This is a genomic window from Streptomyces sp. NPDC005435 (assembly GCF_040703155.1).
Taxonomy (GTDB): Bacteria; Actinomycetota; Actinomycetes; order Streptomycetales; family Streptomycetaceae; genus Streptomyces.
The window spans coordinates 112,974-169,818 of record NZ_JBEXEQ010000016.1 but is presented as its reverse complement, the minus strand read 5'-3'; the positions used below and the strand labels follow the sequence as shown (position 1 = coordinate 169,818).

The following is a 56,845-nucleotide window of genomic DNA, read 5'->3' as shown; positions in this document are numbered from 1 at the left end:
TGCGGAAGTTCCGCCCAGCTCGCGCGCACCCGGGCGGTGAGTGCCGCGCGGGCCCGGTCGACGGCCGTGATCTCGGGCATCCCGAGCCAGTTCTCCTCGGGCGCGTGGCTGCCGTCGGGAAGGTAGCCGTCCTTGGCCGAGGTGAACTGGAGATACTGGCGGAAGATGTCCTCGTGGAAGTCGTGGACCAGGCGCAGCAGGTCGTCGCAGCGGCCGCCGCGTCCGTATCGGGCCAGGAAGAAGCCCTTGAGGGTGAGCCGTTGGGGGAGCGCCACGTCGAAGGCGGGCAGTACGCGCCCGATCGAGCGCAGCGGCCCGTCCGCCAGCGCGGTCCACTCGGCGAGGCCGGCCGTGGTGGTTCCGGCGGAGACGTCCTCGTAGAGCAGGGTCTGTGGGAGCACGGGTCGTTCTGCTCCCAACTCGGTTTGCAGGGACAGTAGTTCGGTGCGCAGGCCGGAGAGTATCGCGCGCCGGGCGGGCACGTCCGCCGACGGATAGCCGGCGATGGCCGCGGCCGGGCCGTCCAGCCGGGCGGCGAGCGCGTCGGCCCATGGCAGCCCGAGTCCGCGCAGCGCCTCCTGGAACGCGGCCAGCGGGTCGGGGCTGTGCACGCTGGTCTCCAGCGCGGGCAGCCGCAGCATCCCGAGGTCGCGCAGCGCGGCGAGGTAGTGCTCGGCCTCCTCGGCCCCGGCACCGGTGGTCTCCGCCAGCCAGCGGGCCAACTCCCCGTGGGTCAGAGGGGTTTCCGCGTCGCGCAGCAGGTCCAGCATCCCGTCCAGGGCGCCCTGGCGGCGCAGGAAGAACAGTCGGTCCTGCGCGGCGTCGAAGCTGACCGGCGCACTGTCGTCGCCCGCCGTCACGGCCCGGCGGACATAGCGCACCCGGTCGTCGTCCAGCTTCCAGCCGGAGGCGAGCGCGACCGGCAGTCCGGCCCGGCGCTCCGGGTCGGCGGTGATCAGCTCCGCGAGCCGGGCGAGGACGACCACGTTGAGCCGGGGGTGACTCGTCCAGGCGTCCCCCACGACGGTCTCGGCGGCCTCTGACGAGAAACGCCCGAGCGCCACACCGGTCAGCGTGCTGAACGGGCTGGTCTTGCAGGCCGTCCGGTAGAGGTACGACAGCAGCGAGCGCTCCATCTTGCGGGCCCGCTTGCCCGGCACCGGCGCCGGATCGGCGGCGAACGCGTCGAGCCGCTCCTCCAGCGTGGGCGAGGCCAGCAGCAGGCCCCGGCGCAGCCGGTCGTCCAGCGCGAGCCCGCGCAGTGCCGCACGGGTGCGGGCCAGCCCGTCCGCGACGATCTTCTCGCCCTCGGCCCGCAGCTCCTCGAACCGGACGCGGGCCTCCAGCCAGGCGGCGAGGTCCGCCCCGGTCGTCCCGTCAAGACCCTCGGCCAGGGCGCGGGCCGCGTCCAGATCGCCCGGGAGGCGGTTGTTGAAGACCTGCCGCCGCAGCGCGAGCAGGCGGCGGCGCAGCGCGGCGTCCTCGGCCGCGCCGACGGCGGCGGACAGCGGATCGCTCAGCCGGGCGCCGAGGTCACGCAGCCGTGCCTCCTCGGCGGCCGTCCGGGCGGCCCAGCCGGCCACCTCGGGCGCGCGCAGCGCCTCCACGGTGGTCACGGGCAGACCGGCCACGCGCAGCATGAACCGGCGGTGCAGGCGCGCGGATCCGGCGGTGCCGGGGGTGTCCTGCGCGGTGGTGGCGGTCGGGCTCATACCGGGCCCCTTTCGTCTGTCGGCCGCTCGTCCGTCGACCGCTCGTCTCTGGGCCGCCCGAAGTGCCGGAGCACCGGGGAGGCGTACGGGGCGCGGGTCACGGGGCGACGATGTCGTAGCGGTAGTCGGCGGGACGGCGGCCCTCGTCGCCGATCATCATGATGAGCAGCGGGATCTCGCCCCGGCCCGCGCCGCCGAACTCCTCCGCGTACGACACGCAGTCGAAGCCGAGCGCGACCCCGCAGCCCGTTCCGGCGGCGGACGCGGCGGTGTACACGGCCTGGGCGGTCGCGCCCACGGCGGCGTTGACCAGCCGGTATCCCCGGTCGCCCACCGCGTCCATGACGGCGTGCGTGCGCGCGACCGGGACCAGCACGGCGGCGGCCTGCTCCAGGTTGTAGTTGGCCAGGAAGTAGTTCTCCTGGAGGAAGGCCCCGAAGGACCCCGCCCGCATCAGCACCAGCTCGCCGGTGTCCCGGTCGTACTCGTACAGCCCCGGCGGCACGTCGCGCACATGGTTCACGAAGACGTGCAGCCGGGTGAGCGGCGGCGCGCCGGGCGTCTCCACGTCCGTGTCCAGGTCGCTCCCGGCGACGGCCGAGGCGAGGACGGCAGAGAGCGTGGCCGGGTCGAGCGGGGTGCCCGTGAACCGGCCGAAGCTGCTGCGCCGTTCACGCAGCGCCCGGCGCACCGGGGCGTCCAGCGGCGCGGGTCCGGGCAGCGCGAGGCGCTCACCGGGTCCGGCGGGAGCGGCGAGGGCCGGTTCCAGGACGCCGGGTGCGGGGCGGTCGGCGGCGCCCTCCAGGGTGGCGGCGTGGATCCGCCGGAGCGTCGGGAAGGTCATCGTCCGCCGCGACTTCTCCGTGGGCACCTGCCGCACCCGCGCCCCGGACACCGGCCCGGCGGGCTCCTCGGGCGCGGCACCGGCCCAGCGCAGCGGCACCACCGCGAACACCCCGTCCTCCTCGGGGTCGAACCCCAACAGGCGCCCGATGCGCGGCTCGTCGAACCAGAACGCGCCGCCCAGGCTCAGCCCGTGCGCGCGGGCCCACATCCGCCAGGTCTGCAGCAGGGCGCCGATGTCCATGGTGATCGCGTGGTAGCAGAAGCTGTTGTACTTGAAGGCGTTCTGCCAGAACGTCACGCCGAGCACCAGGAACTGGTCGGTGTCCGCCGCCTCCGCCAGGCCGCCGAGCGCGTCGCGCACCTCGCCGGAGACATCGCCCGCGAGGAGCCGGGTCAGCCGGTGGTGCGGGGTGTCGTAGTAGTAGACCCCGGGGCTGAGCGGGCCGCTCGCGCCGCTGACCCAGTGCACCCCGATCGGGTAGAGCCCGCCGCCGGAGGCCGTGCCGCGCGACCAGTTGGCGTGCGTGTGGAACGGCAGCGAGCCCAGGTCGGAGTTGGCCTGCACGGCGAGCCTGCGCCCGGTCAGGCCGTAGGAGTCCCGGAGCATCGAGCCGAGCAGCGGCAGCGTGAACGCGCCGGTGCCGGGCTCCCCGAACAGGCCCCGGCCGAGCGTCGCGTCCTCGGCGCAGCCCCCGTCGGGCAGCGGGAAGGACGGCGCGCCCGGGAAGTGCTTCCCCTTGCGCGGCCGGTCGGCCCAGTCGGGCACGAAGTCGGCCGGTTCCATGGGCGTTCTGCCCCGCCGCATCACCGCGGTCGCGTACTCATGGGCGTATCCCACGGTCACTCCCTCTGTCTGCATCGTCTGCGTCGTCTGCATGTCTGCGTCGTCTGTGGGGGCGTCGGCGGCTCGGGCCGGCGCCGGAGGAGGTACGGAAAGGCCGGTCAAGGGAAGGGATGCGGCGCGGGGTTGAGGTCGTCCGGCGTCAAGTCGTCCGCCCGCAGCCCCGCTTCGCACAGCGCCGTCCGCGTACGGGGCATCAGCGCCGCACGCTGACGGCTCCACCCGAAGTCGATCGGGATCAGCCCTGGGACCAGCACCTTGACGGTGTGGAAGCCCAACGGCCGCTGTTCCGGAGCGGTTTGGTCGACCACCACCACGTCGAATCCCTTACCGGTGACGGCCGCGACGCATGCCGTCACGTCCTCGCGCAGATCCGTCGCCGGACGCGGCGCGCCCTCGGCCAGCGAGGCGAGCGGCACCCGCTCCCCGTCGTCCCGGCCGCGCAGCAGGAAGTCGGTGTACCGGCCCATCTCGGGCAGCCCGTACAGCAGCGGATGGTCGTGCAGCACGCGCACCTCGTCGAAGTCGGCCGCCATGCGGCGCAGCCGGATCTCCTCGCGCGCGGTGCGGCGGCGCAGGTTCACCGAGTCGGTGGCGATCTCGCACAGCCCGCCCGCGAGCGCGTCCTCCGGGTCCAGCGAGGCACCCGCACCGAAGCACAGCAGCCCCGGGCCACCGTCCACGCGCTCGGCGACCGCCGTCACCACCGGCACCGGGAAGGTGATCCGGGTGTCGAAGAACCGCGCCCGGTAGCCGTACATCGCCAGCCGGTCCACCATCGCGCGGGTCGCCGTCCTGGTGCTGCTCGCCGGGTCGATCTCGGGCAGCCGTACCCGGCCGAACCAGGCCAGCAGGAACGCGTCCCGCTCGATGGTCTCCAGCAGCCCGTGGTGCACCGCCTCGGCCAGACTCCCGCCGGACGCACAGCCGTTGGAGCTCTCCTGCACGAAGCGCCGGCCGATGCCGCCGGGCGCGTGGTAGTACGCGACCACCTCCGGCACCAGCACCGGCCGTTCGTCGCGCAGCGACCAGCCCCACACCCAGGCGATGGGCCGGTCCGGCGCGAAGCGCGGCGCGCCGGTGCCGAGGTCGTAGAACGAGTCGGCGTACAGGCCCGTCACGCGCGGGTCCACCGCCGTGTCCCCGAGTTCCTCCAACGTGGCCGTGATCACGGTCCGTTTGGCGCGGGCGCGCATTCCCGCGTACCGCTCCAGGCCCTCAAGCAGGCCGACCCGTACGCTCGTTCCGTAGGCGCCGGTGTGGCCGCCCCAGTAGCACTCGCGCAGGTAGGCGCCGGACCGCGTGGTGAACGCGCCCACCGTGGACGACGTGGACGCCGACGCCAGGTCCGGCGCGACCGAGGGCCCGAGCATCCCGGTGAGCGGGTTGACGAACGCCTCCAGCGGCAGGTCGTACGCCTCGATGGGCCGGGTGCGGAAGCCGTCCGGGTCGTGCTTGGGCGAGGGGCCGAGGACGATCCGGGCCCCCTCGGCGGTGTCGTCCGGCCGCCGCGAACACGCCGGGCACTCGCCGTCCGGGACCAGCGGGAACCGCGAGACGTGCAGGGTCTCCAGGTCGAGGAGCCACACCCACGGCCGGTGCGCGGGGCCCGGCCGGCGGGCCGCCGCCGTGACCAGCGCGGCGAGCGCGTCCACCGTGAACGCGGTGCGCCACGGCGGCACCCCGGTCGCCCGGGTCTCCTCGCCCCGCTCCAGCGCGTCCCGCAGGAACCCCGCGCGCACCGCCTGCCAGCGCCGGGCCAGACACCGCGGACAGCCGGCCGCCCCCGGCGGGGTGACCGGACCGACCACGGCGTGATGCCCGTACAGCCCTACGGGTACGACGCCGGGCGTGAACTCCCTCGCCTCCGAAGCCAGTTCGTTCCGCACCCCGAGCTGCGTCACCACGCAGGGCGGAGTCCCCGGGCGTGCGGCGAGGTCGGCGGTGAGCGCGGCGCACACCTCGTCCCACGGCTCGCACGCCACCGGATCGGCCACGGCCGCCGTGGCCTCAGCCTTGGTGCCCTCCGTGCTGTCCGCCGAGGTGTCCGCCGTGGTCTCAGTGGGCACGAGACTCCCCGCCGGTCAGCAGGACCCGGGCCACGTGGATGTCGCCCGCGGCGAGGTCCGGCGCGGCGACCGGCACCGCGAACGCGTCCCGCCCCTTGGCGGCCAGCCCGTCCAGCACAGCGGCCCACGTCGTGCCGGTCTCCCCGAGCGGCACGGCACCGGAGGCCACCAGCGTCGCCGCCTCCAGGTCCGCCCACACCGGGTCGCCGGTGTCCGGGCCGGCCCCGGCGCGGCGCAGCTGCTCCGCGCCGAGCAGGTCGCGCAGCGCCTCCAGCACGGCCTCGCGCGGGCGGAGTCCGCCGCCGAGGGCCCAGTGCGTTTCCCCGCTCTCCGGATCGGTGAACCGGGCCAGGACGACAGGGAGTTGGCCGTCCGAGCCGGTGAGGTCCAGGACCTCCGCCGTGACGCCCAGATTCTCCGCCGAGCGCAGCAGGAAGAGCAGCTCGGGATCGCCGGCGGGCGAGCCGAGGTCCAGCGCACGCACCGGAGTCGCCCGCCGGACCGCGCGGCTGAGGGCGTCGTACGCGAGGGCGGTGCGCAGCGCGCGGGTCAGCGCGGCACGCGGGCTGCCGCCCGCGCCCGTACCGGCCGAGGTGCGCTCGAACAGCCCCCGGTCGTTCCAGCCGCCCAGCGTGCGCGCCGCGCCCGTGGGGACCAGGACCGTCCGGCCGTCCAGCAGCGAGACGGCCTCGCTCCAGGCGGCGACCCGGTCGGCGGGCACGTCCAGGCCGCTGGAGACGGCGAGTTCCGCCGGGGCCACCCGGGTCCACTTGCCCGCAGCCGCCTCCAACGAGGCGGGATCCACTATGTGGGGCGGCACCACGTGCTCCGCATATACCTCGGCCGCCCGGAAGAGCGCCGCGAGACGTGCGCCGGCCACATGGTGCACATCGGCGGCGGACACCTCGCGGACCCGGCCCGGCGCGAGACCGAGCCGTACGGTGCTCAGCTTGAGCGGGGTCTGCTCCCAGTCGTCGTCGGCGTACGCGGTGAAGACCCCGGCCGCCGCGTGGACCAGCACATCGCGCCGCTCCAGCTCGGTGAGCGCGGCCTTGGCGGCGGCCTCGTCGGCAGCGCCGTCGGCGGGAAGGACGGCCGCCTCGTCGTCGGCGTGGGCCTCGCGCAGCAGGTCGCCGGTGACGGCGCCGGCCTCGGGGGCCGCCTCGGGGGCCGCGCAGAACGGGCAGCGCGGGTGCGGCAGCAGCGGCTCGGTCAGCACGTCGAGCGAGTCCAGGTCCTGGACGACGACCTGCCCCCGGGTCTCGGCGGGGAGCGCGCCGGTGACCAGGCGGAACACCTCGAAGGCGAGGAGGTTGCCGAGCATCCCGGCGAGGGGCCCGGCGAGCACCCGGTCCGGGGTGCCGAGCGGCGCGGCGGGTCCGACCGAGGCCCACAGGTCCGCGCTGTCGGCGGCTTCGGCCCCCGCGCCGAGCCGCAGTGCCGCGCAGGACCAGCAGCCGGGCGTACCGGCGGTCATCGCCGGGCCCACCACCGCGCGGTCGCCGAAGGTCCAGGCACCCAGGAGCCGGCGTCCGGCGGGTATGCCCTCGGTGAGCAGCCTGAGGAGCTGCCGGGGCGCGTCGGGGCCGGTCACCAGCACGGTGTCCCAGCCGTCCAGGTCGGCCCAGCCGTAGGTGCCGTCGGCGGACTCCGGCAGGCGGTCCACGCGCGGCGGACAGCCCGCCTCGGTCAACTCGACTGCCTCGGCGTCGAGTTCGGTGGTGCCCTGCACGCCGTGGAGTTCCCGGCTGAGCACGGCGGGAGCGGGCCCGTCGCCGACGGCCACGGCCTCGCAGCCGTTGCGCAGCAGACCGAGCGCCGCCCAGCGGGCCAGGGCGTCGGAGCCGAGCACCGCGACCGGGGTCGAGCGGAAGCGCAGGAAGCGGCCCGCCGCGTCGTCCGCGTAGTGGTCCAGATAGTCGACCTGATGGGCGAAACGCTTGGCCACCTGCGGTGGAAGCGGATCGGGCGCGGGCGCGGGTCCGGCATCCCGGGCGAAACCACGCGCGTAGAGTGCGCGCACGAGTCCGTGGACCATGGCGCGCTGCTTGTCCCCCAGGCCGGTACAGATCTTGTCGACCTGCCGTTCGCCGTTGAGATGGGGCACGATCAGCGAGGCGAAGCGGTAGGCGTTCTGGGTGACCACGTTGAAGCCGCCGTGGGCGTTGTGGAAGAGCACGCCGTCCGGGGTCTGGGTGAAGAGCACGTCCCTGCGGATGCGGGGCCGGGACCGGGCGATCTCCTCGGGGGTGGCGGGAGCCTGGGCCATGCTTGCGGTACCTCCGAAAGACGAGGGGGGACGACGGTCGGCCGGGGCCGACTAGGGCGGGTCCATCGGGTCGTGCGGGTCGTGCCGGTCGGGCGGGTCGTACGGGTCGGGCCGGTCGGGCGGGTCAGGCGGCGCCGGCCCGGGAGCCGGCGCGGCGGCGGGGGCCGTGGCCGGGAGGCTGGTGCCGGCCGCCTGGACGAAGAGCCGCAGCAGGTCGTGGACCCGGTAGCGGCCCGGCGGGTCCTCCTCCAGCAGTCCGGCGTCCACGAGCGCGCGCAGCACCAGGTCGCCGGGCGCCGGGGGAGAGGCCCGGCCGAGACCGGGCGGCGCCTCGCCGGACGCCGAGGGCGGCACCCCGGAGGCGGGCAGCGCGGGCCGCTGACCTGACGGTTCGCCGCGCAGCACGGCCAGCTGGAGACCGCGCAGCGCGGGGCCGGGCTCCACGCCCAGTTCCGTGGTGAGGTGGGCGTGGATACGGCGGTACTCGGCCAGCGCCTCGGCGCGGCGGCCCGAGCGGTACAGCGCCTCGATCAGCAGCGCGGAGAGCCCTTCGTGCCCCGGCTCGGCCCGTACCGCCTCACGTGCCTCGGCGATCATCTCCCGGTGCCGGCCCAGGCGGAGTTCGCCGTCGAAGACCCGCTCCACGGCGAACAGCCGCTCCTCGGCCAGACGCGGCACGTGGTCGCGGTGCAGCTCGTCGGAGTGCACGTTGCCGAGCAGCGGGCCCTTCCACAGCCGCAGCGCGGCCCGGCCCAGCCGCAGCGCCTGCTCGGGGTCCTCGGCGGCGGACGCCCGGCCGAGCAGCCCCCGGAACTGGAGCAGGTCCAGCGTCTCGGCGTCGGCGTGCAGCCGGTAGCCGCCGGGTACGGCCTCGACGGCGCCGTCGGCGACGCCGTACTTGGTGAACAGCCTGCGCAGCCTCAGGACGCAGGTGTGCAGGGCGGAGCGGCCCCCGGCCGGCGGACGGTCGCCCCACACGACGCGCTGGAGCAGTTCGGCGGAGACGACGGCGCCCGGGTGCAGGAGCAGGGCGGCGAGCAGGGACGTGGGCCTGGACGGCTGGAGTACGACCGTCTCGTGGCCGTCGGTGATGGCCAGCAGGCCGAGGACGAGGAAGCGGGGGCGGCCGGGGTGTGCCACGGCGGCCAGTCGCTCGGGGAGGGCGCCGTCGGGCGCGTGGACACCGGTCTTCACCACAGCCTTTCGCATCGCACGGTGAGTGATGCACCAACGGCTTCGCAAGACATGACACTTGTTCACATCCGGGGTGGAGGTTGTGAACAAGTCCCCTGCCGAGACGGGAACTTAGAAGCGAACGGGTCATCCCGTCCAGTGGTTGGCGCGAAACAACTGGTTACATCTGAGGTGGAAGGGCCTTTCCGCGCTTCGGTGTTGGCGAGTGGTCCGTCAGGGCATACCCTCCCGGTGGAGCCACGCGGCGCTCCCCGCAAGGCCGCACAGGGGAGGAACCATGTGGTGGTGGGTACTGGTCCCGGTCGTCTCGATGATCACCGGTCCGGTGGTCCTCTATGTCCTCAAGAGCCGTAAGCGCGCGGACGACGACACCGAGGAGCGCTACGACGAACTCTCCCGCAAGTACGACGAGTTGCTGGAGAAGACGGAGTCGGGCGAACCGCCGGCGACGGGGGAGCGGCGCCCGCGCGCGTGAGGCCCTGATCCGCCGGTCACAATGAGCGGATGTCCGACGAGGTCACCCTTTTCACGCTGCCGCGCGGAGCCACGGGGTTCCGCGACCGGCACGACGACCCGCTCCCCGAGACGGATCGGTCCGCCTTCCGCACCGCCCTCCACGCGGCCGCCCGGGCCGGCGGAGCAAGAGTGCGGGAGGTGACGGAACAGCGATACCCCCGGAACTACCACAGCGCGACCGTCACCGACCGTGCGGGCGAGTGGACCGTGCTCTGTCACCTCCATCACCCGTGGATCGCGTTCGCCGATGAGCTTCGCGACGTGGGTGTGAGCGGCTTCGTGGCGCCGCCGGGCTGGACCGCCGCCTTCTCGGACGCCGGGTTCACGGTCCTGGGCGCCGGTCTCCTCATGTCGCCGCTCTCCACGGTGGACACCTCGGCGCTCACCGCGTTCGACCGGGACGAGATCCGCCACCACCGCGCCGGCACCGTCGGCGACGTCCTCTTCAACTCCTGGGACTGAACTTCGGCTCCTGGGACCGAACCGTCCTCACGCCGGGGCGTGTTCGCTCATGTACCAGCCGTCGACCCGGGGGCCGACCAGGTCGGCGGGCCAGCCCGCCGTCGCGACCGCCGCGTCGTAGACCGCGTCGCCGAAGGCCACGATGGCCTGGTGCGGGTCCGCGGCTTCGCGGAGCTTGGACCACGGGAGGATGACGAGGCCCGCCTCGGGGTGCCAGGCGGCGCCGTCCACGCCCCAGGAGCGGCCCTCCAGGCCCTCGGGCTGGGGCCAGATGTAGGCGTACATGCCGATGTCCAGCGGGTTGCCGCCGCCGCTCTTGGTGTTGTCGAAGGAGAAGCCGACCGACACGTACTCGTAGAGCTGGGCGTTGCGCATGAACGGCGGGCCCTGGGACGGGGGAGTGGTCGGCTTGGCGCGGAAGCGCGTGGCGGAGAGATCGAAGCCGCCCCACATCAGGCCGACGCGCGGCCGGTGTCCCAGGTAGGGGGCCTGCCAAGCCTCCAGGCCGTCCGCGGCGAGATTGAACGCCTCCCACATGTGCCGGGCCGGGTGGGCCGACCAGACACGTTCGGCGCGGTCGTCCTCGAAGGCCGGCGGGGAGCCCGGGATTTCGCAGATCAGCGAGCTGTGCGGGGCCGGGATGCCCAGGTGCGCCGCCGCGTCGCAGAAGTGGGCGTAGAAGTCGGCCACCGAGGTCCGCGACAGCGACAGCGTGCGCGCGCCGTCGTCGGTCTCGATCACCACGTCGCCGTCCAGCAGCCGGTAGTGCACCGTGAAGGTGACCCCGTCCCGCCGGTACACCGGAGTCGTCAGACCGCGTGGTGTGACGGTGAGGACGATGTTGCCCCAGCCGACCTGGAAGGGGTCGTCCAGGGCGTACTTGCCCGCGATCTGCACGACCCGGTTCACGTACTCGATCATGGGGGCGAGTTCCGCGTGGTCCAGCACCGGCCACGCGTCGGAACGTGCGCTCACGGAAGCCTCCCGGCGTTTCGGGGGTTCGGTTCGGGTCTGGGACGGAAGGAGTCGGCCCGGCCTCGGCATCGGCCCGCGCCGCGTCTCCATTTTCCCACGGTCACCCGGGCCCCGCCTGTGCTCCGGCGGGGCCCGGGACGCCGTCCGGTTTGGTGCCGGGCCGGGTGAGCGTCCTGCTGGTTCCCGTGTCCGGGCTGGGTGAGCGGGCCGCCGGTTCCCGTGTCCGGGCTGGGTGAGCGTCCTGCTGGTTCCCGTGTCCGGGCTGGGCGTGTGCCCCGCCGGTTCCCGTGCCGGGGCTGGGCGTGTGCCCCGCCGGTTCCCGTGCCCGGGCTGGGCGTGTGCCCCGCCCGGCCTGGGCGAGCGCCCCACCGGTTCCCCCACCCGGGCCCGGCCGGGCGCGCCGCCCGTTCCCCCGCCCCGCCCCGCCGACCCGTTCCGATCGCCCGCCCCGCCCGCCCTGCCGTATCGCCCCCGCCGTGCGACCATGGCGGACGTAGTGGCACACGGGGCGCGCAGGGGTGTGCCGTCGGTGCCGGAGCCGCCGCGCGGAACCGCGCGGGAGAGCCGGCCACCGCCCCGGGGGACCGCCGCGGCCCGCCGCAGCCCGCCCGCTCCCCGCCGCCCCGCCGCAAGGACCGCCCCCGTCAGCGAGTCCGGGAGGAACCCAGCATGGCGTCGTCCGACACCACCGGTACGTCACCGGCCGCCGGCACGGACCCGGCCGCCACGGACCAGGACCCGCCCGGCGCCACGGGGATGCAGTTCGGCATCTTCACCGTCGGGGACGTCACCGCCGACCCCACCACCGGACGCACCCCCACCGAGGCGGAGCGCATCCAGGCCACCGTCGCCATCGCGCGCAAGGCCGAGGAGGTCGGACTCGACGTCTTCGCGACCGGCGAGCACCACAACCCGCCCTTCGTGCCGTCCTCGCCCACCACCCTCCTCGCCTACATCGCCGCCCAGACCGTGCGCATCATCCTGTCGACCTCCACCACGCTGATCACCACCAACGACCCGGTGAAGATCGCCGAGGACTTCAGCGTGCTCCAGCACCTCTCCGGCGGCCGCACCGACGTCATGCTCGGCCGGGGCAACACCGGCCCGGTCTACCCCTGGTTCGGCCAGGACATCCGCGCGGCCCTCCCGCTGACCGTCGAGCACTACGACCTGCTGCGCCGCCTGTGGCGCGAGGAGACGGTGGACTGGGAGGGCAAGTTCCGCAGCGCGCTCCAGGGGTTCACCCTGGCCCCGCGCCCGCTGGACGACGTGCCCCCGTTCGTCTGGCACGCCTCCATCCGCACCCCCGAGGTCGCCGAACTCGCCGCGTACTACGGCGACGGCTTCTTCGCCAACCACATCTTCTGGCCCGCCTCGCACACCAAGCAGCTGGTCAACCTCTACCGGCGACGGTTCGCGCACTACGGCCACGGCACCCCCGAGCAGGCCATCGTCGGCCTCGGCGGCCAGGTGTTCATGCGGCCCAACAGCCAGGACGCGGTCGACGAGTTCCGCCCCTACTTCGACAACGCCCCGGTCTACGGCCACGGTCCGTCCCTCGAGGAGTTCACCGAACAGACCCCGCTGACGGTCGGCTCACCGGCCCAGGTCATCGAGAAGACGCTCAACTTCCGCAACTACGTGGGCGATTACCAGCGCCAGCTGTTCCTCATGGACCACGCCGGCCTCCCGCTCAAGACGGTGCTCGAACAGCTCGACCTTCTCGGCGAGGAGGTCGTACCGGTGCTCCGCAAGGAGTTCGCCGCCGGCCGTCCCGCGGACGTACCGGCCGCCCCCACGCACCGGTCGCTGCTGCGCGCCCGCCGGGCGGAGGAACGGGCGGCGAAGGAAGCGGCCGACGGCGGCGGCGAGTCGAGCGACGACGAAGGGAACCCCGAGACGCGATGAAGATCACCATCATCTCCGGCGGCCTGCGCGAGCCGTCCTCCACCCGGCTGCTCGCCGACCGCCTCGCCATGGCCGTCACCAAGGACCTGGAGGCGCAGGGCGAACCGGTCGAGCTGTCCTACGTCGAACTGCGCCCGCTGGCCCACTCCATCATGGACGCCATGCTCACCGGGTTCGCCGGAGGGGCGCTGGAGGCGGCGTTCGAGCAGATCAGGGAGTCGGACGGCGTCATCGCGGTCACGCCCGCGTTCAACGCCTCCTTCAGCGGGCTGTTCAAGTCCTTCTTCGACGTGCTCCCGGAGGAGACCCTCTCCGACATGCCCGTCCTGATCGGCGCGACCGGCGGCACCGAACGCCACTCCCTGGTCCTCGAACACGCCCTGCGCCCGATGTTCTCCTACCTGCACGCCATCGTCTCGCCCCGCCCGGTCTACGCCGCCACCGGCGACTTCGGCGCGCAGAGCGGCACGGGCCTGGGCAACCGCATCACCGAGGCCGCGGCCGACTTCACCCGCGTGCTCCGCTCCTGCGGACCGCGTTCCCGGCGCGACGCGGCCGAGGACGAACTCGCGGCGATGCAGCGCCTGTTGACCGGCGAGCCGTAGACACACCCGCCCGGCTCCGGCGTCGCCCGCCCCACAAAGCAACAATTCAGGACACGTATCAAACTTTGAACCAAGCCTGAAGCGACAAATCTTGACGTCCTCGAACGTGGTACGTACCTTCCGCAACGGCTGTGACGCGTTCCGCGACCGAAACGGAACGCGCTTTCCCCGCACGCCCGTTGGAAGCACGTCCCGTCCTTCGAGGAGCAGACGATGCGCCGAGAGAGATCGCTTCTACCATCCGTCCTGGCCGCCCTGCTGCTCCTGCTGGGCGGCCTGATCGGCCTCGCCGGACCCGCCGAGGCCGCCGGTTCGCTGCCGTGCGACATCTACGGCGCGGCCGGCACCCCCTGCGTCGCCGCGCACAGCACCACCCGCGCCCTGTTCTCCGCCTACAACGGCCCGCTCTACCAGGTCACCCGCGTCTCCGACGGCGCCACCGCCGACATCGGCGTCCTGGCGGCGGGCGGCTACGCCGACGCGAACCGCCAGGACACCTTCTGCGGCGGCACCACCTGTCGCATCAGCAAGGTCTACGACCAGACCACCCGCCACAACGACCTCACCCCCGGCCCGGCGGGCACCGCCGGAATGGGCGCCGACCGGGGCGCCGACGCGAGCGAGATCGCGGTCACGGCGGGCGGACACAAGGTCTACGGCATCTGGATCTCCCCGGGCGTCGGCTACCGCTACACCGGGGTCGCCTCGGGCGTCGCCGTCAACGGCCAGCCGGAGGGCGCCTACATGGTGGCCAGCGGCACCCACGTCGGCTCCGCCTGCTGCTTCGACTACGGCAACGCCGAGCGCACCCCGGCCGACACCGGCAACGGCCACATGGACGCCGTCTCCATCGCCACCACCTGCTACTTCGCCCCCTGCACCGGCTCGGGACCCTGGGTCGAGGCCGACCTGGAGAACGGCATGTTCCAGGGCGACAACGGCTCCAACACCGCCAACCGGGGCAACGCCAGCACGTACGTCACCGCGATGCTGAAGAACGACGGCCAGACCAAGTACGCCCTCAAGGGCGGCGACTCCCAGTCCGGCGCCCTGACCACCTGGTGGAACGGCGGCCTGCCCACGCGCGGCGGCTACAAGCCGATGCAGCAGGAGGGCGGCATCATCCTGGGCACCGGCGGCGACAACAGCAACTGGAACATGGGCACGTTCTTCGAGGGCGTCATGACCGCCGGCTATCCGACGGACGCCGCCGACAACGCCGTCCAGGCCAATATCGTCTCGGTCGGCTACTCCGGCCAGACCAACGTGCCCAACGGCCCCCAGGGCACCATCACCGGGCCCGGCGGCAAGTGCGTGGACGTCGCCGCCGACGACACCGGGGTCAACGGCGCCGCCGTCCAGCTCTGGGACTGCCAGACCTACGCCGAGGACCAGCACTGGACGCACAACCCCGACGGCTCCCTCGGCACCATCGGCCGCTGCCTGGACATCAACGGCAACGGCACCGCCAACGGCACCAAGGTCGAACTCTGGGACTGCGACGGCGTCGGCGGGCAGAAGTGGGTCCAGCAGGCGGACGGTTCGCTGCTCAACCCGCAGTCGGGCCGCTGCCTCGACTCGCCCAGCGGCGCCACCGGCAACGGCACCCGGCTCCAGATCTACGACTGCAACGGCTCGGCCGCCCAGAAGTTCGCGGTGAACGGCGGCGCCCCGGTCGCCGGACCCGGCGGCAAGTGCGTGGACGTCGCCGCCGACGACACCGGCGTCAACGGCACCGCCGTCCAGCTCTGGGACTGCCAGACCTGGGCCGTCGACCAGCACTGGTACCACCGCGCCGACAACTCCCTGTCCACCCTGGGCCGTTGCCTGGACATCAACGGCAACGGCACCGCCAACGGCACCCAGGTCGAGCTGTGGGACTGCAACGGGGCCGGCGGGCAGAAGTGGGTCCAGCAGGCCGACGGCTCCCTGGTGAACCCGCAGTCCGGGCGCTGCCTGGACCTGCCCGACGGCACCACGGCCAACGGCAGCCGGCTGCGGATCTGGGACTGCAACGGCTCGGCCGCGCAGAAGTTCCGGCTGGGCTGAGACACGGCGCGGCCGACAGCGGGCGGGGCGGACCGGACGAGCCGGGCCGCCCCGCCGTAGCCCCGCCCTTCACCGGTTCCGGCGCCCGGCCCCCGCACACTGGTGGCCAGGTGTCGTATCCGGAGCCGAAGGGAACCCGTTCGCCCATGCACATCGATCTCACAGGACGCACCGCACTGGTCACCGGCTCGACCCAGGGCATCGGAGCCGCCATCGCCGCAGGACTCGCCCGCGCCGGGGCCCGCGTCGCCGTCAACGGGCGCGACGCCGGCCGGGTCTCCGCCGCCATCGCGACCCTCGCCGAACAGGTCCCGGACGGCGAGTTCACGGCGGCCGCCGCCGACGTCTCCACCGAGGAGGGCGCCGAACGGCTCAAGCGCGAGCTGTCGGACGTGGACATCCTCGTCAACAACCTCGGCATCTTCGGCACCGCCGACCCACTGGAGATCACCGACGAGGAGTGGCGGCGCTACTTCGAGATCAACGTCCTCGCCGCCGTCCGCCTCACCCGCCTCTACCTCCCCGGCATGACCGAGCGCGGCTGGGGACGCGTGCAGTACATCGCCAGCGACTCCGCGATCGTCATCCCCGCCGAGATGATCCAGTACGGCATGTCCAAGACCGCCCTGCTCGCGGTGAGCCGCGGCTTCGCCAAGAAGGCGGCGGGCACCGGCGTCACCGTCAACTCCGTCATCGCCGGACCCACCCACACCGGCGGCGTCGAGGACTTCGTCTACGAGCTCGTCGACCGCGACCTGCCCTGGGACGAGGCCCAGCGGGTCTTCATGCGCGAGTACCGCCCCCAGTCCCTGCTCCAGCGTCTCATCGAGCCGGAGGAGATCGCCCACATGGTCGTCTACCTCAGCTCCGACCAGGCCTCCGCCACCACGGGCGGCGCCCTGCGCGTGGACGGCGGCTACGTGGACGCGATCCTGCCGTAGTTCCACACGTGCACATGCCCTTCGACCGGGTACGCGGGCGGCGCCGGAGCCAGTGTCGAGGCGAGTCCGTACCCGCACTTGACGGCCACCCGGCAGGATGCCGTGTTGTCCGCCTGGTGCAGCAGTTCGAGCCGGGTCGGACCCGCGATCTCCTTCAGCGCCCACTCCGTCAGCGCCTCCAGCGCGCGCGGGGCCACACCCCGGCCCCGCGCGTGGGCGGCGGTCCAGTAGCCGACCTCGGCGGTGCCGTCCCCGGCGACCTTCAGGACGGCATGTCCGACCAGCCGCCCGTCCGGCTCCAGCACCGCGAAGGCGAAGCGCTCCCCGGCCTCCCACGCGCGCCGCTGCTCCCCGATCCACCGCCCGGCGTCCGCCGCGTCCGCGAGGGCCGGGAAGGTCGTCCAGCGGCGCAGCGCCGCGTCCCGCTCCAGCCGTGCGAGCGCGGGCGCGTGGCCGGGACTCCAGCGGCACAGGCGGAGGGCGGGGAACGGGGGAGCGGCCGGGGTCTCGATGATCACCGGGGAATCGTGGCACAACCGGGCCGGAATCAGGGGAAGTTGAGGAGTGCCCGCCCCGGCGGCCGCCGTGGCAGGATGCACGGGCCTGCCGCACCCCCCCGCAGAGGAGACCGCCCGTGTCCGACGCCGAGACCCAGCAGCCCGTCATCGACACCAGCAAGCCGCACGCCGCCCGGATGTACGACTGGTACCTCGGCGGCAAGGACAACTACCCGGTGGACTGGGCGGCCGCCGAGCAGGTCCAGGCGCTGTTCCCGCAGGTGCCCGAACTGGCGCGGGCCAACCGGCAGTTCATGGTGCGGGCCGCGCGCGCCCTCGCCGGGCTGGGGATACGGCAGTTCCTCGACATCGGCACCGGCATCCCGACCGACCCCAACCTCCACCAGGTCGTCCAGGCGGTCGGACCCGAGTCCAAGGTCGTCTACGTCGACAACGACCCGATCGTGCTGCGCCACGCCCAGGCCCTGCTGACCAGCGCGCCCGAGGGCCGTACCGCCTACCTCCAGGCGGACGTCCGCGAGCCCGGGAAGATCATCGAGGCCGCCCGGGAGATCCTCGACTTCGACGGGCCGGTGGCGCTCTCCATGGTCGCCCTCCTCCACCTGGTCCCCGACGAGTACGGCGCGCTCGGCCTGGTCCGCGAGCTGCTGGACCCGCTCCCTGCGGGCAGCTGCCTGGTCCTCTCCCACGCCACCGCCGACACCGACCCGGACACCTGGAACGCGGTCGCCGACGTGTACCGGCGCGGCGGCACCCCGGTGGCCGTGCGCTCCCGGGCGGAGTTCGCGGAGTTCCTCGCCGGACTGGAACTGCTGGACCCTGGCATCGCGTTCGTGAGCGACTGGCGCCCCGACGTTGCCGGACAGCGGCAGGGGGCGAGCCTGCCGCTGTACGCGGCGGTCGGCCGCAAGCCGTGACGGGCGTGTACGCGCCGGGCGGCGCCCGGTCCGGCGCGTACACGCATGGCGGGCCCACGACGAGGAAAGATGGGCTCAGAGCGTTCGATCACCCCGTCGAACACCCCTATGCGGAGGAGCGGACTCATGCCGCACGAGCGAGCCGGTGCTCTCGCCGGTCCCGAGGACCTTGTCGACGTGGCCCGGCTGGTCACCGCGTACTACGCGCTGCACCCGGACCCGGCGGACCCGGGCCAGCGGGTCGCGTTCGGGACCTCGGGCCACCGGGGCTCGTCCCTGGCGACGGCCTTCAACGAGGACCACATCGCCGCCACCAGCCAGGCCATCTGCGAGTACCGCGCCGAGCGGGGCATCGACGGGCCGCTGTTCCTCGGCGCCGACACGCACGCCCTCTCCGAGCCCGCCAAGGTCACCGCCCTGGAGGTGTTCGCCGCCAACGGTGTCACCGTCCTGATCGACAGCGAGGACGGCTACACGCCCACCCCCGCCGTCTCCCTCGCGATCCTCACCCACAACCGGGACCGCACGACGGGCCTCGCGGACGGCGTGGTCGTCACGCCCTCGCACAACCCGCCCGCCGACGGCGGCTTCAAGTACAACCCGCCGAACGGCGGTCCGGCGGGCTCGGACGCCACCTCGTGGATCCAGGACCGCGCCAACCAGATCATCGCGGGCGGCCTGAAGGACGTACGCCGTATCCCGTACGCCCACGCGCTCGCCGCCGACACCACCGGACGGTACGACTTCCTCGGCGCCTACGTCCGCGACCTGCCCAGCGTGCTGAACTTGGACGCGGTCCGGGACGCCGGGCTGCGCATCGGCGCCGACCCGCTCGGCGGGGCCTCCGTCGGCTACTGGGGGCGGATCGCCGACGAGCACGGCATCGACCTCACCGTGGTCAACCCGCACACCGACCCCACCTGGCGGTTCATGACGCTGGACTGGGACGGCAAGATCCGCATGGACTGCTCCTCGCCGTACGCGATGGCCTCGCTCATCGAGCAGCGCGACCGCTTCGCGCTGGCCACGGGCAACGACGCCGACGCCGACCGGCACGGCATCGTCACCCCGGACGCCGGTCTGATGAACCCCAACCACTACCTCGCGGTCGCCATCGGCTACCTCTACCGCCACCGCGACCAGTGGCCGCAGGCGACCGGGATCGGCAAGACCCTCGTCTCCTCCTCGATGATCGACCGGGTGGCCGGAGACCTCGGCCGCCGTCTGGTCGAAGTCCCGGTCGGCTTCAAGTGGTTCGTGGACGGGCTGCTCAGCGGTGACCTCGGCTTCGGCGGCGAGGAGTCGGCGGGCGCGTCCTTCCTGCGCCGCGACGGCTCGGTGTGGACCACCGACAAGGACGGCATCCTGCTCGCGCTGCTCGCCTCCGAGATCACCGCCGTCACCGGCCGCACCCCCTCCGCGCACTACGCGAACCTCACCGAGCGGTTCGGGGAGCCCGCCTACGCCCGCATCGACGCCCCCGCCACCCGGGAGCAGAAGGCGCTGCTGGCCAAGCTCTCCCCGGCCCAGGTCACCGCCGACACCCTCGCGGGCGAGCCGGTCACCGCCGTCCTCACCGAGGCGCCGGGCAACGGCGCCCCGATCGGCGGCATCAAGGTCACCACGGAGAACGCCTGGTTCGCGGCGCGGCCGTCCGGCACCGAGGACGTGTACAAGGTGTACGCCGAGTCCTTCCTCGGCCCCGACCATCTGGCGCGGGTGCAGGAGGAGGCGCAGGCGGTGGTGCTGGCGGCGCTCGGCGACTGAACTCCCTTTGACGGGGGCACGGTTGGGCGTTCAGCGCCTGCCGTGTCCCCGTCCGGCCGCCGCCAGGACGGCCTGCGCCATCGCCGCCTCGCCGCGCGCGTTGGGGTGCGCCGGGGCGGCGGGCGCGGCCGGCCTGAGCGGCTCGATCCAGCGGTCCTCGGGCGCCTTGCACATGTCGTGGCCGACGGTGGGACCGTAGGTGTCGACGTACTCGACCCGGTTCCAGGCCGCGACCAGCCGCAGCATCAGGTTCAGCCGCTTCTCGGTGTCCCGCAGATAACGGAAGTCACCGCTCGCGAACGGCACGGCGGGGAAACAGCCGGTGCCGTCGTCGGGCAGCAGATCCGGATACCCGACGAGCAGGACCCGCGCGTGCGGCGCCCGTGCGTGGACGGCCCGCAGCACCCGGTCGATCTTCGGCGCCGTACGCGCCACGGTCACCGCCAACTCGTCGTAACCGGCGGCGCGGTAGGACCGCTCGCAGGGATTGCCGTCCGGCTCCTGCGCGCCGAGTTTCGCGCAGGTGGAGATGATCGAGCCGAAGCCGACGTCGTTCCCGCCGATCTGCACGGTGACGAGGTCCGTGTCCCGTGTGACCGCGTCGAGTTGAGGCGGATTGGTTCCCTGTGCCTGCCACATCTCCGCCGTCGTGGCCCCCGAACAGCTCACGTCGTCGAAGTCCGCCACCCGCCTCCGCTCCGCCACCAGCGAGGGGTAGTTCTGGTCGGACCGCGCACAATTGGCGTCCACCTGACGGGGGATGAGCGGCCCGGAGGTGTAGGAGTCCCCGAGCGCCGCGTAACGGACCGGCCCGTGCCCGGGATGCGTTCCGTGCCCGGGATGCGCGGCCGCCGGCACCACCGACCCGGCGACCAGGGCACAGCCCCCCAGCACCGCCCCCAGCAGACCGAGCGGCCTGCGTGAAGTGCCCTGTCCGCGCACACGGTTCGCCATGGAGTCCTCCCGAACTGACAGACCATCACTTGCGACCGGGTCTGTATACCGCCGGGTAGGTCCGGGGGGCCAGACACGTGAACACACTTTCCGCACAGGGTGGTTGGCCGCCCTTCACCTCCCGGGGCGGCGGAGAGCCCTGTGGAACACTGCGGAAGTCCGCACGGGCCGAGGAGGAGCAGCACCCGCATGGCCGTCATCCACCGCACCACCCTGAAGCCGACCAAGGTCGAACTCCTGACGTCCTGGCTGCCCGCCCGCTCCTGGTACCAAGGCGGCTTGGGGGAGCCCCAGTTGGAGCGGACCGGCGGTTTCCGCCTCGACGACCCCGAGGGCGAGGTCGGCATCGAGTTCATGGTGGCCACCGACTCCGCGGGCCCCGAGCCGGTCGCCTACCTGGTCCCGCTCACCTATCGCGGCGCCCCGCTCCCCGGCGCCGAGCACGCCCTCGTCGGCACCACCGAGCACGGCGTCCTCGGCAAGCGCTGGGTCTACGACGGCTGCCACGACCCGGTGCTGGTCGGCGAGTTGCTGGCGCTGATCGCGGGCGATGCCCAAGCCATGGCGCAGAGCATCACCGACACCCCCGACCACGAGGTCACCCGCTCCCGCACCGGCGCGCCCCTCCCGCGCACCCCCTTCACCCCGGTGCCCGCCGAGGACGGCGACGGAACGAGTGTGCCCGTGCCGGGCGGCGCGACCCTGCGCGTCCACCGCGTGCTGCGCCCGGTCCCGGAGAACCCACCCTCCCGTCCCGGCGGCGCGGTGGGCCATGTGACGACCGGCTGGCCGGGCCCGGACGGAACCCGGCGGCGCGCGGTCTTCATGACGCTGCACGGCGCGCCGGGTTCGTGACGTCGCGCACCACGCCGGGTTCGTGACGTCGCGCACCACGCCGGCTTCGTGAGGCCGCCTCCGGCGCGGTCCACGGCACCGGCACCGGCGCGGCCTACAGCACCGGCTCCCGCGCGGCCTATGGCACTGCCTCCGGCGCAGTCCACGGCACCGCCTCCCGCCCTGCCCACAGCGCCGCGCACCCGTTGACCGCACGGCGCGCACCGGCGACCGGGGAAGCGCACGGGCGCCTCTGGCATGGACAGGTCAGATCTGTCACGCTTGCCCCGGCCGCACCCTCCTCACCGAGGGCGCACCCCGCACGGCCATCGCGCAGCCCCACCCCACGGCCGCGCCGGCGCACTCCGGCCGGACTCGGTCATCGGCAGGCCGAACCCCCGGCCTTCGCAAAGGAGTAGCGTGTTGAGACCCACCCCCCACAAGGCGCTCGGCGGGCTCGCCCTCGCCGCCCTGCTCGCCTTCTCCCTGCCCGCGGGCTCCGCCGCCGCCCGGCCCGCCGAGGCCGGCGCCGCCGCCGACTGCGCCCCGGCTCAAGTCGTCGCCAACGGCGGCTTCGAGAGCGGCACCTCCCCCTGGACCCAGTCCTCCGGCAGCCTGATCACCAGCCGCACCGGCCAGAGCGCACACGGCGGTTCGGCCTACGCCTGGCTCGGCGGCACCGGTGCCACCCGCACCGACACGCTCACCCAGAGCGTCACCGTCCCGAGCGGCTGCGGCAGCGCCACACTCAGCTTCTATCTGCACATCGACACCGCCGAGACCACCTCCTCCACCGCCTACGACAAACTGACGGTGAAGCTGGGCGGCACCACCCTCGCGAGCTACTCCAACCTCGACCACGCCACCGGCTACGTCCGCAAGACGGTCGACGTGTCCTCGTACGCGGGCCGCACCGTGGACCTCGCCTTCACCGGCACCGAGGACTCCAGCCTCAAGACCAGCTTCGTCCTCGACGACATCGCGCTCGACACCGCCGACACCACGACCCCGCCCGCCGGCGACACCGTCCGCACCCCGGCCGCCCCCGACTACACCGTCAGCCTCAGCAGCGACAGCACGGGCACCGCCTGGACCGGCCACGAGAGCGCGACCTTCACCAACGCCTCGGCCGACGCGCTCGGCGAGGTCTACCTCCGGCTGTGGGACAACTACCACGGCACCTGCTCCGCCCCGCCCGTCAAGGTCAGCAACGTCACCGGCGGCACCGCGGGCGACCTCTCCGTGGCCTGCACCGCGCTGAAGATCACGCTCCCGCAGCCGCTCGCCAAGGGCCAGTCCGCCACCATCGGCTTCGACCTCGGCATCACCGTGCCCGACGGCGCCGACCGGTTCGGCCACGACGGCGCCTTCAGCTTCATCGGCAACGCGCTGCCCGTCCTCGCGGTACGCGACGGCTCCGGCTGGCACCTGGACCCGTACACCAACAACGGCGAGTCCTTCTACTCGCTCGCCGCCGACTTCAAGGTCACCCTCGACCACCCCAGCTCCCTGCTGGTCCCCGCCACCGGCACCTCCACCGACACCCCCGGCACGAGCGGCCGTACCGTCACCACGGCCACCGCCTCCAAGGTCCGCGACTTCGCGTGGGCGGCCGGGCCGTTCAGCAAGATCTCCGGCACCTCGCCCGGCGGCGTCCCGGTGAACGTCTACTCCGTCTCCGGAATCAGCTCCTCCAGCGCCCAGTCGATGCTGAGCACCGCCAAGAGCGCCGTCGACGCCCACGCGGGCCGCTTCGGGGCGTACCCCTACGGCGAGCTCGACGCCGTCATCGACAACAACTTCTGGTTCGGCGGCATGGAGTACCCCGGCTTCGTCCTCGACCTGGTCTCCACCACCGCGCTCACCCACGAGATCGGCCACCAGTGGTGGTACGGCATCGTCGGCGACGACGAGTACACCAGCCCCTGGCTGGACGAGTCCTTCACCGACTACGCCACCGACCTCGCCCAGGGCAAGACCGGCTCCGGCTGCTGGAGCAGCGTCTCCTGGGCCTCCAGCGCCGAGAAGATCACCAACTCGATGGCCTACTGGGACGCCCACTCCTCGCGCTACTCCACCGTCGTCTACGGCTACGGCAAGTGCGCCCTGCACGACCTGCGCCGCCTCATCGGCGACACCGCCATGACCCAGCTGCTCAAGGACTACGCCACCGCCCACTGGTACGGCGTCTCCACCACCGCCGAGTTCAAGGCCGCCGCCCAGGCCGCCACGAGCACCGACCTGACCTCCTTCTGGACCCAGCACCGCATCGACGGCTGACCCGCTCCGCCCGGCCGGACACCGCCCCCGGCCGGGCACCCGCCGGGCCACCCACATGGCCCAACCCCGCACCGGCCACCCCTTCGCCCGGCCCAACCCGGCGTGCGCCCCGCCCCGATGCCGGGTCAGATGGATCTCGTGCGAAGCGACATACACCTCCTCCGTGGCCGCAGCTCACGCCTGTGCCTCACCGGCGTCCTCTCCGGCCTCCTCCTCTTCCTGTCGCCCCCCGCCGCCGTGTCCGACTCCGGGTGGCGCATCCTTCCGCGCGGCAGCGCCTACATGGGCGTGGGCGTCCGCGCCCACGAACGGGGCACCGCGTGGTCCGACGACCGTGCCCTGGCCCCCCGGGCGACCCACACCGAGGGCGTGGACGTCTCCAGCCACCAGGGCAACGTCGCCTGGAACACCCTGTGGAACGCGGGCACCCGCTGGGCCTACACCAAGGCGACGGAGGGGACGTACTACAAGAACCCCTACTTCACCCAGCAGTACAACGGCCCCTACAAGGCGGGCATGATCCGGGGCTCGTACCACTTCGCGACCCCCGACACCACGAGCGGCGCCGCCCAGGCGGACTACTTCGTCGACCACGGCGGCGGCTGGTCGGCCGACGGCCGGACGCTGCCCGGCGTGCTCGACATCGAGTGGAACCCCTACGGGGCCTCCTGCTACGGCAAGTCCAAGAGCGGCATGGTCAGCTGGGTCCGTGACTTCCTGAACCGCTACAAGGCCCGCACCGGCCGCGCCGCCGTCGTCTACACCGCCACCGCCTGGTGGACCGAGTGCACCGGCAACTACTCCGGCTTCGGTGCCAACCCCCTGTGGATCGCCCGCTACGCCTCCTCCGCGGGCACCCTCCCGGCCGGCTGGTCGGCGTACACCATGTGGCAGTACACCTCGACCGGGCCGACGGTCGGCGACCACGACAAGTTCAACGGTTCGACCACCAAGCTGCGCTCCTTCGCGACCGGCTGACCGCGCCTCACCCCTTCTCCCCGCCTCCCCGCCGACCGGCCGGACGCCGCGCGTCCCGGCCGGTCAGGGCGTTCCGGGCGTTCCCGGTGTCCCGGGTCTCCCCGGTGTCGCGGGTCTTCCCGGTGTCCCGGGCGTCCGGGGCGGCTTCGTGGCGGGCGGTCCGCGCAGGGTGCTCAGCACCGCCCAGACGACCGAGACGAACGGCACCGCCACGACCGCGCCGATGACCCCCGCCACGATGCTGCCCGCGATGACCGACACGGCCACGACCAGCGGATGCAGCCGCACCGCCCAGCTCATCACCAGCGGATGCAGCACATGGCCCTCCAGCTGGCCGATGACGACGATGAGCACCAGTACCGCGATCGCCGTGAGCGGACCCCGGGTCGCCAGGGCGACCACCGTCGCCACGCCGAGCGCCACCGGCGAGCCCACCAGCGGCACGAACGCGGCGAAGAACTCCAGGAGCGTCAGCGGCAGCGCGAGCGGCACCCGCAGCGCGAACAGCGCGATGCCGACGAGGACGGCGTTGGTGCCGGCCACGATGATGATGCCGCGCGTGTACCCGGCGAACGTCCCCCACGCCGCCCGGCCCGCGCGGTCCCACACCGTGCGCGCCCCGCGCGGCAGCAGCCGGTCGCGCACCCACTCCCACAGCCGGTCCCCGGAGTGGATGAAGAAGGCGGAGGCGAACAGCGCGAGCGCCCCGCCCGTGACCACCTCCACCACCCGCCCGAGCCCGGCCACCGCACTGCTCAGCAGGGCCGCCCGGTGCGTGGACAGATACCGCGTCACCTCCCCCTGGAGCGCGTTCAGCCGGTCCTGGCTCAGCCGGAACGGCGGACGCCGCAGCCAGTCCTCGATGCGGTGCACCCCGCCCCGGAACTCGTCGCCCAGCCGCGCCGACTCGCCCGCCACCGCGTTGCCCACGAGCGCCAGCAGCCCCAGCAGCAGACAGAGGCTGCCCACCATGGCGAGCGCGACGGCCAGCGGGCGCGGCATCCAGCGGTCCAGCAGATCCGCGGCCGGGCGCAGCACCGAGGTGATGACCAGCGCGAGGAACAGTGCCACCGCGATGAGCTGGAAGCGGCCCAGGACGCCGAAGATCCCGTAGACCGCGATACCGACCAGGATGAGCCGCCAGGCGTAGGCGGCGGCGATCCGCAGCCACGGCACCGTCAGCTCGGCCGCCGAGATCTTCGGCGCGGTGCGGGAGTGGGAGGGCAGCCGCACGGTGGGGGCGGCGGGCCTGCCGCCGGGAGCCGTGTCGGGCGCCGGGTGACCGGACCTGCCGTGCCGTCGCCACCACCACCCCGCACCGCCCACCACGCGCCCGCCTCGCCTCCGTGCCCACGGTCACATCTAGAGAAAGGTAAGGGCAAACCGGGTGAAAGGGTGCGCGTGACGCGTCCCGGTGCGTCGGTGCGGCGCCCGGCTACTCCCGCGCCGGCAGCCGGTTCCCGTACAGCCCGAGCGGGATACGCACCCGCGCGAGCGGCCCGCCCGCCGGGTCCTCGGTCGCGCAGCGCGGTCCGGTGCGTTCCGCCGTGGTGGCGCGGGGTCTGCGCGCGGAGATCGAGGTATTCCCTGCCGGCCGTCCGGCGCTCCCCCCGGGGTAAGGTCCCGGGCCATGCGCCCGGTCCACTGCCTCAGTGCCCGTGTAGAGATACGCGAACTGACCATCGATGATGTCGACGCCCCGCTCGGAGTACGGGGTCGCCGTCATCGACCGGGAGGCCGGCCGACTGTGCGGGTTCGGCCGCCTGGCCCTCGATCCGCACCAACAGCGCGCCGCCACTGTCGGCTTCGCGCTGCACCCTGATTGGTGGGGAACGGGGTACGGACTTGAGACCGGCCGGCTACTCCTGCGCTTCGGGTTCGACCACTTGGGGCTGCACCGTATCTGGGGAGCCCGGTCACCGCTCAACGTGCCGTCGGCCCGGACCATGGCGGCCGCCGGCATGGTCGAGGAGGGCGTCATCCGCGAGCACGTGCTGAAGGGGGGGAAGTGGCGCGACTCCGTGGTGCACGCGATCCTCGACCACGAGTGGGCGTCCCAGGAGGGGTAGTCTGCCCGGCCACCGAAGCGGCGACCGGACAGGAACTCGCTTACTCTTCGGGCGGCGTGTGGCCGCCAATGGGCACCTCGGCCATCGGGTCTTCCTTGCCCGCGCGGTGAGGCCGGTCGTACGCCGTGTCCGCCGTGGTCGAGCCGGGCGCCCGTCGGCCGCGCCGGTTCCGCTCGGACAGCGGCACGCCGGCCCCGACCGTGTCGGTGTTCGGTCCCGCCCGCAGCGAGTGCGTGGTGACCTTCTTCCTCTCGGTGTACGGGATGGCCAGTGCTGCCGACTGCTCGACCGGAAGGCGCGGGCAAGCCACCGGATTAGGACAACAGGGTGATTCTCGAATGAGTTTTCCACATGTTTTCCGGCCAATTCGGACCGCGTTCGGCGGAGGCGAGGGAAACGCCGAACCGGTTCTTCACGGCATCGGGAAAATGGACGAACATATCGTCGCATGGACATTTTGCTGGTCGCCAGCGCGTTCAACAGCCTCTGTCAGCGGGTCTACGCGGAACTGTCCGATCAGGGTCACACCGTGGACGTCGTCCTCGCCACCCACGGCCCCGAACCGGTCCGCGCCGCCGTCCGCGAGACGCGCCCCGAGCTGATCGTCGCGCCCATGCTGAAGAGCGCGCTCCCCGAGGACGTGTGGCGGGAACACACCTGTCTGATCGTGCACCCCGGACCCCCCGGAGACCGCGGCCCCTCCTCCCTGGACTGGGCGATCGCCGAGGACGCCACCCACTGGGGCGTGACCGTCCTCCAGGCCGAGGCCGCCATGGACGCGGGCGCCATCTGGGCCTCCGAGACCTTCACCGTGCCCGCCACCGGCAAGAGCGACCTCTACCGCAACGAGACCGCCGACGCCGCCGCGGCCGCCGTGCGCCTCGCCGTGCGCCGCTACGCCGAGGGCTCCTACAAGCCCCGCCCGCAGACCGGCGACTGGCCCACCGTGGTCTGGCGGGACTACTTCCGCCAGGACCGCCGCCGTATCGACTGGACCCACGACGACACCGCCACCGTCCTGCGCAAGCTGCGCGGCGCCGACTCCCAGCCCGGCGTCCTCGACGAACTCCTCGGCCGCGAGGTCTTCCTGCACGGCGGCCACCCCGAGGACCAACTGCATGGCCGCCCGGGCGACTTGATCGCCACGCGCAACGGCGCCGTCTGCCGCGCCACCCGCGACGGCGCTGTGTGGATCCCCGAGCTGCGCCCGCGCAAGAGCACCGGCGACCCGGCCCCCTTCCGCCGCCCCGCCGCCACCGTCCTCGCCTCCTGGGACCCCGCGTACGCGGCCGCGCTCCCCGAGTCGACCGTCCCCCTCGAACTCCCCGCCGACCGGCGCACCTGGTCCGACATCCGCTACCGGCAGCTCGGCGACACCGGCTTCCTCGGCTTCACCTTCCCCGGCGGCGCCATGAGCACCGACCAGTGCCGCCGCCTGCTCGCCGCCTACGAGTACGCCCTCGCCCGGCCCGCCCCGGTGCTCGTCCTCGGCGGCGCCCGCGACTTCTTCTCCAACGGCATCCACCTCAACGTCATCGAGGGCGCCGCCGACCCCGGCGCGGAGTCCCGGGACAACCTCGGCGCCATGGACGACCTCGTGGAGGCCGTCCTGCGCACCACCGACCGGCTGGTGGTCGCCGCGCTCGCCGGGAACGCGGCCGCCGGGGGCGCGATGCTCGCCCTCGCCGCCGACGAGGTGTGGTGCCGCACCGGCGCCGTCCTGAACCCGCACTACCGGCGGATGGGTCTGTACGGCTCCGAGTACTGGACCTACAGCCTGCCCCGCCGCGCCGGCGAGGTCACCGCGCACCGACTGACCACCGAGGCCCTCCCGGTCAGCGCCGAACACGCCGCCCGGCTCGGCCTCGTGGACCGGCTCGTGCCCACCGGAGCCGGAGAGTTCGCCGCCGCCGTCGAGACCATGGCCACCGGACTCGCCGCGAGCCCCGGACTCGCCGCCCGCATCACCGCCAAGGCCGCCGCCCGCCGCGCCGACGAGGAACGCCGACCGCTCGCGGAGTACCGGCGCGACGAACTCGCCCGGATGCACGCCCTCTTCGACGACCCCACCGCGCCCTACCACGCGCTGCGCTCCGCCTTCGTCCGCAAACAGCCCTCGGCCTCCGTACGGCCGCTCTCCGCCGAGGGGCTGTCGTGAACGGGGGCACCGAACGGCTCCTCGTGGCCGGAGTCGGCAACATCTTCCTCGGCGACGACGCCTTCGGCCCCGAGGTGATCCGCGCCCTGGAGGAACGGCCGCTGCCCGCCGGGGTCACCGTCCGGGACTTCGGCATCCGGGGCATGGACCTCGCCTACACCCTGCTCGACGGCTGCGCGACCGCCGTCCTGGTCGACACCGCGCAGCGCGGGCACCCGCCCGGCACCCTCTCCCTGATCGAGGCCGACCCCCCGGACACCACCACCGTGCCCGAGGCCCACGGCATGGACCCGCAGAAGGTGCTCGCCCTCGCCGCCCACCTCGGCGACGAACCCCTGCCCCGCGTCCTCGTCCTCGCCTGCGAGCCCGCCGTGCTGCCGCGCGGCGACGAGGACATCGCCCCCGGCCTCAGCGACCCCGTGCGCGAGGCCGTCGGACGGGCCGCCGACGCCCTGCACGTCCTCGTGCCCGTCCTGCTGGCCGACCCGGCCGCACCCGCGCCCCCGTTGGGCCGCCCGATGGAATCCGGGCCCCCGCACGCGGCTGCGCTGCCCGCCCTCGCGGCCGACGGCGCCGAAGATCGGTGACAGCCCGGGCCGTGCCCGACACGGCCCGGCGACCGTTCTTCCCGCCACCCGAGGAGCTGCGCCATGTGCGAGGCCGATCTCAGACAGGCCGTCCTGGCCAAGAACGACGACCTCGCCGCGCGGCTGCGCGACGACCTCGCCCGGCAGGGCGTCACCGTCGTCAACCTGCTCTCCAGCCCCGGCAGCGGCAAGACCGAACTCCTCGGCCGCGTCCTCGCCCGCGCCGTCGAGCGCGGCATTCCCGTGGCCGCCCTCACCGCCGACCTCGCCACCGAGAACGACGCCGTACGCCTCGCCCGCTCCGGCGCGCCCGTACAGCAGCTCCTCACCGACGGGCTGTGCCATCTGGAGGCCGCCCAGGTCCGCGACCGGCTCACCGGCTGGCTCCCGCCGGACACCCGCGCGCTCTTCGTCGAGAACGTCGGCAACCTCGTCTGCCCCGCCTCCTACGACCTCGGCGAGACGCTGCGCATCGCCCTGATGGCCGTCACCGAGGGCGAGGACAAGCCGCTGAAGTACCCCACCGCCTTCGGCTCCGCCCACCTCGTCGTCATCACCAAGACCGACCTCGCGGAGCCGGCCGGCTTCGACGAGGACGCCTTCCGCGCGAACGTCCACCGGGTCAACCCGGGGGTGGAGATCCTCCGCTCGTGCGCCCGGAGCGGGGACGGGGTGGACGCACTCCTCGAGTACGTGCTGTCGGCGCCGGACGCGGTGCTCCACCGGCCGCCCCTCGCCCCCGGGCCGCACGGACACGGACACGGGCACAGCCATGGTCCCGTCGGGGGGCACGGCCACAGTCACGGTCCCGACGCGGCGCACAGCCACGACCCCGGTGTGGCCCACAGCCACGGCCCCGCCACCGCCGCCGCGCCCCGTTCATGACCGCCCCGGCGACCGGTACGGTGCGCCGGCGCCTCACCGTGCGCGGCACGGTGCAGGGCGTCGGCTTCCGGCCCCATGTGCACCGGCTCGCCGACGGCCTCGCGCTCGCCGGGTACGTGAGCAACACCGGCGACGGGGTCGTCATCGAGGTGGAGGGCCCCGAGGACGGGGTCGGCCGGTTCTGCGCCCTGCTGGCCGAACAGCCGCCGCCGCTCGCCCGGGTGACCGCCATCGGGCACGAGGACCTGCCCGCCACCGGGATCACCGGACCGTTCACCATCCGCCCCACCGACGCCTCCGAGGGCCGTACCCAGCTCCCGCCCGACACCGCGACCTGCGCCGACTGCCTGCGCGAACTGGCCGACCCCGCCGACCGCCGCCACCGGCACCCGTTCCTCACCTGCACCCACTGCGGCCCCCGCTTCACCATCGCCACCGCGATGCCCTACGACCGCGCCGCCACCACCATGGCCGGCTTCCCGATGTGCCCGGCCTGCGCCCGCGAGTACGGCGACCCCGCCGACCGCCGCTTCCACGCCCAGCCCGTCGCCTGCCCCGGCTGCGGCCCCGAAGCGACCCTGCTCCCCGCCCCCGGCACCCCGGTCCGCCCCGCGCGCGGCGCCGACGCCCTGGCCGGGGCACGCCAGCTGCTCGGCGCGGGCCGGATCGTCGCCGTCAAGGGCGTCGGCGGCTACCACCTGGCCTGCGACGCCACCGACGCCGACGCCGTCGCGACCCTGCGCCGCCGCAAGGAGCGCGGCGGCAAGGCGTTCGCGGTCATGTGCGCCGACCTCGCCACCGCCGAGCGCCTCGCGGTGCTGTCCGACGCCGAACGCGCCGCGCTCACCGGCCCGTCGCGTCCGATCGTCCTGCTGCGCGCGCGGACCCCGGGCGACGGGAGCCGCGACGGACTCCGCCTCGCCGCCGAAGTGTGCCCCGGCAGCCCGCACATCGGCGTCCTGCTGCCCTACACCCCGGTCCACACCCTGCTGTTCGGGCTCCCCGGCGATCCCCCAGGACCCCGCGTCCTGGTCATGACCAGCGGCAACCGCTCCGGCGAGCCCCTCGTCACCGACGACGCCGAGGCGCTGATCCGGCTCGCCGGACTCGCCGACGCCTGGCTCACCCACGACCGGCCCATCGCCTCGCCCTGCGACGACTCCCTGGTCCGGGTACGTGCCGACGGCACCACCCAGGTCCTGCGCCGCTCCCGCGGATACGTACCCCGCCCGCTGACCCTCCCGGTGCCCGTGCGGCCCGCGCTCGCGGTCGGCGGCGACCTGAAGAACGCCCTGTGCCTCGGGGAGGGCGACCAGGCGTGGTTCGGCCCGCACATCGGGGACATGGGCGACCTGGCCACCCTGGAGGCCGCCCGCCGCGCCGAGACCCACCTCGCGACCCTCACCGGTGTCGTCCCGGGACGCGTCGCCGCCGACCGGCACCCCGGCTACCACTCCACCGCCTGGGCCCGCCGCCGCGCCACCGAGGCGGGGCTGCCCGACCCCGTCCTGGTCCAGCACCACCACGCCCACATCGCCTCCGCCATGGCCGAACACGGCCTCGACGGCACCACCCCCGTCATCGGCGTCGCCTTCGACGGCACCGGGTACGGCGACGACGGCACCGTGTGGGGCGGCGAGATCCTGCTCGCCGACTACAGCGGGCACCGCCGCCTGGCCCACCTCGCCCCGGCCCCGCTGCCCGGCGGCGACGCGGGCGTGGCCAACCCGTGCCGCCTGGCGCTGGCCCGGCTGTGGGCGGCGGGCCTTGAGTGGACGCCGGACCTGCCGAGCGTCATGGCCTGCGCACCGGACGAACTCGCGGTACTGAGACAGCAGTTGACCCGGCAGGTGAACTGCGTGCCGACCTCCAGCATGGGCCGTCTCTTCGACGCCGCGTCCTCGCTCGTCGGCGCCTGCCACCGCGCGGGCCACGAGGCACAGGCCGCCCTGGAACTGGAGGCGCTCGCGGCCAGGGCCCGGGACGCGGACCCGGTGGCGTACCCCTTCGGACTCACGGAGCATCCGCCGGACGGCTGGCGGATGGACCCCGCGCCCCTGCTCCGGGCCCTGGTCGAGGACGTGCGCCGGGGTGTTCCGGCCCCCGTCATGGCGGCCCGCTTCCACCGGGGCGTGGCCCGCGCGGTCGCCGAGGTGTGCCGTCGCGTCCGTACCGCCACCGGACTGACCACCACGGCCCTCACCGGCGGTGTCTTCGCCAACGCCCTGCTGGAGGAGGAGAGCGCCGCCCTGCTGACGGCGGACGGGTTCACCGTCCTGCGCCACGGCGAGGTGCCGCCCGGCGACGGCGGACTGGCGCTCGGACAGCTCATGGTCGCCGCGCACACGGCACGGCCATGACGAGCCCGCTGACCCGCGGCTCGGCACACGACGACGAGACGGAGTGACCCATGTGTCTTGCAGTGCCCGGCAAGGTCGTGGCCATCGACGATGGCGCCGACCCGCGCACCGGGCTGATCGACTTCGGCGGGGTCCAGAAGCAGGCCTGTCTGGAGTACCTGCCCGACGTCCAGGTGGGGGAGTACGTCATCGTCCACGTCGGCTTCGCCCTCCAGAAGCTGGATGAGGAGTCCGCCCGGGCCTCGCTCGAACTCTTCGAGCAACTCGGCCTGCTGGAGGAGGAGTTCGGCGACGCCTGGGAGCAGGCGGAGCGGCAGGGAAGCGGGAGCGAGAACCGGTGAAGTACATCGAGGAGTTCAACGACCCGGCGCTGGCCCGCCGTCTGCTGGACGAGATCCGCGCCACCGTCACCCGTCCCTGGGCCCTGATGGAGGTCTGCGGCGGCCAGACCCACTCCATCATCCGGCATGGCATCGACCAACTGCTGCCGGAAGAAGTGGAGTTGATCCACGGACCCGGCTGTCCCGTGTGCGTCACCCCGCTCGACGTCATCGACAAGGCGCTCGCCATCGCGGCCCGCCCGGACGTGATCTTCTGCTCCTTCGGCGACATGCTCCGCGTGCCCGGCACCGACCGCGACCTGTTCCGGGTCAAGGGCGAGGGCGGCGACGTACGCGTGGTCTACTCCCCGCTCGACGCGCTCGGCCTCGCGCGCCGCAACCCCGGCCGCCAAGTGGTGTTCTTCGCCATCGGATTCGAGACCACCGCGCCCGCCAACGCCATGGCCGTCCACCAGGCCCGCCGCCTCGGTCTGGACAACTTCAGCCTGCTGGTCTCCCACGTCCGCGTCCCCCCGGCCGTCGAGGCGATCATGACCGCCCCCGAGTGCCGGGTGCAGGGCTTCCTCGCCGCCGGGCACGTGTGCAGCGTGATGGGCACCGGGGAGTACCCGGAGCTGGCCGCACGGCACAAGGTGCCCATGGTCGTCACCGGCTTCGAACCCCTCGACATCCTGGAGGGCATCCGGCGCGCCGTCCACCAGCTGGAGCGCGGCGAGCACCGGGTGGAGAACGCCTACGCCCGCGCCGTGCGCGAGGAGGGCAACCCCGCCGCCCGGCGCATGATCGAGGACGTCTTCGCGGTCACCGACCGCAACTGGCGCGGCATCGGCCGCATCCCGGCCAGCGGCTGGCGCCTGTCCGAGGCGTACCGCGCGTACGACGCCGAGCACCGCTTCGACGTCACCGGCATCCGCACCGAGGAACCCGCCGTCTGCCGGGCCGGAGAGGTGCTCCAGGGACTCATCAAGCCCACCGAGTGCGAGGCCTTCGGCACCGCCTGCACCCCGCGCACCCCGCTCGGCGCCACCATGGTCTCCAGCGAGGGCGCCTGCGCCGCGTACTACCTGTACCGGCGGATGGCCGGCGCCCCGGTATCGCCCGGCTCGCGCATCCCCCGAGAGGAGATGAACCCCGTTGGCTGACCTCGCCGCGGAAACACCCGTCGATCCCGCCAACTGGTCCTGCCCCGCCCCGCTGCGTGACCAGGGCGTCGTCGTCATGGGCCACGGCGGGGGCGGCGCCCTCTCCGCCGAGCTGATGGAGCAGGTCTTCGCCCCGGCCTACGGCAACCCCCTGCTGGCCGCGCTCACCGACTCCGCCGTCCTCCGACTCGGCGGCGCCCGGCTCGCGTTCTCCACCGACTCCTATGTGGTGCGCCCGCTGTTCTTCCCCGGCGGCTGTCTCGGCGACCTCGCGGTCAACGGCACCGTCAACGACCTCGCGATGAGCGGGGCCCAACCCGCTTATCTGTCCACGGCGTTCGTCCTGGAGGAGGGCGTCCCGCTCGACGTCGTCGCCCGGATCGCCCGCGCGGTCGGCACCGCCGCCGAGGCGGCCGGGGTCACCGTCGCCACCGGCGACACCAAGGTGGTCGAGTCCGGACACGGCGACGGCGTCTACGTCACCACCGCGGGCGTCGGCCTCGTCCCCGACGGCGTCGACATCCGCCCGCAGCGCGCCCGCCCCGGCGACGCGGTGATCGTCAGCGGCCCTATCGGGCTGCACGGGGTCGCCGTGATGAGCGTGCGCGAGGGCCTGGAGTTCGGCGTCGAGATCGCCTCCGACACCGCGCCGCTCGCCGGGCTCGTCGCCGCCATGCTCGACGTCACCCCGGACCTGCACGTCCTGCGCGACCCCACCCGGGGCGGCCTCGGCGCCGCCGTCAACGAGATCGCCCGCGCCTCCGGCACCGGCGTACGGCTCACCGAGCGGGCCGTACCCGTACCCGACGAGGTGGCCAACGCCTGCGGTTTCCTCGGCCTCGACCCGTTCTACGTCGCCAACGAGGGCAGGCTCGTCGCCTTCGTGCCCCGCGAGCACGCCGACGCCGTACTCGCCGCGATGCGCGCCCACCCGCAGGGCGCCGGGGCCGCGCTGATCGGGGAGTGCGTCGCCGAACACCCCGGCATGGTCACCGTCGCCACGGGACTCGGCGGCACCCGGGTGCTCGACCTGCCGCTCGGGGAGCAGCTGCCGCGCATCTGCTGAGCCGGCACACACGAAGCATCTGCTGAGCCGGCACATACGAGGAGAGGGGCCCGCCGGGCAAGGCGGGCCCCTCTCCATGGACGGCCTCTCAGGGCACCGGTTCCACCGCCGTGATCTCCAGCTCCCGCCCGCTGCGCAGGTCCTGCGAGGGCCGGTCGCAGCGCGGGCACCAGAAGAACGGCGGCATGCCCACCGCGAACTCCTCGGTGCACGACCCGCACCAGGCCACCGCGGTCACCTGCTCCACCACGAGCCGGGCCGAGGCGAGGGGGGTGCCGTCACGCGCCACCTCGAAGGCGAAGTGCAGCGCGTCCGGCACCACCCCGGCCAGTTCACCGACCCGGACCGTCACCGAGGAGACGTCCCCGCCTCCGTCGGCGCGGGCGATCTCCCCGGCGCGTTCCACGATCGCGGTCGCGATCGACAGTTCGTGCACGGCGGACTCACGGGTACCGGCGGCCGGCGCCCAGGCCCCCGGTCATCCGGTAGATCTTGAGTTCCCGCACCATGCCGGGGACCTCCTTGACGAGGAGGAGCAGCGTCAGCCCCGCCAGCAGGGCGGCCTGTGCGATCAGCACCTGCCGTCCCGAGATCAGGGGCCGCGACGGCTCTTCCGCTCCGACGTGCTTCATGGCACTCACTTCCTGCTCTCTCTCATCCCGGGGGAATGTTCGGCATGACGTCCAGCAGCGCGTCGTGCCGCTTGGAGCGGACACCGGTGGAGCGGCGCGCGTCGGCGGTGCCGTCCTTGTGATGTCCGGGCTGCTCCTGACAGGGGCCCTCGTTGCCCTGGTGCAGTCCCGGCACATGCGTCGGCGTGTCCGGTTTGACCTGCGGGCGGCCCACTCTGATCTTGCCCATGACGGTCTCCTCTCTGGGCTTCACGAACGCTCGGTCAGCTCCGTGAAGAACCGTTCGACGGCCGGCCAGACCCGGCCGCCGCCGGACAGCCCCCGCCACTCCTCGCGGACCAGGGCGACCATCCGGAAGCAGTCGTCGAGCGGCACGATCCAGTGTTCCTCGTGTCCGCGCACCGTGTTGATCAGCAGCGCCTCCACGTCGGGCGTCATACCGGCCAGCCGCGGAACCGACGCGGCGAGCCCCCGCCAGGCGGCCGCGTCGATCTCCCAGCGCATCGCCCCGGCCGGGCTCGGCCCCTCGGCCGTCACCGAGCCGTCGGAGCGGGGCACGAAGAACACCAGACCCACCGGCACACCCAGGACCGCCGTGTCCACCGGCGCGAGCCGCACCCGGCGGCGGGGCACGAGCCGGTAGCGGCCCCCGCCCGCGCCGTCGTCGGCGAACAGCACCGAGCAGGGGCCGCACACACAGCGCAGCCCGTCGGCCTCCGCCTCGTACAGATGCGCGTGCGCCTCGGCGACGGGCGCCGCGCACAGCTCGCACGCCTCGGCCGCCGCCGTACGCCCCGCCGCCGCGCCGGAGCGGACGACCCGGGCCAGCGCCCCGCTCACCGCGCTCCCTGGGCCGCGCCCCGGAGGGTGAGCGTGGCCAGCGGGACGAACGCGGGCGGCGAGGTCCGCTCGGGCGTGACCGCCTCCACCCGGGTCAGCTCCGGCGCGGCGGCCAGCACCGCCGCCCGGACCACCTCGGCGACGTCCGTCGTGTCCGAGCCGCACCCGGCGCCGCAGCCACCGCCGCCCGGGTCCACCCGGACCCGCGCGACGCCGCCCTCGACGCCCTCCCACTCCAGGTCGCCGCCGCGCTTGCGCACGGCGGGCCGCAGCCGCTCCACGGCTCGCGCGGCCCGCCGCTCCGGCGGCTCGGGGTGGACGCCGTGCAGCACCAGCAGATGGGCCAGCAGCTCGTCCCCGGCCAGGGCCTCGCGCAGCGCGCCGTCCGCGTGGTCCAGGACGCGGGCCAGCGCCTCGCCGTAGACCTCGGTCAGCAGTCCCACCGCGCCCAGCGCCTCGCGGGCGGTGGCGCCGGAGTCGGCCTCCAGCTCGCCCAGCACCTCGTCGAGGTGCGCCAGGCGCGCCTCCACCGCCGGGTCGTCGAGGCGGCGGGCATCCTCAGCCATGGTTCGCCCCGTAGGTGGGCGAGTGCACGACGTCCAGCGTCTTGCCCTTGCCCATGTACATGTGCACGCCGCACGGCAGACAGGGGTCGAAGCTGCGCACGGTGCGCATGATGTCGACGCCCTTGAAGTCGTCGGGGCCGTTCTCCTCGAAGATCGGCTGGCCCTGCACCGCGTCCTCGTACGGGCCCGGCGTGCCGTAGATGTCGCGGGGGCTCGCGTTCCACGGGGTCGGCGGGTACGGGTGGTAGTTGGCGATCTTCTTGTCCTTGATCACCAGGTGGTGCGAGAGGACCCCGCGCACGGCCTCGTGGAAGCCGCAGCCGATCGCCTCGTCCGGGACCTCGAAGTCCTGGAACACCTGGGTCTCGCCCGCGCGCATCAGCTCCATGGACTCCTCCAGGAACTGCAGCGCCATGGCGGCCGCGTACGCCACGAAGTACGGCCGCGCGCGGTCGCGTTCGATGGTGTTGCTCCACTTCGGGATCGACCACTCCAGCGTGGTCTCCGGAAGCGACTCGCCCTTGGGGAGCTGGATGCGCACCTTGCCGTTGGACGCCTTGACGTACCGCGTGTCGACCAGGCCGCTCAGCGCCGTCGACCACAGGCGCGCGAGCGGGCCGCCGCCGGTGTCGAGCGCGAGGTGCTTGTCGGTCTCCTTGTGGTACCAGCGCGGGCTCATCACCCAGCTGTAGTTGCCGTCGAACTCCCGCTTCTGCGGCACCGGGACGGTCGTCTGGTTCCACGGGTGCCGCATGTCGACCGGGTTGCCCAGCGGGTCGTGGGTGACGAAGGGCTGCTCGTTGACCCAGTCGTCGTAGTACGAACTGCCCAGCATGATGCGGATGTTGAGGTTGATGTCGATCAGGTCGTTGGTGACCAGCTTGCCGTCGACGATGACGCCCGGGGTGACGTACATCGCCTTGCCCCACTCGTTCATCGACGCGTAGCGGTAGTCGACGACCGCCGGGTCCTGCCAGGCGCCCCAGCAGCCGAGCAGGATGCGCCGCCGGCCGACCTCCTCGTAGCCCGGCAGGGCCTCGTAGAAGAAGTCGAAGACGTCGTCGTTCATGGCGACGGCCTTCTTGATGAAGTCGATGATGTGCATCAGCCGGCTGAGGTAGTCCGTGAAGATGCTGGGCTGCGGCATCGTGCCCACGCCGCCCGGGTAGAGCGTGGAGGGGTGGACGTGCCGGCCCTCCATGAGGCAGAACATCTCCCGGGTGACGCGGCTGACGCGCAGCGCCTCCTTGTAGACCTCGCCCTCGAAGGGGTTGAAGGCCTTCATGATGTCGGCGATGGTCCTGAAGCCGTGGATCTCCCCGCGCGGGGCGTCCGTGCGCTCGGCGCGGGCCAGCAGACCGGGGTTGGTGGCCTTGACCATGGCCTCGCAGAAGTCCACGAAGACCAGGTTGTCCTGGAAGATCGTGTGGTCGAACATGTACTCGGCGGCCTCGCCGAGGTTGGTGATGTGCTCCGCCATCGGCGGCGGCTTGATGCCGTACGCCATCTGCTGGGCGTAGTTGGAGCACGTGGTGTGGTTGTCGCCGCAGATCCCGCAGATGCGCGAGGTGATGAACCCGGCGTCGCGCGGGTCCTTCCCCTTCATGAACACCGAGTAGCCGCGGAACAGCGACGAGGTGCTGTGGCACTCGGCGACTTCCCGGTTGGCGAAGTCGATCTTCGTGTAGATGCCCAGGTTGCCGATGATCCGGGTAATCGGATCCCACGACATGTCCACGAGCTGGGCCGGTTTGCGTCCCGTCGGCCGGGATTCGGTGGTCGTCATCTGCGGTACTGCCCTCGCTGTCGGAGTTCGGCGGGTGGTGGGGGTGGGGGTGGGGGTCGGGTCACGGTCCCGGCGGCCTCAGGCACGCCAGTACGGGTCGTAACCGCTGGTCAGCTTGCGCTTCTTGCCGCGCCACTTGGGCTCGTGGTTGACCATCTCGTTGGTCAGGCCGCGCAGCCGGCGCACCACGGCGCCGTACGGCTTGATGACCAGGGAGGACAGGGTGCCGCCGGGCGGCTCGTCCATGAACGGCATGAACGCGTCCGGGAAGCCGGGCATCGTGCAGCCGATGCAGATGCCGCCGACGTTCGGGCAGCCGCCGATGCCGGCCATCCAGCCCCGCTTGGGCACGTTGCAGTTGACCACGGGGCCCCAGCAGCCGGTCTTCACCAGGCACTTGGGCGAGTTGTAGTCCAGGCCGAAGTCGCCCTGCTCGTAGTACGAGCCCCGGTCGCAGCCCTCGTGCACGGTCTTGCCGAACAGCCACTGCGGACGCAGCATGTGGTCCAGCGGGGGCGGCGGGGCCGTACCGGCCGCGGTCTGGAGGACCCAGACCAGGACCTCCATGAAGTTCTCCGGCTGGATCGGACAGCCCGGCACGTTGACGATCGGCAGCCCGGCCTGCGACTTGTAGTCCCAGCCGAGATAGTCGGCCAGGCCCATCGAGCCGGTCGGGTTGCCCGCCATGCCGTGGATGCCGCCGTAGGTGGCGCAGGTGCCGGCGGCGACCACCGCCCACGCCTTCGGCGCGAGCTGGTCGATCCACCAGTTGATCGTCTGCGGCTGCCCGGTCTTCGGGTCGTTGCCGAACGACGTCCAGAAGCCGTCGCCCTCGATGATCTCCTGGTTGGGCACCGACCCCTCGATCACGAGGATGAAGGGGGTGTCCAGCTCGCCGCGCGCCGCCGCCCGGTAGGGCGCGAGGAAGTCCTCGCCGCCCAGGCTCGGCGACAGCACCTTGTTGACCAGGTTGACCTTGGGCAGTCCGGGGATCACGCCGAGGACGACGTCCTCGATGGAGGGCTGCATGGCTGCCGTCAGCGAGACGGTGTCGCCGTCGCAGCTCATGCCCTCCGAGATCCACAGGATGGTGATCTCGTCTATGCCCTTGGCTTCGGTGGTGGGGCTCTGGGTGGTCATGTCGCCTGCCTTCGCTGCGGTCGGGGGTCGCCCAGGGGTTCGACCTCGTCGGGTCGGAAGTAGTGGAAACGGCCGTACCAGCCGTGCAGTTCGGCCGCCGGGTCGTCGTCTACGGTCACCGCGAGATGCGTGCTGCCGTCCACGTCGTGGAAGACCGCGGAGACGCGCGCCGTCCGCCCCTCCAGGAACATGTCCTGCGCGTCGGAGCCCCGCTTGCGCGGGCGCAGCCGCACCGCGGTGCCGCCGCCGACTTCCACGCCGTCCACGAGCACCGTGTCGGTCGTGGGGGACAGGCCCTCGTCACCGCCCTCCTGCCACCAGGCGGGACGGCTTGCGGAGGACATCGGGGACGGCTCGGCCGGGGAGACCGGGGAGACCGGGGAGACCGGGGAGACCGGGGACGCCGGGGACGCCGGGGACAGCGAGCGGATGGCGCCGTGCAGGCGGGAGAACACCTCCGGGGGCATGCTGTCCACGCGGTCGAGGATGCGCGCGGCGCGCGGGTCGGTGGCCCGGGCCTCGGCCTTCTCCTCGTCCGTCAGCAGCATCGTGCGCAGCGTCAGAATCTCGTCGATCTCCGCCGCGTCGTGCAGATCGCCCGGGCTCTCGGGGGCCACCCGCGGATGATCGGGAAGGATGATGGGGGAGGAGAGCAGCACCGGGCCGGTGCAGCCGTCCTCCGTGCCGTCCGACTCGGGCGCCGGTCCGCCGAGCACCGGGAACGTGAAGGCGTTGCGGCAGCCGCGCGCCTGCTCGCGAAGTGCCTCCGGCGGGTCGATCAGCGAGACGAACTCCAGGCCCCGGCCGCCGAGCAGGGTGTGGGCGGCGAGCAGCGCGTGCCGCAGCGCCTCGCCGCGTACGCCGCCGGTCTCCGGGGAGCGGCCGGTGTTCTCGGTGCGCACGCACACCCGGTAGAGGCCGTCCGCGAGCCGTTCGGCCCCGGCCGTGGTACGCGCCCGTACCGCCTCGCGGGTGCGTACGATCCGCCCCGCGCCCTTGGACAGCGCCTCCGTCTCGCGCGCGGCGGGTGCGCCCGAAGGCGCCGCGCACACGCCGCGCAGCAGGTCCGCCAGCGGCCACACCAGCTCCACCTCGTGCGGTACGGCCTCGTCGAAGCTGAGCTGGACCCCGCCGTCGGCCGTCAGCAGGGACTCGACCGGGCGGTGCCCGCTGTCGCCGTCGGCCGCCTCGACCTGTTTGCGCTGCATCTGGAGGTAGCGCACCCGCACCCGCAGCTCCGCGTCCGGCCCCTCGGCGCGCACCAGGCACTCGGTGCGCTGGTACCAGGAGTCCGCCGAGCCGGAGATGCCCTCGGTGACCGGCCCGTCCGCCTCCACCCAGTCCCGGGGCGGGAGCACCCCGAACTGCCAGCGGACGCGGTTCTTGGCCGAGGAGCGGCGGTACGGGTAGAGGAGATAGCCCTCGTAGAGGACGGCGTCGGCGACGGCGCCCATCCCCGCGAGGGCGTCCGGCGCGGCGGGGCCGTCACCGGGCGCGAAGGCACACGCCGTGCCGCCCTCGCCGCCGCTCGTGTCCACCATGCCGCCTCCTCGCCGTGCCGGTGCAGTGGTCCATGCCTTCCACTCACCGTCACATCAGTCACGCACCCTCGCCCCTCAGGCCCACGCCGGTTGGGCCGGGCGGGTGAGCGGGCATATGCGCGCGGAGGTATCCCGGGCGGGCGGAGCGAGGGGTCCCCGCCTGGAGGGGGGCGAGGGGTTCCGGTCGGTCCCCCGCCCGGACGGTGCCGAGGCGTCCCGGCCCGGACGCCCTACTCGCCTTCCGCGTCCGGATGGTCGTCGGGCGCGTGCTCCCCGCGCGCCGCGTCCTCGTGTCGCCCGCGCCGCGAGCGCACCGTCTCCACCAGCAGCGGGATCAGGGAGAGCACGACGATGACGCCGACCAGCGGCAGCAGATAGTCGTCCACGTGGGACACCGAGGAACCGAGGGCGTACCCCACGAGCACCAGGCTCTGCGACCAGAGGATGCCGCCCACCGCCTGCCACAGCGTGAACGTGCCGAGCGGCACGCCGAGGGCGCCCGCCGCCGGGTGCAGCACCGAGCGCAGCATGGGGATGAAGCGGCCGATCACCAGCGCCTTGCCGTAGCCGTAGCGGGCCAGGAGGCGTTCCGCGCGCTCGGCGCCCTCCTTGACCCGTCTGCTGGAGGTACGGGTGAGCAGCGGGCGTCCGCCGTGCCGTCCGATGAGGTAGCCGACCTGGCCGCCCGCCACCGCCCCGGCCGCCGCGCACAGCATGACCTGCCAGAGCACCAGCCGGGGCGGCCGCCCGTCGGCTCCGGCGCACAGCACCCCGGCCGGGAACAGCAGCGTGTCGCCGGGCAGGAAGAAGCCGAAGACCAGCAGTCCCGACTCCGCGAACGTCACCACCAGGACGCCGAGCGCGCCGAAGGCGGCCAGCAGCGAGGCGCTGTCCGTGGGGTTGACGGCTTCCACCCCATCGCCTCCCGGTCCGTCGCTCGGTAGCCTCCCGCCCAGTGTCGCCCGGACCCGGCGCCACCGCCCGCAGACGCCGCGCACCGCGAGCCGCGCGCGTGCGGTGAGGGGTCCCTGCGGGAGTCGGCCCGAAAACCCTCTGTCCGTGCCCCACCACTGCCCGTACACTGCCGATTCACAGGGGCACGGGGGCAGTTGACGGGGGGAGCCGCCATGTCGGACACACCGTACGGTCCTGCCGGGACACCGGGGTATCCCATGCCCCCGGTGCCGCCGATGCCGTCGAGCCCGCCGCCCGCACCGCCCGACCCGCTGCGCGCGGCCGCCGTCGGCCTGCTCAATCTGAGCGGGCTCGGCCTCGGCTACGTCCTGCTGCGAAGATGGTTCCTCGCCGCCGCCTGCTGGGTCGCGACCGCCGTCCTGCTGCTGGTCGCGCTGCCCGCCGACCCCGACGGCGTCCCGGCCGGCGCGCTCGCCGGCTACGCCGTCGTCCTGGTCCTCGCCGCCGCGCACGGCGCGTTCACCGCCCTGCGCACCCGGCTCACCTGGCCCTCCACGGCCCCCCTCGCGCTCGCCCTCGGAGTGCTGCTGCTCGCGGTACCGGCCGGCGGCACCCTCTGGTACCGCGACGCCCGCGAGGAAGCCGTCCAGCAGGCCCTGCTCGACCGGCTGCACCGCGCCGACGAGAAGGTGGCGGCCGCGGGCCGGCACTCCTTCTCCTCCTCCCGCGCCGACTACCGCGACGCCCTGGACGTCTACCAGGACCTCGCCGTCCACCACGCGGGCTCCCGCGCCGCCGGCCAGGTGCCCGACAGCCTGCGCACCTACTACCGCACCGTCGGCGCCCCCTACACGGGCCGGGACTACTGCGGTGCGATCGAGCCGCTGACGTACCTGCGGACCGTGCCGCGCACCATCCCCGGCGACCGGCTGGGCCCGCTCGCCCACTGGCCCGACGACCGGCTCGCCACCTCGCTCTACGAGTGCGGAGCCGCCGCCCTCTCCGGGGACGGCGAGGGCTGGGTGGAGCACTTCGGCGACCTGCTCGGCACCTTCCCCGGCTCGGGGGCGGCCGCCAAGGTCGCCCCGGCCGTCGAGTCGGCCGTGGCCGAGGCGCAGAAGGACGTCGGCGGAAAGGCGCCCTGCCCCGCCGTGGAGCGGCTGCGCGACCTGAACACCCGCGCCCTCACCCTCGCCAACTCGGCCGGCCGGTCCGCCGCCCAGCTGACCGCCACGGCGGGCCGCGCGAAGCGGAGCGGGGACGAGGGGGCGTACGACTGCGGGATCGACCAGTACAAGGACCGCGAGTTCTCCGCCGCGCAGAAGACCATGGAGGACTACGCCGCCCACGCCAAGGGCGACAAGCGGGAGCGGGCCCGGAAGATAGCCATCGGCGCCGAGGTCGCCCAGACCGTCCCCGCCGCCGGGAAGAAGCTGCCCACCACCGCCTCCGGCGGCGGCATCTCCGTCACGGTGAAGAACGACAGCCCGGACGACATCACCGTCCTCTACACCGGCCCGGTCACCGGCAGCTTCACCCTCAAGGGCTGCGGGAGCTGCCGCGCGTACTCCTTCACCGACACCCTCTCGCCGGGCTTCAAGCCCTGCGACGACAGCGGGAAGAACTATCCGAAGCGCACGATCAGCCTGCCCGTCGGCACCACGTACTTCGTCCACAAGCCCAACGGCACCAGTACGGCCACTCCCGCCTCCGACACGGCGAAGATCCGCTCGGGCTACATCTACACCGAATGCGCCTACACCTCACGGACGTTCGGCAACTGACGCACTGTCACACCCGCGCCGGAGTGCGGTCCAGCCACGCCCGGTATACCGGTGACTGCGCGGCCACCTCCCAGTAGGCGTCGGCCAGTTCGGCGTAACCGTCCTCCAACTCGGCTTCGGTGCGCGCCGCGAGGAGCAGCCGTACCCCGATGAGGTCGCCGCGCAGCGGCCGGATGGCGAGGTCGGAGCGGGGCCGCGCGGTGGGCTGGCTGACCGTGACCACCTCGCCGGTGGCGGCCAGGGTGTAGGCGGTGAGGTAGTCGCCGTGCAGCAGCCGCGGCTCGATCCCCGCCTCGCGCAGCACCCGGCACAGCGCGTCCCACTCGCCGTCCACCGTGGAGTCCACCATCCAGCGCTCGCCCGCCAGGTCCGCGAGCCGCACCTCGTGCCGGGCGGCGGCCGGATGGTCGGCGGCGAGCGAGACGAACTGCGGCTCCCGCTGCACCAGGACCCGCAGACTGAGCCCGGCCGGGACGCGCAGCGGACTGCCCTCCACCTCGTGCACGAAGGCCAGGTCGAGCCCGCCCTCGGCGACCATCCGCAGCAGCGCGTTCGCGGACGCGTCCACGTGCAGCGTGGGGTCGGCCGGGGGCAGCCGGGCGCGCAGCCGCCGCAGCCAGCCCGGCAGCGCCCGGCTGGCCGTCGCCCCGATGCGCGGCCGGGGCCCGCCCGGCGCCCGCGCCGCCGCGGCCCGCGCCTCCACGACGAGCGCGCCCAGCTCGCGCACCAGCGGCCGCGCCCGGCCCAGGACCAGCCGGCCCAGCGGGGTGGGACGGCAGCCGGTGCGTTCCCGGGTGAACAGCCGCCCGCCCAGGGCCTGTTCTATGCGCCGCAGCTGCGTGCTCAACGACGGCTGCGCCAGGCCCAGTTCACGGGCGGCGCGATGCAGGCTGCCTGCGTCGGCGATGGCGCACAGCACGCGCAGATGTCTGACCTCAAGATCCATGCCGGGAGCCTAGGTGGGGGCTGTGAGGCGGCGCCAGAGGTTCAAATCAGGGCGCAGCGGGGCGAGTTGACGGCGATAGCCTCGCGCTATCCCTACTTGCCATCATCCGCCGGGAGTTGCTCTCACCGAGACTCGGGGGCAACCGATCGTTCACCCCACGGAACGAGTAGGAGCCCCCCACATGAAGTCCTTCCGTACCCCTGCCCTGTCCGCGAAGGCCACCAGAGGCATGCTCGCCCTCGGTCTGGGCCTCGCCTGCGCCGCCCTCGGCACCGCGGCCCCGGCCCACGCGGCCCCCGCCGCCCCGCACGCCCACTTCACCGGCTCGGGCGAAGAGGCCGCGCAGAACAAGGCCTTCTTCGAGGCCGTCCTCACCTCGGTCGCGAAGAAGCAGGCCGCGCACCCGAGCCTGGCGGCGGCGGTCACCGTCTACTACAACGCCTCCCAGGCGCCCAGCTTCAGCTCCCAGATAGCCAGCGCCGCGTCCATCTGGAACGGCTCCGTCTCCAACGTCAAGCTCCAGGCCACCTCGGGCAGCGCCGACTTCTCCTACTACGAGGGCAGCGACCCGCAGGGCTCGTACGCCTCCACCGACGGCCACGGCGCCGGCTACATCTTCCTCGACTACGCGCAGAACCAGCAGTACGACTCCATCCGCGTCACCGCCCACGAGACCGGCCACGTCCTGGGCCTGCCCGACCACTACAGCGGCCCGTGCAGCGAACTGATGTCGGGCGGCGGCCCCGGCCCGTCCTGCACCAACCGCTACCCGGACGGCAACGAGCGCGCCCGCGTCAACCAGCTCTGGGCGGCGGGCCTGGCGAAGGCGCTGCAGAAGGTGAACGCGGCGCGCTGACCCCGGCGCGGCATGGCATGCGGGGCGGCGGCGGTGCGGACATCCGCACCGCCGCCGTGTCCGTGCGCCGGCCGCTACGCCACCCGGGACCGCGGCGGCCGTTCGATCAGGTTCTGCACCGCGCGGCTCAGGACCAGGACGCCCGCGATGATCAGGAGCGCGCCGCATGCCTCGGGGACCAGCCACCAGCCCGTGCGGATGCGCTCCCCGAACAGGGTGATGCCGAGGGCGAGGCTGACCACCGCGTCGCCGATGGTCAGCGCGGGCTGCGCGGCGGCGAGCGGGCCCGCCTGGAGGGCGTTCTCCAGCAGGAGGACCGCCGCCGTGCCGGCCAGGGCGAAACCGTAGGTCTGCCAGGACAGCAGGAACGCCTCGAAGCCCTCGTCCGCGAAGGTGCCGGTGGCCGACTTCAGCAGCGCGGCCGTGAGCGCGTTGGCGATCGCGGACCCCGACGCCAGCAGCGCCGCCCGCCCGGTCGGGGAGCGCCCGTGCCGGGCCAGCAGGGTGACGGCCACGATCGCCCCGACGCACAGCACCAGGGCCGGCACCCAGTGGGTCAGCGGCGCCTGGTCGCGGGCCCCGTACGGCGCCGCCGCGGCGAGCATCACCGCGAGCCCCAGCACCACCGAGCCGACGCCCCACCAGCCGTAGGCGGGCAGATGCCGGTGCAGCAGCGGGCCCACCACGAGGAGCGCGAAGGGCAGCTCCAGGATGAACAGCGGCTGCACCAGCGCCAGCGGGCCGTTGACGAGGGCCAGGCTCTGGAAGATCGCCGCGCCGATCACCCCGGCGATGCCGATCAGCCAGGCGGGGCGGCGCACCAGGTCCGCCAGCAGCCGCAGACCGCTCTTGGAGCTGACCGAGGCCGCCTTGCGCTGGAAAGCGGTGCCCACGGCATTGCTCGCGGCACCGGCGACGGCGAACACCGCGGCAAGTTCGATCACTACCGTCTCCCGCCTGCGGGTCGTCCACGTACCGGAGTCCAGGTCCCGGAGGAGCCCGGAGGCGCTTCGGGCTTCCCCAGCCTACGAAAGCCCACGCCATCGCGCCGCCGGGGCGCCCTGCGCCGCCGGGTCCGGATCCCGTTTCACTCGAACGGGTCATCATCTCCGTGATGTCCCGCTTCGCCGCATGACGGGGCGTATGGCGGAGAGACATCCGACATGCACGAATCGACACCCGACAGCCCCCTCCCGGCGCCGCGAGCCGCGCCCGGGTCCGACGTGGTGTTCACGGCCGACTTCACCTCGGAGAGACAGTGGGTCGCGGGCCACTCCTGGGCCTATCCGAACGGCGGCCCGGTCAACCCGGGCGACGACAAACTCGACTACCTCGTCCCCGACCCCGCCTACAGCCGCTCGGGCGTCTTCCGGGCCCGCCGCCGCCCGGACGGCAAGTGGAACACCGGGCTGCTCACCACCGAGGGCAGCCGCGACGGCTTCATGGTCCGCACCGGGGACGTCCTGGAGGCCCGGGTGCGGCTGCCCGTCGAGACCGGCGCCTGGCCCGCGATCTGGACCTGGCGGGACGGCGGCCAGGAGGTCGACGTCTTCGAGTACCACCCGGACAACCCCGACCTGCTGGAACTCACCAACCACGTACGCGGCAGCAACAGCTACTTCCGCGACCGCGCGATCCGCCCCGGCGCCTGGGTCGACCTGCGCACCGAGTTCGGCACCAGCTCCGTCGTGTGGTCCGTCAACGGCACGGTGGCCTTCGCCGACCGCCGGGGCACCGGACGCGGCTGGCACGCCTACCTCATCGTCAACCTCTCGGTCTGCGGCGGCCGCTACCACCCGCCGCCCGCGCGCGGCACCACCGAGATGTCGTACACGGTCAGCAGTCTCGTCGTACGCCGCCCGGCGGGCCGGGGCGCGGTGGCCGGCGCGGGGGAGGGGGTGGCGCCGGAGGAGGAACAGCCGGTCTGATCCGGTGGCGGGGGATCAGGGGCGGACGAGGGCCTTGAGGACCTGGCGTCCGGCCATGGCCCGGTAGGCGTCCGGGGTCCGGTCGAGGGGGAAGGTCCGGTCGAAGACGCGGCCGGGGGCGATGGTGCCGTCGAGCACGTCGGGCAGGAGCCGCTCGATGTAGGCGCGGGCGGGACTGGCGCCGCCGGTCAGGGTGATGTTCCGCAGGAACCCGGCCCGGCCGAGCGGCCCTTCCTCGTACTGCGGCACCCCCAGCCGGCTGACGGTGCCGCCGTCCAGGACGGCGCCCAGGGCGGTGTCGAGCGCCTGGCGGGTGCCGACGGCCTCGATCACCTTGTCCACGCCGCCGGCCGTGCCGGTCAGCTCACGGATGCGGGCGACGCCCTCCGCACCGCGCTCGGCGACCACGTCGGTGGCGCCGAACTCCCGTCCCAGAGCGGTGCGTTCCGCGTGACGGCCCGCGAGCACGATCCGCTCGGCGCCCAGCCGCCTCGCGGCGATCACCGCGCACAGACCGACCGCGCCGTCCCCGACGACCAGCACCGTGTCCCCGCGGCGGACCCCCGCGGTGACCGCGCCGTGGTGGCCGGTGGTCATCACGTCCGACAGGGCCAGCAGCGACGGCACCAGCGCGGAGTCGGCGGCCACCGGGAGCCTCACCAGGGTGCCGTCCGCGTACGGGACACGGACGGCTTCGCCCTGCCCGCCGTCGACGCCGTCGAAGCCGTACCGGCCGCCGTTGCGGCACGAGATCTGCAGGCCCTTGGCGCAGTAGCCGCAGGTGTTGTCGCTGTAGGTGAAGGGGGCGACGACCAGGTCCCCCGCCTTCAGCCCGGTCACGTCGGCGCCGGTCTCCTCGACGACGCCGAGGAACTCGTGGCCCATCGGGCGGCCGGTGGCGGTCGCGGGCATCGACCCGTACGGCCACAGATCGCTGCCGCACACGCACGCGGCCACCGTGCGCACCACGGCGTCGGCCGGGTGGACGATCTTCGGGTCGGGCCGGTCCTCGACGCGGACGTCTCCGGCTCCGTACATCACTGCTGCACGCATGAGGGGGGTTGCTCCAAAGAGGGAAGGGGGTGGTCAGCGTTCGAGCAGCCGGGCCTGAGCCTCGCTGTGGGTGTCTCCGGCGGCGGGCGGCAGGGCGGCGAGCTTGTCCAGCTGCTCGGCGGTCAGCGTGAGCGCGTCGGCGGCGGTGTTCTCCTCGACGCGGGCGACCCGCTTGGTGCCGGGGATCGGGGCGATGTCGTCGCCCTGGGCGAGGAGCCAGGCCAGTGCCACCTGGGCGGGGGTGGCGCCGGCCTCGGCGGCCACGGCCCTGACCTCGTCGGCGAGCGCGAGGTTGTGCCGGAAGTTCTCGCCGGTGAAGCGGGGGTTGCCGCGCCGGAAGTCGTCCTCGTCGAACTGGTCGGTGGAGCGGACGGCGCCGGTCAGCAGACCGCGGCCCAGCGGGGAGAACGGCACCAGGCCGATGTTCAGCTCCCGCAGGACGGGCAGGACCCGGTCCTCGATCCCGCGCGTCCACAGCGAGTACTCGGACTGGACCGCGGTGACCGGCTGGACGGCGTGGGCGCGGCGGATCGTGTCCGGCCCGGCCTCGGAGAGCCCGAAGGCGCGCACCTTGCCCTCGGCGATCAGCTCGGCGACAGCGCCGGCGGTCTCCTCGATCGGTGTGTCCGGGTCCACCCGGTGCTGGTAGTACAGGTCGATGTGGTCGGTGCCCAGCCGCTTCAGGGAGCCCTCGACGGCGGTGCGGATGTTGGCGGGGCGGGAGTCCAGGTGCCGGGCGCCGTCGCCGCCGTGGGAGACCAGGCCGAACTTCGTGGCCAGCACCACTTGGTCCCGGCGGCCCTTCAGCGCCCGCCCGAGCAACTCCTCGTTCGTGTAGGGCCCGTAGATCTCGGCGGTGTCGACGAACGTGACGCCCAGCTCCAGCGCCCGGTGCACGGTCCTGATCGACTCCGCGTCGTCGGTGCCGGAACCGGTGTAACCGTGGGACATCCCCATCGCACCGAGCCCGATCCGGGAAACCTCCAGGTCACGCAGTTTGATGTAGCGCATCTCGCTCCTTTCCGATCGTGGTGTGTCCGGCCCGTTCACCCTCCTCCGGATCGCGCCGGTGTGGCAGGGCGGGTTCTTCGGGGGTAATGACAGGGCCCCCCTCGCCCCCGCCCGGCGCATGCCCGGTGGGCGAGACTGGGGACATGGCATCCGAGAGCGCGCACAGCGAGAGTGCCGAGCTGGGCCGCTTCCTGCGCGCCCGCCGGACCCAGACCAGCCCCCGGCACGTCGGCCTCACCGTGGGCCCGGGCATCCGCCGCACCCCCGGCCTGCGCCGCGAGGAGCTGGCCACCCTCGCCGGCATCAGCATCGACTACTACGTGCGCCTGGAACGCGGCAAGGAGACCCGCCCCAGCCCCGCCGTCCTCGACTCGCTCGCCCGCGCCCTGCTCATGGACGACCGGGAACACCAGCACCTGCGCGAACTCGCCGCCCGCGCCGCCCGTTACGCCCCCGAACCACCGCCCGCGCCCAGCCGCACCGTGCGCCCGCACCTGAAGCTGCTGCTGGAGTCCCTGCGCCCGGACCCGGCCTACGTCATCAGCCGCAGCATGGACCTGCTCGCCTGGAATCCCGGCGGCCTCGCCCTGTACGCGGGGCTGGACGACTGGCCCGCCACACAGCGCAACATCGCCCGCTACCTCTTCCTCCATCCCGCGGCCCGCGACCTGTTCCCCCACTGGGAGCGCCAGATCACCGGCTGCGTCGCCCGTCTGCGCGCCATCGCCGGAACCGCCCCGGACGCTCCCGACCTCACCAGCCTCGTCGGCGAACTCCTCCTCAAGAGCCCCGACTTCGCGGGACTGTGGGAGCGCTACGAGGTGACCGGACGCAAACCCGCGCACAAGACCTTCCTGCACCCCCGGGTCGGCACGCTCACCCTCACCTCGCAGTCGCTCCAGGTGGAAGGCACCCCCGGCCAGCGCATCGTCGTCTACACCGCCGAACCCGGCACCCCCGACTACGACGCCCTGCTCCTGCTCGACATGAGCGCACCGAGGCCGGCGCAAGGACAGTCGGAGGTCACCGGCCGGCAGACGTGAGACCGGTGACCGTTGCCCGTGGGGCGCGTGCTGACTAGCCTGTGTTCGCCCCGTCGATCGCCGGCCGGGGTGTCGAACACGGGTGACGGACCGCCGCGCCCGGAAGCAGGCAAGGAGGCCGTACGTGGGACGCCTCGTGCCCGCCGTGACGCGGGCCCTCGACATCCTGGAGCTGTTCCTGGAGGGGGACGGAACACTCTCCGCGCCCGACATCGTGCGCAGACTCCGGCTCCCGCGCACCACCGTGCACGAGCTGGTCACCACCCTCGCCGCCCGCTCCTACCTGGTCCCGGTCCCCGGCCGGCCCGGCCGCTACCGGCTCGGGGTGCGCCCGTACCAGCTCGGCAGCCGGTACGCCGAGCAGCTCGACCTCGCCGCCGAGGGCCGGGAGGTGGCCCGCAGCGTCGCCGAGACCTGCGACGAGACGGTCCATGTGGCGCTCCTTGAGGACACCGATGTCATCTACATCGCCAAGGTCGACTCCACACACGCGGTCCGCATGGTCTCGGCGGCCGGGCGCAGACTGCCCGCGCACTGCACGGCGGTCGGCAAGATGCTGCTGGCCTCGCTGCCCGAACCGGAGCTCGCCGCCCGCGTCCCGGACGGCGCCGAACTGGCCGCGATGACCCCGGACAGCCTCACCGATCCCGCCCGACTGCGGGACGCGCTCGCGGAGATCCGGCGCCGGGGCGTCGCGGTGGAGCGCCGGGAGTCCAACCCGGACGTGAGCTGCGTGGCCGCCCCCGTCCGCGACCGCACCGGCCGGGTCGTCGCCGCCCTGTCCATCTCGGTGCCGACGGTCCGCTGGAGCGAGGAACGCCGTACGGAACTGGAGGCGCTGGCCGTCAAGGGCGCCGCCGAACTCTCCGGGCGGCTCGGCTTCCGGGAGGCGGCGTGAGCACGTACGAGGTCGCCGTCGAGGCGCGGGCGGAACTCGGCGAGGGTCCGACCTGGGACCCGGCCGGCGCGCGTCTGCTGTGGGTCGACGTCCTGGCGAGCCGGGTGCACACCTACGACCCCGCCACCGGCCGCCGCACGGTCCACGACACCGGAGAGCACGTCGGCGCCGCCAAGCCCCGCGCGCACGGCGGCCTGGTGCTCAACCTGCGCGACGGCGTCGGCCTCCTCGACCCCGACGGCGCCTTCCGCTGGCTGCGCTACGACCCGGTGCCGGGCCGCCGCGCCAACGACGCGGCCGTCGCCCCCGACGGCTCGCTGTGGGCCGGCACCATGCGCTACGACGAGGCCCCCGGCGGCGGCACCCTCACCCGTCTGACCGGCGACGGCACCGCCGAACCGGTCCTCACCGACGTCGCCGTGAGCAACGGCATCGGCTGGAGCCCGGACGGCACGCGGATGTACTACATCGACAGCCCCACCCGGCGAATCGACGTCTTCGACTACGACGGCGAACGCGTCCGCAACCGGCGCACCCTGGCCGTGATCGAGGACGGCGCGGGCTTCCCGGACGGGCTGACCGTCGACGCGGCCGGCGGTGTCTGGGTGGCGCTGTGGGACGGCGGCGCGGTCCGCCGCTACACCCCCGCCGGCGCGCTGGACCGGGAGATCCGGCTCCCGGCCCCGCGCACCACGGCCTGCGCCTTCGGCGGCCCCGGCCTGACCGACCTGTACGTCACCACCGCCCGCGTCGGCCTCACCGAGCCCACACCCCTGTCGGGGTCGGTCCTTGTGGTGCCGGGCGCGGGGGAGGGGCTGCCGCAGCCGCCGTTCCAGGGGTGAAGTCGCCTTCTGCGCAGCCCGGTTCACGCTCCCGATCTGCGCTTGTTCCACACGTCGAAGCCGACCGCCAGCAGCAACGCGAGGCCCTTGATGACCTGTTGCCAGTCGGTGCCGACGCTCAGCAGGTTCATCCCGTTGTTCAGCACGCCGAGGACGAGCCCGCCGATGATGGCGCCGAGGACCGTGCCCACGCCGCCGCTCATGGAGGCGCCGCCGATGAACGACGAGGCGATGGCCTCCAGTTCGAAGTTGACGCCGGCCTTCGGTGAGGCCGCGTTGAGCCGGGCGGCGACCACCAGTCCGGCCAGCGCGGCGAGGACGCCCATGTTCAGGAAGACCAGGAAGGTGACCTTCTTGTCCTTCACCCCGGACAGCTTCGCCGCGGGCAGGTTGCCGCCGATCGCGTACACGTGCCGCCCGAAGACCGCGTTGCGCATGAGGTAGCCGTAGCCGACGACCAGGGCGCCGAGGGCGATGAGGATGATCGGGGCGCCCTTGTAGCTGGCGAGCAGCAGGGTCAGGGCGCCGATCGCGGCGACCAGCGCGGCCAGCTTCAGCGCGAAGAGCCTGAGCGGGGGCACCTGGAGCGCGAACTCCCGCTGTCTGCGCCGCCCTTGGACCTCCTGCCAGACCACGGCCACGATCAGCAGCAGGCCAAGGAGCAACGTCGGGTTGTGGTAGTCGGTGTCGGGGCCGAACGCGGGCAGGAAGCCGTTGCCGATCTTCTGGAGCCCCTCCGGGAACGGACCCAGGGTCTGCCCCTTCAGCAGGATCTCCGTCAGCCCCCGGAACAGCAGCATCCCGGCGAGCGTCACGATGAACGACGGGATGCCCAGGTAGGCGATCAGATACCCCTGCACCGCCCCCGCCGCCGCGCCCACCAGCAGACACAGCACCAGCGCCAGTGGCCAAGGCACGTCGTGCCGTACGTTCAGCACCGCCAGGAACGCCCCGACGAACGCGGTCAGCGAGCCCACCGACAGATCGATGTGCCCCGAGATGATCACCAGCATCATCCCGATCGCCAGCACCAGGATGTAGCTGTTCTGGAGCACCAGGTTGGACACGTTGCGCGGCAGCAGCAGATCGCCGTCGGTCCACACCGCGAACAGGACGACGATCAGGCCGAGCGCGATCACCATCCCGTACTGGCGCATGTTGCGGCGCAGGCCGTCCAGCATCAGCCGGAGCACGCCCGGCCCGGCGGGCGGCCCGTCGCGCTCCGGCGGGGCCGGGGCCGTCACGTCCGCGCTCATGGCGTCACCTCTTCGTCTCCGGTCGTCACGCGGTCTCCGGTCATCACGCGTCGTCGTCTCTGGTCATCAGGCGCATCAGCGCTTCCTGGGTGGCTTCCGCCCGTGGCACCTCGCCGGTCAGCCGACCGGCGGACATGGTGTAGATCCGGTCGCACATGCCGAGCAGTTCGGGCAGTTCGGAGGAGATGAAGACCACCGCCCGGCCCTCGGCCGCGAGCCGCCCGATCACGGTGTAGATCTCGTACTTGGCGCCCACGTCGATGCCCCGCGTCGGCTCGTCCAGGATCAGCACGTCCGGGTCCGCGAAGATCCACTTGCTGAGGACGACCTTCTGCTGGTTGCCGCCCGACAGCCGGCCGACCGGCTCCAGCACGGTCGGCGCCTTGATGTTCATCGCGGTACGGAACCCCTCCGCCGCCCGCCGCTCCGCGTGCTCGTCCACGATCCCGCGCCGGGCCACCTTGCCCAGCGCGGTCAGCGAGACGTTGCGGTGCACGGTGTCGATGAGGTTGAGCCCGTAGTGCTTGCGGTCCTCGGTGACGTACGCGATCCCGTGCCCCACCGCCTCCGCCACCGTCCGGGTACGGATCTCCCGGCCGTCCTTGAGCACCGTGCCGCCCGCGTACCGGCCGTAGGAGCGGCCGAACACGTTCATCGCCAGCTCGGTGCGGCCCGCGCCCATCAGCCCGGCGATGCCGACGATCTCGCCCCGGCGCACCTCCAGCGACACGTCGTCCACGACCTTGCGCCGGCGGTCGATCGGATGCCGTACGGTCCAGCCGCGCACCTCCAGCGCCGGAGCGGCGCCCAACTCCGCCTGATGCGGCGGCCGTTCGGGGAAGCGGTGGTCGAGGTCGCGGCCGACCATGCCCGCGATGATCCGCTCCTCGGTGGTCTCCGGCGCCCGCACGTCCAGCGTCTCCACCGAGCGGCCGTCGCGCAGTACGGTCACCGAGTCGGCCACCCGGCGGATCTCGTTCAGCTTGTGCGAGATCACGATGCAGGTGATCCCCTGGGCCTTCAACTCCAGGATGAGATCGAGGAGTTTGCCGCTGTCCTCGTCGTTCAGGGCCGCCGTCGGCTCGTCCAGGATCAGCAGCCGCACCGACTTCGCCAGCGCCTTGGCGATCTCCACCAACTGCTGCTTGCCGACGCCGATGTCCGCGACCCGCGTCTCCGGATGCTCGTCCAGACCGACCCGGCGCAGCAGCTTCGTGGCGTGCCGCAGGGTCTCGGTCCAGTCGATCAGACCGCGCCGGGCGTGCTCGTTGCCGAGGAACAGGTTCTCCGCGAGGGAGAGATACGGTACCAGCGCCAGTTCCTGGTGGATGATGACGATGCCCTGCCGCTCGCTGGCCCGGATGTCCCGGAACCGGCACTCCTCGCCCTCGAAGAGCACCTCGCCCGCGTAACTCCCGTACGGATGAACCCCGGAGAGCACCTTCATCAGGGTGGACTTCCCGGCGCCGTTCTCCCCGCAGATGGCGTGCACCTCGCCCCGCCGGACGGTCAGGGTGACGTCGGACAGGGCCGTGACGCCGGGGAAGGTCTTGACGATCGAGCGCATTTCGAGCACGGGTTCCGTCATGGCCGCGCCTTCCAAGTCGGGGGAGTCGGCCGTCACTTGAGCTGGGACTCGGTGTAGTAGCCGCCGTCGACCAGGACTTCGCGGTAGTTGCCCTTGTCGACGCTGACCGGCTGGAGCAGATAGGCGGGCACGACCTTGGCACCGTTGTCATAGGTCTTGGAGTCGTTGACCTCGGGCTTCTTGTCCTTGAGGGTGGCGTCCACCATGTTCGCGGCGACCTCGGCGAGCTTGCGGGTGTCCTTGTAGACCGTCTGCGTCTGCTCCCCGGCGATGATCGACTTCACCGACGCCAGCTCCGCGTCCTGCCCGGTGACGACCGGCAGCGGCTTGCTCTTCGGGCCGTAGCCGTCCGACTTCAGCGCGGACAGGATGCCGATGGAGATGCCGTCGTACGGGGAGAGCACCGCGTCCACCCGGCCGGAGCGGTACGCCGAGGTCAGCAGGTCCTCCATGCGGTGCTGGGCGGTGGTGCCGTCCCAGCGCAGGGTGGTGACCTGGTTGAGCGCGGTCTGCCCGGACCTCACCACGAGCTGCTTCCTGTCGATGTACGGCTGGAGCACCTTCATCGCGCCGCCGAAGAAGTACTTGGTGTTGTTGTCGTCGTTGGACCCGGCGAACAACTCGATGGAGAACGGCCCCTTCTTGCCGCTGTCCAGCCCCAACGTGTGCGTGATGTACGTGCCTTGCAGCTCGCCGACCTTCTCGTTGTCGAAGGAGGCGTAGTAGTCCACGTTCTTGGTTCCGAGGATCAGCCGGTCGTAGGCGATGACCGGGATGTGGGCGTCGGCGGCCTCCTGGAGCACGTTGTTCAGGGACTTGTTGTCGATCGCCGCGATGATCAGGCCCTTGACGCCCTGCGTGATCAGGTTCTCGATCTGGGCGACCTGGGTGTCCGGGTCGTCCTCGCCGTACACGAGCTTGGTCTTGTACCCCTTGGCGTGCAGGTCCTTGACGACGTTGTCGCCGTCCGCGATCCA

At 73.1% G+C, this 56,845-nt stretch carries 51 protein-coding genes (2 of these 51 only partly in view); 25 read left to right on the top strand and 26 right to left on the bottom strand.

Features of this window, described 5'->3' with window-relative positions:
• The 5 genes from AB0898_RS21805 to AB0898_RS21785 all read right to left on the bottom strand — a co-directional run.
• Positions 1 to 1,712 carry the 5' portion of a lantibiotic dehydratase gene (locus tag AB0898_RS21805; protein WP_366804597.1) on the bottom strand. It extends 1,039 nt beyond the left edge of the window, so 1,712 of the gene's 2,751 nt are visible here — the first part of the coding sequence; the start codon lies at positions 1,710 to 1,712; its stop codon lies off the left edge, out of view.
• Positions 1,713 to 1,809: 97 nt separating this feature from the next.
• Complete coding sequence (locus AB0898_RS21800; RefSeq protein WP_366804596.1) at positions 1,810 to 3,396, bottom strand: SagB family peptide dehydrogenase; 1,587 nt, start codon at positions 3,394 to 3,396, stop codon at positions 1,810 to 1,812.
• Positions 3,397 to 3,500: 104 nt separating this feature from the next.
• Positions 3,501 to 5,468, bottom strand: coding sequence for a TOMM precursor leader peptide-binding protein (locus AB0898_RS21795; protein WP_407078378.1), 1,968 nt, complete (start codon positions 5,466 to 5,468; stop codon positions 3,501 to 3,503).
• Positions 5,458 to 7,737 carry a TOMM precursor leader peptide-binding protein gene (locus AB0898_RS21790; protein ID WP_366804595.1) on the bottom strand — a complete coding sequence of 760 codons (2,280 nt, stop codon included), beginning with the start codon at positions 7,735 to 7,737 and terminating at the stop codon, positions 5,458 to 5,460. Before AB0898_RS21790 ends, AB0898_RS21795 begins: the two co-directional genes overlap by 11 nt.
• Positions 7,738 to 7,788: 51 nt before the next feature.
• Positions 7,789 to 8,946, bottom strand: coding sequence for an AfsR/SARP family transcriptional regulator (locus AB0898_RS21785; protein ID WP_366804594.1), 1,158 nt, complete (start codon positions 8,944 to 8,946; stop codon positions 7,789 to 7,791).
• A gap of 262 nt (positions 8,947 to 9,208) precedes the next feature.
• Between AB0898_RS21785 and AB0898_RS21780 the strand changes: the two genes are divergently transcribed.
• Positions 9,209 to 9,406, top strand: a complete 198-nt coding sequence (locus AB0898_RS21780; RefSeq protein ID WP_366804593.1) for a hypothetical protein — start codon at positions 9,209 to 9,211, stop codon at positions 9,404 to 9,406.
• A gap of 29 nt (positions 9,407 to 9,435) precedes the next feature.
• Positions 9,436 to 9,909, top strand: a complete 474-nt coding sequence (locus AB0898_RS21775) for a hypothetical protein (protein WP_366804592.1) — start codon at positions 9,436 to 9,438, stop codon at positions 9,907 to 9,909.
• Positions 9,910 to 9,936: 27 nt separating this feature from the next.
• Here the strand turns inward: AB0898_RS21775 and AB0898_RS21770 are convergent, their stop codons facing one another.
• Entirely contained in the window at positions 9,937 to 10,884 is a 948-nt protein-coding gene (locus AB0898_RS21770; RefSeq protein ID WP_366804591.1) for a DUF5996 family protein, read from the bottom strand.
• 756 nt (positions 10,885 to 11,640) lie between these two features.
• Between AB0898_RS21770 and AB0898_RS21765 the strand changes: the two genes are divergently transcribed.
• The 4 genes from AB0898_RS21765 (at position 11,641) to AB0898_RS21750 (ending at position 16,387) form a co-directional block, all read left to right on the top strand.
• The gene (locus tag AB0898_RS21765) at positions 11,641 to 12,792 is read left to right on the top strand and encodes an LLM class flavin-dependent oxidoreductase (RefSeq protein ID WP_366804609.1); all 1,152 of its coding nucleotides are present in this window, start codon (positions 11,641 to 11,643) and stop codon (positions 12,790 to 12,792) included.
• A complete protein-coding gene (locus AB0898_RS21760; RefSeq protein WP_366804590.1) occupies positions 12,789 to 13,397 on the top strand; it encodes a CE1759 family FMN reductase in 609 nt (202 codons plus the stop codon). The genes AB0898_RS21765 and AB0898_RS21760 overlap by 4 nt, the downstream gene beginning before the upstream one ends.
• A 213-nt stretch (positions 13,398 to 13,610) precedes the next feature.
• A complete protein-coding gene (locus AB0898_RS21755; protein WP_366804589.1) occupies positions 13,611 to 15,446 on the top strand; it encodes an arabinofuranosidase catalytic domain-containing protein in 1,836 nt (611 codons plus the stop codon).
• Between the two features lie 146 nt (positions 15,447 to 15,592).
• Positions 15,593 to 16,387, top strand: a complete 795-nt coding sequence (locus AB0898_RS21750) for an SDR family oxidoreductase (protein WP_366804588.1) — start codon at positions 15,593 to 15,595, stop codon at positions 16,385 to 16,387.
• Here AB0898_RS21750 and AB0898_RS21745 read toward each other — a convergent pair.
• Entirely contained in the window at positions 16,363 to 16,905 is a 543-nt protein-coding gene (locus tag AB0898_RS21745) for a GNAT family N-acetyltransferase (RefSeq protein WP_407078377.1), read from the bottom strand. The two genes, AB0898_RS21750 and AB0898_RS21745, sit on opposite strands and share 25 nt — an antisense overlap.
• A gap of 176 nt (positions 16,906 to 17,081) precedes the next feature.
• Here AB0898_RS21745 and AB0898_RS21740 point away from each other — a divergent pair, with 176 nt between their 5' ends.
• Together AB0898_RS21740 and pgm are read left to right on the top strand one after the other, a co-directional pair.
• Entirely contained in the window at positions 17,082 to 17,822 is a 741-nt protein-coding gene (locus AB0898_RS21740) for an SAM-dependent methyltransferase (protein ID WP_407078381.1), read from the top strand.
• A gap of 126 nt (positions 17,823 to 17,948) precedes the next feature.
• Complete coding sequence (pgm, locus tag AB0898_RS21735) at positions 17,949 to 19,589, top strand: phosphoglucomutase (alpha-D-glucose-1,6-bisphosphate-dependent) (protein ID WP_366804586.1); 1,641 nt, start codon at positions 17,949 to 17,951, stop codon at positions 19,587 to 19,589.
• Between the two features lie 30 nt (positions 19,590 to 19,619).
• Here pgm and AB0898_RS21730 read toward each other — a convergent pair whose 3' ends face one another.
• Positions 19,620 to 20,543, bottom strand: a complete 924-nt coding sequence (locus AB0898_RS21730) for an SGNH/GDSL hydrolase family protein (RefSeq protein ID WP_366804585.1) — start codon at positions 20,541 to 20,543, stop codon at positions 19,620 to 19,622.
• Between the two features lie 189 nt (positions 20,544 to 20,732).
• On the opposite strand from AB0898_RS21730, the gene AB0898_RS21725 reads away from it, so the two are divergent.
• The 3 genes from AB0898_RS21725 to AB0898_RS21715 all read left to right on the top strand — a co-directional run bounded on the left by AB0898_RS21725 (position 20,733) and on the right by AB0898_RS21715 (position 24,635).
• Positions 20,733 to 21,398, top strand: coding sequence for a maltokinase N-terminal cap-like domain-containing protein (locus AB0898_RS21725; RefSeq protein ID WP_366804584.1), 666 nt, complete (start codon positions 20,733 to 20,735; stop codon positions 21,396 to 21,398).
• Between the two features lie 402 nt (positions 21,399 to 21,800).
• On the top strand, positions 21,801 to 23,657 hold the full coding sequence (locus AB0898_RS21720; RefSeq protein WP_366804583.1) for a M1 family aminopeptidase: 1,857 nt from the start codon (positions 21,801 to 21,803) through the stop codon (positions 23,655 to 23,657).
• A 129-nt stretch (positions 23,658 to 23,786) separates the two neighbouring features.
• Positions 23,787 to 24,635, top strand: a complete 849-nt coding sequence (locus tag AB0898_RS21715) for a lysozyme (protein WP_366804582.1) — start codon at positions 23,787 to 23,789, stop codon at positions 24,633 to 24,635.
• 63 nt (positions 24,636 to 24,698) lie between these two features.
• On the opposite strand, the gene AB0898_RS21710 is transcribed toward AB0898_RS21715, so the two are convergent.
• On the bottom strand, positions 24,699 to 25,961 hold the full coding sequence (locus AB0898_RS21710) for an AI-2E family transporter (RefSeq protein WP_407078380.1): 1,263 nt from the start codon (positions 25,959 to 25,961) through the stop codon (positions 24,699 to 24,701).
• 362 nt (positions 25,962 to 26,323) lie between these two features.
• On the opposite strand from AB0898_RS21710, the gene AB0898_RS21705 reads away from it, so the two are divergent.
• Complete coding sequence (locus tag AB0898_RS21705) at positions 26,324 to 26,704, top strand: GNAT family protein (RefSeq protein WP_366804581.1); 381 nt, start codon at positions 26,324 to 26,326, stop codon at positions 26,702 to 26,704.
• A gap of 40 nt (positions 26,705 to 26,744) precedes the next feature.
• Here the strand turns inward: AB0898_RS21705 and AB0898_RS21700 are convergent, their stop codons facing one another.
• Positions 26,745 to 27,014, bottom strand: coding sequence for a hypothetical protein (locus AB0898_RS21700; RefSeq protein ID WP_366804580.1), 270 nt, complete (start codon positions 27,012 to 27,014; stop codon positions 26,745 to 26,747).
• 138 nt (positions 27,015 to 27,152) lie between these two features.
• On the opposite strand from AB0898_RS21700, the gene AB0898_RS21695 reads away from it, so the two are divergent.
• The 7 genes from AB0898_RS21695 (at position 27,153) to hypE (ending at position 35,243) form a co-directional block, all read left to right on the top strand.
• Entirely contained in the window at positions 27,153 to 28,862 is a 1,710-nt protein-coding gene (locus AB0898_RS21695) for an enoyl-CoA hydratase-related protein (protein ID WP_366804579.1), read from the top strand.
• Complete coding sequence (locus tag AB0898_RS21690) at positions 28,859 to 29,449, top strand: hydrogenase maturation protease (RefSeq protein ID WP_366804578.1); 591 nt, start codon at positions 28,859 to 28,861, stop codon at positions 29,447 to 29,449. Before AB0898_RS21695 ends, AB0898_RS21690 begins: the two co-directional genes overlap by 4 nt.
• Before the next feature lie 63 nt (positions 29,450 to 29,512).
• Positions 29,513 to 30,334 (top strand): hydrogenase nickel incorporation protein HypB, encoded by an 822-nt coding sequence (hypB, locus tag AB0898_RS21685; protein WP_366804577.1) that lies wholly within the window; start codon positions 29,513 to 29,515, stop codon positions 30,332 to 30,334.
• Positions 30,331 to 32,694 (top strand): carbamoyltransferase HypF, encoded by a 2,364-nt coding sequence (gene hypF, locus AB0898_RS21680; RefSeq protein ID WP_366804576.1) that lies wholly within the window; start codon positions 30,331 to 30,333, stop codon positions 32,692 to 32,694. Before hypB ends, hypF begins: the two co-directional genes overlap by 4 nt.
• A gap of 50 nt (positions 32,695 to 32,744) precedes the next feature.
• On the top strand, positions 32,745 to 33,035 hold the full coding sequence (locus AB0898_RS21675; protein ID WP_026249096.1) for a HypC/HybG/HupF family hydrogenase formation chaperone: 291 nt from the start codon (positions 32,745 to 32,747) through the stop codon (positions 33,033 to 33,035).
• Entirely contained in the window at positions 33,032 to 34,177 is a 1,146-nt protein-coding gene (gene hypD, locus AB0898_RS21670) for a hydrogenase formation protein HypD (RefSeq protein WP_366804575.1), read from the top strand. Before AB0898_RS21675 ends, hypD begins: the two co-directional genes overlap by 4 nt.
• A 76-nt stretch (positions 34,178 to 34,253) precedes the next feature.
• Positions 34,254 to 35,243: a hydrogenase expression/formation protein HypE gene (hypE, locus tag AB0898_RS21665; RefSeq protein ID WP_407078379.1), complete on the top strand. Its 990-nt coding sequence runs from the start codon at positions 34,254 to 34,256 to the stop codon at positions 35,241 to 35,243.
• 88 nt (positions 35,244 to 35,331) lie between these two features.
• Here hypE and hypA read toward each other — a convergent pair whose 3' ends face one another.
• From hypA to AB0898_RS21620, 9 genes are all read right to left on the bottom strand, one after another.
• Complete coding sequence (gene hypA / locus AB0898_RS21660; RefSeq protein WP_366804573.1) at positions 35,332 to 35,679, bottom strand: hydrogenase maturation nickel metallochaperone HypA; 348 nt, start codon at positions 35,677 to 35,679, stop codon at positions 35,332 to 35,334.
• A gap of 7 nt (positions 35,680 to 35,686) precedes the next feature.
• Complete coding sequence (locus AB0898_RS21655) at positions 35,687 to 35,875, bottom strand: hypothetical protein (RefSeq protein ID WP_366804572.1); 189 nt, start codon at positions 35,873 to 35,875, stop codon at positions 35,687 to 35,689.
• 22 nt (positions 35,876 to 35,897) lie between these two features.
• Positions 35,898 to 36,104 carry a hypothetical protein gene (locus tag AB0898_RS21650; RefSeq protein ID WP_366804571.1) on the bottom strand — a complete coding sequence of 69 codons (207 nt, stop codon included), beginning with the start codon at positions 36,102 to 36,104 and terminating at the stop codon, positions 35,898 to 35,900.
• A gap of 20 nt (positions 36,105 to 36,124) precedes the next feature.
• Positions 36,125 to 36,715, bottom strand: coding sequence for a DUF5947 family protein (locus AB0898_RS21645; protein WP_366804570.1), 591 nt, complete (start codon positions 36,713 to 36,715; stop codon positions 36,125 to 36,127).
• On the bottom strand, positions 36,712 to 37,281 hold the full coding sequence (locus AB0898_RS21640) for a NifU family protein (RefSeq protein WP_366804569.1): 570 nt from the start codon (positions 37,279 to 37,281) through the stop codon (positions 36,712 to 36,714). Before AB0898_RS21640 ends, AB0898_RS21645 begins: the two co-directional genes overlap by 4 nt.
• The gene (locus AB0898_RS21635) at positions 37,274 to 39,067 is read right to left on the bottom strand and encodes a nickel-dependent hydrogenase large subunit (RefSeq protein ID WP_366804568.1); all 1,794 of its coding nucleotides are present in this window, start codon (positions 39,065 to 39,067) and stop codon (positions 37,274 to 37,276) included. The genes AB0898_RS21640 and AB0898_RS21635 overlap by 8 nt, the downstream gene beginning before the upstream one ends.
• A 78-nt stretch (positions 39,068 to 39,145) precedes the next feature.
• A complete protein-coding gene (locus tag AB0898_RS21630) occupies positions 39,146 to 40,207 on the bottom strand; it encodes a hydrogenase expression protein HypE (RefSeq protein WP_161183072.1) in 1,062 nt (353 codons plus the stop codon).
• Positions 40,204 to 41,748: a hypothetical protein gene (locus tag AB0898_RS21625; protein WP_407078376.1), complete on the bottom strand. Its 1,545-nt coding sequence runs from the start codon at positions 41,746 to 41,748 to the stop codon at positions 40,204 to 40,206. Before AB0898_RS21625 ends, AB0898_RS21630 begins: the two co-directional genes overlap by 4 nt.
• A 230-nt stretch (positions 41,749 to 41,978) precedes the next feature.
• Positions 41,979 to 42,662: a DedA family protein gene (locus AB0898_RS21620; protein ID WP_366804567.1), complete on the bottom strand. Its 684-nt coding sequence runs from the start codon at positions 42,660 to 42,662 to the stop codon at positions 41,979 to 41,981.
• A gap of 213 nt (positions 42,663 to 42,875) precedes the next feature.
• Between AB0898_RS21620 and AB0898_RS21615 the strand changes: the two genes are divergently transcribed.
• Positions 42,876 to 44,447 (top strand): hypothetical protein, encoded by a 1,572-nt coding sequence (locus AB0898_RS21615; protein WP_366804566.1) that lies wholly within the window; start codon positions 42,876 to 42,878, stop codon positions 44,445 to 44,447.
• 7 nt (positions 44,448 to 44,454) lie between these two features.
• Here AB0898_RS21615 and AB0898_RS21610 read toward each other — a convergent pair whose 3' ends face one another.
• A complete protein-coding gene (locus AB0898_RS21610; protein ID WP_366804565.1) occupies positions 44,455 to 45,393 on the bottom strand; it encodes a LysR family transcriptional regulator in 939 nt (312 codons plus the stop codon).
• A gap of 181 nt (positions 45,394 to 45,574) precedes the next feature.
• Between AB0898_RS21610 and snpA the strand changes: the two genes are divergently transcribed.
• A complete protein-coding gene (gene snpA, locus AB0898_RS21605) occupies positions 45,575 to 46,249 on the top strand; it encodes a snapalysin (protein WP_366804564.1) in 675 nt (224 codons plus the stop codon).
• A gap of 74 nt (positions 46,250 to 46,323) precedes the next feature.
• Here snpA and AB0898_RS21600 read toward each other — a convergent pair whose 3' ends face one another.
• Positions 46,324 to 47,193 (bottom strand): DMT family transporter, encoded by an 870-nt coding sequence (locus AB0898_RS21600; RefSeq protein WP_366804563.1) that lies wholly within the window; start codon positions 47,191 to 47,193, stop codon positions 46,324 to 46,326.
• Positions 47,194 to 47,412: 219 nt separating this feature from the next.
• Here AB0898_RS21600 and AB0898_RS21595 point away from each other — a divergent pair, with 219 nt between their 5' ends.
• A complete protein-coding gene (locus tag AB0898_RS21595) occupies positions 47,413 to 48,177 on the top strand; it encodes a beta-glucanase (RefSeq protein WP_366804562.1) in 765 nt (254 codons plus the stop codon).
• 15 nt (positions 48,178 to 48,192) lie between these two features.
• On the opposite strand, the gene AB0898_RS21590 is transcribed toward AB0898_RS21595, so the two are convergent.
• Both AB0898_RS21590 and AB0898_RS21585 read right to left on the bottom strand, forming a co-directional pair.
• On the bottom strand, positions 48,193 to 49,230 hold the full coding sequence (locus tag AB0898_RS21590; protein WP_366804561.1) for a zinc-binding dehydrogenase: 1,038 nt from the start codon (positions 49,228 to 49,230) through the stop codon (positions 48,193 to 48,195).
• Positions 49,231 to 49,263: 33 nt separating this feature from the next.
• A complete protein-coding gene (locus AB0898_RS21585) occupies positions 49,264 to 50,241 on the bottom strand; it encodes an aldo/keto reductase (RefSeq protein ID WP_366804560.1) in 978 nt (325 codons plus the stop codon).
• 143 nt (positions 50,242 to 50,384) lie between these two features.
• Between AB0898_RS21585 and AB0898_RS21580 the strand changes: the two genes are divergently transcribed.
• From AB0898_RS21580 to AB0898_RS21570, 3 genes are all read left to right on the top strand, one after another.
• On the top strand, positions 50,385 to 51,284 hold the full coding sequence (locus AB0898_RS21580) for a helix-turn-helix transcriptional regulator (RefSeq protein WP_366804559.1): 900 nt from the start codon (positions 50,385 to 50,387) through the stop codon (positions 51,282 to 51,284).
• A gap of 124 nt (positions 51,285 to 51,408) precedes the next feature.
• Positions 51,409 to 52,182: an IclR family transcriptional regulator gene (locus AB0898_RS21575; RefSeq protein ID WP_366804558.1), complete on the top strand. Its 774-nt coding sequence runs from the start codon at positions 51,409 to 51,411 to the stop codon at positions 52,180 to 52,182.
• Positions 52,179 to 53,024 carry an SMP-30/gluconolactonase/LRE family protein gene (locus tag AB0898_RS21570; protein ID WP_366804557.1) on the top strand — a complete coding sequence of 282 codons (846 nt, stop codon included), beginning with the start codon at positions 52,179 to 52,181 and terminating at the stop codon, positions 53,022 to 53,024. The genes AB0898_RS21575 and AB0898_RS21570 overlap by 4 nt, the downstream gene beginning before the upstream one ends.
• Positions 53,025 to 53,047: 23 nt before the next feature.
• Here the strand turns inward: AB0898_RS21570 and mmsB are convergent, their stop codons facing one another.
• The 3 genes in view from mmsB to chvE are tightly spaced (at most 43 nt apart) and all read right to left on the bottom strand, a layout consistent with a single transcriptional unit that may run on beyond the window.
• On the bottom strand, positions 53,048 to 54,280 hold the full coding sequence (mmsB, locus tag AB0898_RS21565) for a multiple monosaccharide ABC transporter permease (RefSeq protein ID WP_366804556.1): 1,233 nt from the start codon (positions 54,278 to 54,280) through the stop codon (positions 53,048 to 53,050).
• A 43-nt stretch (positions 54,281 to 54,323) separates the two neighbouring features.
• Positions 54,324 to 55,868: a multiple monosaccharide ABC transporter ATP-binding protein gene (gene mmsA, locus AB0898_RS21560; protein WP_366804555.1), complete on the bottom strand. Its 1,545-nt coding sequence runs from the start codon at positions 55,866 to 55,868 to the stop codon at positions 54,324 to 54,326.
• Positions 55,869 to 55,900: 32 nt separating this feature from the next.
• Positions 55,901 to 56,845, bottom strand: the 3' portion of a protein-coding gene (gene chvE, locus AB0898_RS21555; protein ID WP_366804554.1) for a multiple monosaccharide ABC transporter substrate-binding protein. It continues 174 nt past the right edge of the window; 945 of the gene's 1,119 nt are visible here — the last part of the coding sequence; the start codon falls outside the window, past its right edge; its stop codon occupies positions 55,901 to 55,903.

Bases quoted from the DNA above. Each gene is read 5' to 3' on its own strand.
- AB0898_RS21775 (WP_366804592.1), top strand. From the start codon at position 9,436: ATGTCCGACGAGGTCACCCTTTTCACGCTGCCGCGCGGAGCCACGGGG.
- AB0898_RS21730 (WP_366804585.1), bottom strand. From the start codon at position 20,543: ATGGCGAACCGTGTGCGCGGACAGGGCACTTCACGCAGGCCGCTCGGT.
- AB0898_RS21675 (WP_026249096.1), top strand. From the start codon at position 32,745: ATGTGTCTTGCAGTGCCCGGCAAGGTCGTGGCCATCGACGATGGCGCC.
- snpA (WP_366804564.1), top strand. From the start codon at position 45,575: ATGAAGTCCTTCCGTACCCCTGCCCTGTCCGCGAAGGCCACCAGAGGC.
- AB0898_RS21715 (WP_366804582.1), top strand. From the start codon at position 23,787: ATGGATCTCGTGCGAAGCGACATACACCTCCTCCGTGGCCGCAGCTCA.
- hypE (WP_407078379.1), top strand. From the start codon at position 34,254: ATGGGCCACGGCGGGGGCGGCGCCCTCTCCGCCGAGCTGATGGAGCAG.
- hypF (WP_366804576.1), top strand. From the start codon at position 30,331: ATGACCGCCCCGGCGACCGGTACGGTGCGCCGGCGCCTCACCGTGCGC.
- hypB (WP_366804577.1), top strand. From the start codon at position 29,513: ATGTGCGAGGCCGATCTCAGACAGGCCGTCCTGGCCAAGAACGACGAC.
- AB0898_RS21725 (WP_366804584.1), top strand. From the start codon at position 20,733: ATGGCCGTCATCCACCGCACCACCCTGAAGCCGACCAAGGTCGAACTC.
- AB0898_RS21595 (WP_366804562.1), top strand. From the start codon at position 47,413: ATGCACGAATCGACACCCGACAGCCCCCTCCCGGCGCCGCGAGCCGCG.
- AB0898_RS21755 (WP_366804589.1), top strand. From the start codon at position 13,611: ATGCGCCGAGAGAGATCGCTTCTACCATCCGTCCTGGCCGCCCTGCTG.
- AB0898_RS21780 (WP_366804593.1), top strand. From the start codon at position 9,209: ATGTGGTGGTGGGTACTGGTCCCGGTCGTCTCGATGATCACCGGTCCG.
- AB0898_RS21590 (WP_366804561.1), bottom strand. From the start codon at position 49,230: ATGCGTGCAGCAGTGATGTACGGAGCCGGAGACGTCCGCGTCGAGGAC.
- AB0898_RS21705 (WP_366804581.1), top strand. From the start codon at position 26,324: ATGTCGACGCCCCGCTCGGAGTACGGGGTCGCCGTCATCGACCGGGAG.
- AB0898_RS21655 (WP_366804572.1), bottom strand. From the start codon at position 35,875: ATGAAGCACGTCGGAGCGGAAGAGCCGTCGCGGCCCCTGATCTCGGGA.
- AB0898_RS21630 (WP_161183072.1), bottom strand. From the start codon at position 40,207: ATGACCACCCAGAGCCCCACCACCGAAGCCAAGGGCATAGACGAGATC.
- AB0898_RS21695 (WP_366804579.1), top strand. From the start codon at position 27,153: ATGGACATTTTGCTGGTCGCCAGCGCGTTCAACAGCCTCTGTCAGCGG.
- AB0898_RS21785 (WP_366804594.1), bottom strand. From the start codon at position 8,946: ATGCGAAAGGCTGTGGTGAAGACCGGTGTCCACGCGCCCGACGGCGCC.
- AB0898_RS21740 (WP_407078381.1), top strand. From the start codon at position 17,082: ATGTACGACTGGTACCTCGGCGGCAAGGACAACTACCCGGTGGACTGG.
- AB0898_RS21580 (WP_366804559.1), top strand. From the start codon at position 50,385: ATGGCATCCGAGAGCGCGCACAGCGAGAGTGCCGAGCTGGGCCGCTTC.
- AB0898_RS21635 (WP_366804568.1), bottom strand. From the start codon at position 39,067: ATGACGACCACCGAATCCCGGCCGACGGGACGCAAACCGGCCCAGCTC.
- AB0898_RS21610 (WP_366804565.1), bottom strand. From the start codon at position 45,393: ATGGATCTTGAGGTCAGACATCTGCGCGTGCTGTGCGCCATCGCCGAC.
- AB0898_RS21585 (WP_366804560.1), bottom strand. From the start codon at position 50,241: ATGCGCTACATCAAACTGCGTGACCTGGAGGTTTCCCGGATCGGGCTC.
- mmsA (WP_366804555.1), bottom strand. From the start codon at position 55,868: ATGACGGAACCCGTGCTCGAAATGCGCTCGATCGTCAAGACCTTCCCC.
- AB0898_RS21615 (WP_366804566.1), top strand. From the start codon at position 42,876: ATGTCGGACACACCGTACGGTCCTGCCGGGACACCGGGGTATCCCATG.
- AB0898_RS21650 (WP_366804571.1), bottom strand. From the start codon at position 36,104: ATGGGCAAGATCAGAGTGGGCCGCCCGCAGGTCAAACCGGACACGCCG.
- pgm (WP_366804586.1), top strand. From the start codon at position 17,949: ATGCCGCACGAGCGAGCCGGTGCTCTCGCCGGTCCCGAGGACCTTGTC.
- mmsB (WP_366804556.1), bottom strand. From the start codon at position 54,280: ATGAGCGCGGACGTGACGGCCCCGGCCCCGCCGGAGCGCGACGGGCCG.
- AB0898_RS21760 (WP_366804590.1), top strand. From the start codon at position 12,789: ATGAAGATCACCATCATCTCCGGCGGCCTGCGCGAGCCGTCCTCCACC.
- AB0898_RS21640 (WP_366804569.1), bottom strand. From the start codon at position 37,281: ATGGCTGAGGATGCCCGCCGCCTCGACGACCCGGCGGTGGAGGCGCGC.
- AB0898_RS21750 (WP_366804588.1), top strand. From the start codon at position 15,593: ATGCACATCGATCTCACAGGACGCACCGCACTGGTCACCGGCTCGACC.
- AB0898_RS21625 (WP_407078376.1), bottom strand. From the start codon at position 41,748: ATGGTGGACACGAGCGGCGGCGAGGGCGGCACGGCGTGTGCCTTCGCG.
- AB0898_RS21765 (WP_366804609.1), top strand. From the start codon at position 11,641: ATGCAGTTCGGCATCTTCACCGTCGGGGACGTCACCGCCGACCCCACC.
- AB0898_RS21790 (WP_366804595.1), bottom strand. From the start codon at position 7,737: ATGGCCCAGGCTCCCGCCACCCCCGAGGAGATCGCCCGGTCCCGGCCC.